Origin of the sequence: Vibrio sp. Y2-5, from assembly GCF_014596725.1 — a bacterium.
Taxonomy (GTDB): Bacteria; Pseudomonadota; Gammaproteobacteria; order Enterobacterales; family Vibrionaceae; genus Vibrio.
Genome location: NZ_JACVEG010000008.1, coordinates 111,948 through 169,618 on the forward strand (window position 1 = coordinate 111,948; position 57,671 = coordinate 169,618).

The 57,671-nt window shown below is 40.3% G+C and carries 68 protein-coding genes; 64 read left to right on the top strand and 4 right to left on the bottom strand.

Annotated elements, in window-relative coordinates; translation table 11 throughout:
• Positions 1-314 precede the first annotated feature (314 nt).
• From HUO09_RS17440 to HUO09_RS17450, 3 genes are all read left to right on the top strand, one after another.
• Complete coding sequence (locus tag HUO09_RS17440; protein ID WP_188234793.1) at positions 315-1,046, top strand: hypothetical protein; 732 nt, start codon at positions 315-317, stop codon at positions 1,044-1,046.
• 199 nt (positions 1,047-1,245) lie between these two features.
• The gene (locus HUO09_RS17445; RefSeq protein WP_188234794.1) at positions 1,246-2,709 is read left to right on the top strand and encodes a phosphoadenosine phosphosulfate reductase family protein; all 1,464 of its coding nucleotides are present in this window, start codon (positions 1,246-1,248) and stop codon (positions 2,707-2,709) included.
• Between the two features lie 356 nt (positions 2,710-3,065).
• Positions 3,066-3,716 carry a hypothetical protein gene (locus HUO09_RS17450; RefSeq protein WP_188234795.1) on the top strand — a complete coding sequence of 217 codons (651 nt, stop codon included), beginning with the start codon at positions 3,066-3,068 and terminating at the stop codon, positions 3,714-3,716.
• A gap of 91 nt (positions 3,717-3,807) precedes the next feature.
• Here HUO09_RS17450 and HUO09_RS17455 read toward each other — a convergent pair whose 3' ends face one another.
• Positions 3,808-4,623 carry an A24 family peptidase gene (locus HUO09_RS17455; RefSeq protein WP_188234796.1) on the bottom strand — a complete coding sequence of 272 codons (816 nt, stop codon included), beginning with the start codon at positions 4,621-4,623 and terminating at the stop codon, positions 3,808-3,810.
• 183 nt (positions 4,624-4,806) lie between these two features.
• On the opposite strand from HUO09_RS17455, the gene HUO09_RS17460 reads away from it, so the two are divergent.
• The 3 genes from HUO09_RS17460 (at position 4,807) to HUO09_RS17470 (ending at position 6,404) form a co-directional block, all read left to right on the top strand.
• Positions 4,807-5,277: a hypothetical protein gene (locus HUO09_RS17460; protein ID WP_188234797.1), complete on the top strand. Its 471-nt coding sequence runs from the start codon at positions 4,807-4,809 to the stop codon at positions 5,275-5,277.
• Between the two features lie 48 nt (positions 5,278-5,325).
• Positions 5,326-5,724, top strand: a complete 399-nt coding sequence (locus HUO09_RS17465; RefSeq protein ID WP_188234798.1) for a hypothetical protein — start codon at positions 5,326-5,328, stop codon at positions 5,722-5,724.
• 188 nt (positions 5,725-5,912) lie between these two features.
• On the top strand, positions 5,913-6,404 hold the full coding sequence (locus HUO09_RS17470; RefSeq protein WP_188234799.1) for a hypothetical protein: 492 nt from the start codon (positions 5,913-5,915) through the stop codon (positions 6,402-6,404).
• Positions 6,405-6,451: 47 nt separating this feature from the next.
• On the opposite strand, the gene HUO09_RS17475 is transcribed toward HUO09_RS17470, so the two are convergent.
• Positions 6,452-9,142, bottom strand: coding sequence for a TraI domain-containing protein (locus tag HUO09_RS17475; RefSeq protein WP_188234800.1), 2,691 nt, complete (start codon positions 9,140-9,142; stop codon positions 6,452-6,454).
• A gap of 14 nt (positions 9,143-9,156) precedes the next feature.
• On the opposite strand from HUO09_RS17475, the gene HUO09_RS17480 reads away from it, so the two are divergent.
• The 12 genes from HUO09_RS17480 (at position 9,157) to HUO09_RS17535 (ending at position 21,666) form a co-directional block, all read left to right on the top strand.
• Positions 9,157-9,435, top strand: coding sequence for a hypothetical protein (locus tag HUO09_RS17480; protein WP_188234801.1), 279 nt, complete (start codon positions 9,157-9,159; stop codon positions 9,433-9,435).
• 64 nt (positions 9,436-9,499) lie between these two features.
• A complete protein-coding gene (locus HUO09_RS17485; RefSeq protein WP_188234802.1) occupies positions 9,500-10,258 on the top strand; it encodes a hypothetical protein in 759 nt (252 codons plus the stop codon).
• Between the two features lie 80 nt (positions 10,259-10,338).
• Complete coding sequence (locus HUO09_RS17490; RefSeq protein WP_188234803.1) at positions 10,339-11,400, top strand: AcaB family transcriptional regulator; 1,062 nt, start codon at positions 10,339-10,341, stop codon at positions 11,398-11,400.
• 992 nt (positions 11,401-12,392) lie between these two features.
• Positions 12,393-12,896 carry a hypothetical protein gene (locus HUO09_RS17495; protein WP_188234804.1) on the top strand — a complete coding sequence of 168 codons (504 nt, stop codon included), beginning with the start codon at positions 12,393-12,395 and terminating at the stop codon, positions 12,894-12,896.
• Positions 12,897-12,898: 2 nt separating this feature from the next.
• Positions 12,899-14,023: a hypothetical protein gene (locus HUO09_RS17500; RefSeq protein ID WP_188234805.1), complete on the top strand. Its 1,125-nt coding sequence runs from the start codon at positions 12,899-12,901 to the stop codon at positions 14,021-14,023.
• Complete coding sequence (locus HUO09_RS17505) at positions 14,020-14,835, top strand: hypothetical protein (protein ID WP_188234806.1); 816 nt, start codon at positions 14,020-14,022, stop codon at positions 14,833-14,835. The genes HUO09_RS17500 and HUO09_RS17505 overlap by 4 nt, the downstream gene beginning before the upstream one ends.
• 12 nt (positions 14,836-14,847) lie before the next feature.
• Entirely contained in the window at positions 14,848-15,513 is a 666-nt protein-coding gene (locus tag HUO09_RS17510; RefSeq protein WP_188234807.1) for a hypothetical protein, read from the top strand.
• A 10-nt stretch (positions 15,514-15,523) separates the two neighbouring features.
• Complete coding sequence (locus tag HUO09_RS17515) at positions 15,524-16,393, top strand: PFL_4695 family integrating conjugative element protein (RefSeq protein WP_188234808.1); 870 nt, start codon at positions 15,524-15,526, stop codon at positions 16,391-16,393.
• Between the two features lie 12 nt (positions 16,394-16,405).
• Positions 16,406-18,751, top strand: coding sequence for a conjugative transfer system coupling protein TraD (gene traD / locus HUO09_RS17520; protein ID WP_188234809.1), 2,346 nt, complete (start codon positions 16,406-16,408; stop codon positions 18,749-18,751).
• A gap of 86 nt (positions 18,752-18,837) precedes the next feature.
• On the top strand, positions 18,838-19,074 hold the full coding sequence (locus HUO09_RS17525; protein ID WP_188234810.1) for a hypothetical protein: 237 nt from the start codon (positions 18,838-18,840) through the stop codon (positions 19,072-19,074).
• A complete protein-coding gene (locus HUO09_RS17530) occupies positions 19,071-19,700 on the top strand; it encodes a hypothetical protein (RefSeq protein ID WP_188234811.1) in 630 nt (209 codons plus the stop codon). Before HUO09_RS17525 ends, HUO09_RS17530 begins: the two co-directional genes overlap by 4 nt.
• A gap of 91 nt (positions 19,701-19,791) precedes the next feature.
• Positions 19,792-21,666 carry a methyl-accepting chemotaxis protein gene (locus HUO09_RS17535; protein ID WP_188234812.1) on the top strand — a complete coding sequence of 625 codons (1,875 nt, stop codon included), beginning with the start codon at positions 19,792-19,794 and terminating at the stop codon, positions 21,664-21,666.
• A gap of 117 nt (positions 21,667-21,783) precedes the next feature.
• Here the strand turns inward: HUO09_RS17535 and HUO09_RS17540 are convergent, their stop codons facing one another.
• On the bottom strand, positions 21,784-22,248 hold the full coding sequence (locus HUO09_RS17540; protein WP_188234813.1) for a hypothetical protein: 465 nt from the start codon (positions 22,246-22,248) through the stop codon (positions 21,784-21,786).
• A gap of 273 nt (positions 22,249-22,521) precedes the next feature.
• Here HUO09_RS17540 and HUO09_RS17545 point away from each other — a divergent pair, with 273 nt between their 5' ends.
• From HUO09_RS17545 to HUO09_RS17625, 17 genes are all read left to right on the top strand, one after another.
• Positions 22,522-22,902 (top strand): hypothetical protein, encoded by a 381-nt coding sequence (locus HUO09_RS17545; protein WP_188234814.1) that lies wholly within the window; start codon positions 22,522-22,524, stop codon positions 22,900-22,902.
• Positions 22,902-23,222, top strand: coding sequence for a hypothetical protein (locus HUO09_RS17550; protein ID WP_188234815.1), 321 nt, complete (start codon positions 22,902-22,904; stop codon positions 23,220-23,222). The genes HUO09_RS17545 and HUO09_RS17550 overlap by 1 nt, the downstream gene beginning before the upstream one ends.
• A gap of 130 nt (positions 23,223-23,352) precedes the next feature.
• Positions 23,353-23,577, top strand: coding sequence for a molecular chaperone DnaJ (locus HUO09_RS17555; protein ID WP_188234816.1), 225 nt, complete (start codon positions 23,353-23,355; stop codon positions 23,575-23,577).
• A gap of 9 nt (positions 23,578-23,586) precedes the next feature.
• Positions 23,587-23,868, top strand: a complete 282-nt coding sequence (locus tag HUO09_RS17560) for a hypothetical protein (RefSeq protein WP_188234817.1) — start codon at positions 23,587-23,589, stop codon at positions 23,866-23,868.
• A 10-nt stretch (positions 23,869-23,878) separates the two neighbouring features.
• Positions 23,879-24,055, top strand: coding sequence for a hypothetical protein (locus HUO09_RS17565; RefSeq protein ID WP_188234818.1), 177 nt, complete (start codon positions 23,879-23,881; stop codon positions 24,053-24,055).
• Between the two features lie 205 nt (positions 24,056-24,260).
• Positions 24,261-24,803: a hypothetical protein gene (locus HUO09_RS17570; protein WP_188234819.1), complete on the top strand. Its 543-nt coding sequence runs from the start codon at positions 24,261-24,263 to the stop codon at positions 24,801-24,803.
• Positions 24,804-25,012: 209 nt separating this feature from the next.
• Complete coding sequence (locus HUO09_RS17575; RefSeq protein ID WP_188234820.1) at positions 25,013-25,633, top strand: hypothetical protein; 621 nt, start codon at positions 25,013-25,015, stop codon at positions 25,631-25,633.
• 30 nt (positions 25,634-25,663) lie between these two features.
• Entirely contained in the window at positions 25,664-26,227 is a 564-nt protein-coding gene (locus HUO09_RS17580; protein WP_188234821.1) for a hypothetical protein, read from the top strand.
• Between the two features lie 64 nt (positions 26,228-26,291).
• Positions 26,292-27,182, top strand: coding sequence for a hypothetical protein (locus HUO09_RS17585; RefSeq protein ID WP_188234822.1), 891 nt, complete (start codon positions 26,292-26,294; stop codon positions 27,180-27,182).
• A 283-nt stretch (positions 27,183-27,465) separates the two neighbouring features.
• A complete protein-coding gene (locus HUO09_RS17590; protein ID WP_188234823.1) occupies positions 27,466-27,663 on the top strand; it encodes a hypothetical protein in 198 nt (65 codons plus the stop codon).
• Between the two features lie 123 nt (positions 27,664-27,786).
• The gene (locus HUO09_RS17595) at positions 27,787-29,319 is read left to right on the top strand and encodes a DNA cytosine methyltransferase (RefSeq protein WP_188234824.1); all 1,533 of its coding nucleotides are present in this window, start codon (positions 27,787-27,789) and stop codon (positions 29,317-29,319) included.
• 95 nt (positions 29,320-29,414) lie between these two features.
• Positions 29,415-29,849: a hypothetical protein gene (locus HUO09_RS17600; RefSeq protein WP_188234825.1), complete on the top strand. Its 435-nt coding sequence runs from the start codon at positions 29,415-29,417 to the stop codon at positions 29,847-29,849.
• A gap of 100 nt (positions 29,850-29,949) precedes the next feature.
• Positions 29,950-30,228, top strand: coding sequence for a hypothetical protein (locus HUO09_RS17605; protein ID WP_188234826.1), 279 nt, complete (start codon positions 29,950-29,952; stop codon positions 30,226-30,228).
• A gap of 20 nt (positions 30,229-30,248) precedes the next feature.
• A complete protein-coding gene (locus HUO09_RS17610; RefSeq protein ID WP_188234827.1) occupies positions 30,249-30,785 on the top strand; it encodes a hypothetical protein in 537 nt (178 codons plus the stop codon).
• Between the two features lie 315 nt (positions 30,786-31,100).
• A complete protein-coding gene (locus HUO09_RS17615; RefSeq protein ID WP_188234828.1) occupies positions 31,101-31,505 on the top strand; it encodes a hypothetical protein in 405 nt (134 codons plus the stop codon).
• 109 nt (positions 31,506-31,614) lie between these two features.
• Positions 31,615-32,202, top strand: a complete 588-nt coding sequence (locus tag HUO09_RS17620) for a hypothetical protein (RefSeq protein ID WP_188234829.1) — start codon at positions 31,615-31,617, stop codon at positions 32,200-32,202.
• A gap of 70 nt (positions 32,203-32,272) precedes the next feature.
• Positions 32,273-32,746 (top strand): hypothetical protein, encoded by a 474-nt coding sequence (locus HUO09_RS17625; RefSeq protein WP_188234830.1) that lies wholly within the window; start codon positions 32,273-32,275, stop codon positions 32,744-32,746.
• A gap of 38 nt (positions 32,747-32,784) precedes the next feature.
• On the opposite strand, the gene HUO09_RS17630 is transcribed toward HUO09_RS17625, so the two are convergent.
• Positions 32,785-33,474 (bottom strand): hypothetical protein, encoded by a 690-nt coding sequence (locus HUO09_RS17630; protein ID WP_188234831.1) that lies wholly within the window; start codon positions 33,472-33,474, stop codon positions 32,785-32,787.
• A 297-nt stretch (positions 33,475-33,771) separates the two neighbouring features.
• Between HUO09_RS17630 and HUO09_RS17635 the strand changes: the two genes are divergently transcribed.
• The 29 genes from HUO09_RS17635 (at position 33,772) to HUO09_RS17775 (ending at position 57,444) form a co-directional block, all read left to right on the top strand.
• On the top strand, positions 33,772-34,200 hold the full coding sequence (locus HUO09_RS17635) for a hypothetical protein (RefSeq protein ID WP_188234832.1): 429 nt from the start codon (positions 33,772-33,774) through the stop codon (positions 34,198-34,200).
• A 191-nt stretch (positions 34,201-34,391) separates the two neighbouring features.
• Positions 34,392-35,126, top strand: a complete 735-nt coding sequence (locus tag HUO09_RS17640; protein ID WP_188234833.1) for a hypothetical protein — start codon at positions 34,392-34,394, stop codon at positions 35,124-35,126.
• A 162-nt stretch (positions 35,127-35,288) separates the two neighbouring features.
• Positions 35,289-35,942 carry a hypothetical protein gene (locus tag HUO09_RS17645; protein WP_188234834.1) on the top strand — a complete coding sequence of 218 codons (654 nt, stop codon included), beginning with the start codon at positions 35,289-35,291 and terminating at the stop codon, positions 35,940-35,942.
• 55 nt (positions 35,943-35,997) lie between these two features.
• The gene (locus tag HUO09_RS17650) at positions 35,998-36,261 is read left to right on the top strand and encodes a hypothetical protein (protein WP_188234835.1); all 264 of its coding nucleotides are present in this window, start codon (positions 35,998-36,000) and stop codon (positions 36,259-36,261) included.
• Between the two features lie 71 nt (positions 36,262-36,332).
• Entirely contained in the window at positions 36,333-36,833 is a 501-nt protein-coding gene (locus HUO09_RS17655) for a hypothetical protein (protein ID WP_188234836.1), read from the top strand.
• 253 nt (positions 36,834-37,086) lie between these two features.
• Positions 37,087-41,835 (top strand): helicase-related protein, encoded by a 4,749-nt coding sequence (locus tag HUO09_RS17660; RefSeq protein WP_188234837.1) that lies wholly within the window; start codon positions 37,087-37,089, stop codon positions 41,833-41,835.
• Positions 41,836-41,938: 103 nt separating this feature from the next.
• Complete coding sequence (locus tag HUO09_RS17665) at positions 41,939-42,259, top strand: hypothetical protein (RefSeq protein WP_188234838.1); 321 nt, start codon at positions 41,939-41,941, stop codon at positions 42,257-42,259.
• Between the two features lie 25 nt (positions 42,260-42,284).
• Complete coding sequence (locus HUO09_RS17670; RefSeq protein WP_188234839.1) at positions 42,285-42,818, top strand: hypothetical protein; 534 nt, start codon at positions 42,285-42,287, stop codon at positions 42,816-42,818.
• Between the two features lie 185 nt (positions 42,819-43,003).
• A complete protein-coding gene (locus HUO09_RS17675; protein ID WP_188234840.1) occupies positions 43,004-43,990 on the top strand; it encodes an SPFH domain-containing protein in 987 nt (328 codons plus the stop codon).
• 496 nt (positions 43,991-44,486) lie between these two features.
• Positions 44,487-44,708 carry a hypothetical protein gene (locus HUO09_RS17680; protein WP_188234841.1) on the top strand — a complete coding sequence of 74 codons (222 nt, stop codon included), beginning with the start codon at positions 44,487-44,489 and terminating at the stop codon, positions 44,706-44,708.
• 114 nt (positions 44,709-44,822) lie between these two features.
• Positions 44,823-46,544 (top strand): DUF4942 domain-containing protein, encoded by a 1,722-nt coding sequence (locus HUO09_RS17685; protein ID WP_188234842.1) that lies wholly within the window; start codon positions 44,823-44,825, stop codon positions 46,542-46,544.
• Positions 46,545-46,690: 146 nt separating this feature from the next.
• Positions 46,691-47,077: a hypothetical protein gene (locus tag HUO09_RS17690; RefSeq protein WP_188234843.1), complete on the top strand. Its 387-nt coding sequence runs from the start codon at positions 46,691-46,693 to the stop codon at positions 47,075-47,077.
• A 471-nt stretch (positions 47,078-47,548) separates the two neighbouring features.
• Positions 47,549-47,833, top strand: a complete 285-nt coding sequence (locus tag HUO09_RS17695) for a hypothetical protein (RefSeq protein WP_188234844.1) — start codon at positions 47,549-47,551, stop codon at positions 47,831-47,833.
• A gap of 14 nt (positions 47,834-47,847) precedes the next feature.
• Positions 47,848-48,177 (top strand): hypothetical protein, encoded by a 330-nt coding sequence (locus HUO09_RS17700; protein ID WP_188234845.1) that lies wholly within the window; start codon positions 47,848-47,850, stop codon positions 48,175-48,177.
• A gap of 10 nt (positions 48,178-48,187) precedes the next feature.
• A complete protein-coding gene (locus HUO09_RS17705; RefSeq protein WP_188234846.1) occupies positions 48,188-49,243 on the top strand; it encodes a hypothetical protein in 1,056 nt (351 codons plus the stop codon).
• A 457-nt stretch (positions 49,244-49,700) separates the two neighbouring features.
• Positions 49,701-49,979 carry a hypothetical protein gene (locus HUO09_RS17710; protein ID WP_188234847.1) on the top strand — a complete coding sequence of 93 codons (279 nt, stop codon included), beginning with the start codon at positions 49,701-49,703 and terminating at the stop codon, positions 49,977-49,979.
• A 66-nt stretch (positions 49,980-50,045) separates the two neighbouring features.
• The gene (locus HUO09_RS17715; RefSeq protein WP_188234848.1) at positions 50,046-51,224 is read left to right on the top strand and encodes a conjugal transfer protein TraF; all 1,179 of its coding nucleotides are present in this window, start codon (positions 50,046-50,048) and stop codon (positions 51,222-51,224) included.
• Positions 51,225-51,370: 146 nt separating this feature from the next.
• Positions 51,371-51,850 (top strand): hypothetical protein, encoded by a 480-nt coding sequence (locus tag HUO09_RS17720; RefSeq protein ID WP_188234849.1) that lies wholly within the window; start codon positions 51,371-51,373, stop codon positions 51,848-51,850.
• Between the two features lie 82 nt (positions 51,851-51,932).
• Complete coding sequence (locus tag HUO09_RS17725) at positions 51,933-52,700, top strand: excalibur calcium-binding domain-containing protein (RefSeq protein ID WP_188234850.1); 768 nt, start codon at positions 51,933-51,935, stop codon at positions 52,698-52,700.
• A gap of 202 nt (positions 52,701-52,902) precedes the next feature.
• The gene (locus HUO09_RS17730) at positions 52,903-53,430 is read left to right on the top strand and encodes a DUF262 domain-containing protein (protein WP_188234851.1); all 528 of its coding nucleotides are present in this window, start codon (positions 52,903-52,905) and stop codon (positions 53,428-53,430) included.
• A gap of 11 nt (positions 53,431-53,441) precedes the next feature.
• On the top strand, positions 53,442-53,894 hold the full coding sequence (locus tag HUO09_RS17735) for a hypothetical protein (protein WP_188234852.1): 453 nt from the start codon (positions 53,442-53,444) through the stop codon (positions 53,892-53,894).
• Between the two features lie 16 nt (positions 53,895-53,910).
• A complete protein-coding gene (locus tag HUO09_RS17740) occupies positions 53,911-54,273 on the top strand; it encodes a YopX family protein (protein ID WP_188234853.1) in 363 nt (120 codons plus the stop codon).
• A 103-nt stretch (positions 54,274-54,376) separates the two neighbouring features.
• Positions 54,377-54,586, top strand: coding sequence for a hypothetical protein (locus HUO09_RS17745; protein WP_188234854.1), 210 nt, complete (start codon positions 54,377-54,379; stop codon positions 54,584-54,586).
• 235 nt (positions 54,587-54,821) lie between these two features.
• On the top strand, positions 54,822-55,130 hold the full coding sequence (locus HUO09_RS17750) for a hypothetical protein (RefSeq protein WP_188234855.1): 309 nt from the start codon (positions 54,822-54,824) through the stop codon (positions 55,128-55,130).
• Between the two features lie 79 nt (positions 55,131-55,209).
• Entirely contained in the window at positions 55,210-55,698 is a 489-nt protein-coding gene (locus HUO09_RS17755; protein ID WP_188234856.1) for a hypothetical protein, read from the top strand.
• Positions 55,695-55,892 (top strand): hypothetical protein, encoded by a 198-nt coding sequence (locus HUO09_RS17760; protein WP_188234857.1) that lies wholly within the window; start codon positions 55,695-55,697, stop codon positions 55,890-55,892. Before HUO09_RS17755 ends, HUO09_RS17760 begins: the two co-directional genes overlap by 4 nt.
• Before the next feature lie 581 nt (positions 55,893-56,473).
• A complete protein-coding gene (locus tag HUO09_RS17765; protein ID WP_188234858.1) occupies positions 56,474-56,671 on the top strand; it encodes a hypothetical protein in 198 nt (65 codons plus the stop codon).
• Between the two features lie 158 nt (positions 56,672-56,829).
• Positions 56,830-57,105: a hypothetical protein gene (locus HUO09_RS17770; protein ID WP_188234859.1), complete on the top strand. Its 276-nt coding sequence runs from the start codon at positions 56,830-56,832 to the stop codon at positions 57,103-57,105.
• A gap of 12 nt (positions 57,106-57,117) precedes the next feature.
• Positions 57,118-57,444 carry a hypothetical protein gene (locus HUO09_RS17775; protein WP_188234860.1) on the top strand — a complete coding sequence of 109 codons (327 nt, stop codon included), beginning with the start codon at positions 57,118-57,120 and terminating at the stop codon, positions 57,442-57,444.
• Positions 57,445-57,671: the final 227 nt, after the last annotated feature.

Genomic DNA, 57,671 nt, shown 5'->3' on the forward strand with positions numbered 1-57,671 from the left:
TAATGTTCAGATCGATTCTAATAACGGCAAGAACCGAGTTACTTATCTTTTTAGTATCAGACTTATTCCTCTCCTACAATGGTCTGATAAAAAAGGGCAGTAGTTAGCAAAATGCTTGTTGAACGGATTAATAAGAATCTGCTTTTCCGCAATAACAGATCCCCCCTAACTCTAATCGTTTTCAAAATTAGATTCAGCAAACAACCAATAGCATATTAGTGGGATCCACTCTATTTTAATTGTAAATCACATAAACTATTATTGATAATTTTGAATAAACCATGTGGTAAACCAACCTTGAATGGAGCTCTATAGTGAAAATTTCATACATAAGACTAGTAATCACCTTCGTTGTGGTTTTTCTAGCTGGATCAGTCCAAGCAGGGTCTTACAACAAACTTGATGGTTCAGTCGAGACGATCGGGCTTTCCGTCAGTTCTATTGGTGAGGAAGCAGAACAACTTGTTTTAGACACCGAAGATACCCAAGACCAGATAGAAGACAATGCGGAACGTATTGCCGCGATCAAATTGAATGTTAACCATCTAACAACATCAATGGATGAATGCTTAGCAAAAGCGAATTCAACATTCACACAAATCTCCGGGATATATACGTACGTTTACTCAAAAAAATACGATTGGGAAAGCCCTAACTGTGTTGAAACCATAGCACTTAAAGAAACGCGTACTTCTTTAATCTACAAATGTTCATCTGGTTACAGCTTAAGTGGTTCAACTTGCACTAAATCAGGTACTACTTGTCGCAAGCAACAAGGATATTATGTAAGTGCTTCAGGTAAATCTTTCCGGCTCTACAGATTTCTTTGGGGTGGTACTCTAGTCTGTTCCACATTTTACAGCGGCAACCGGAGACCAGTCACTTGTAAAAATTACTCAACTGGCAGTCAAACTTATTTTTATGAAAGTGAACACGGACACGTAAACGCAAGTTATTACATTTGCGGGCCTACACAATCCAGTGCTCCAGCAACTGCCTATTGCCCTAGTGGATTCACACGTAGTGGAAGCTATTGCAAAAAATAGTCATTAAAAATTCGCTGGGGATGGTGATTATCGCTATTCCCATGCTTTAACTCCTTCCAGCACTAACCCAAAGCAACAAACACATAGTTCAAAAATCCCAATTGTTGTTAATCCAATCTAGTTGCTTTACACTCATTAGTGATGACCTGTTACTACAGGAATTTACCGCCGAAAGGCATCTAAACAAGGAGTAATACTAATGCAATTGCCAACCCAGCATAACCGCATACTTGAAGCAGTCCTTCCGTTAGTGAAAGGGTGCTACGAATTACCAAAGTTTCCAGGAAAGAAAGTTTTTATCATTGTCCCTCTCTCGGGCGGTATTGACTCCTTTTCTGTAGCATACGTAATGCTAGCGCTGTTTCCGAACGAACCATTAACTTTCTTACATGCAGACACCGGCACGGAAAAGTATGGCACGAAAGAGGCTTTCGACCAATTCGAGGCTATCACAGGAAGAAAGGTTCTAAAGCTGATTCCGAAAGATGATATGCTGACAATGATCGCCAATTCCGGTTCTAAAGGTAATTACTTGCCTTCAAGAACTGCGAGGACATGCACCCAAAAGATGAAAACACTCCCTTTCGAGCGCGTCTATGATCAATTGATTAAGATGCACGGACCGGATACGGTGTTTTTAAACCTAGTAGGCATTCGTGCAGACGAGCCAACTAGAACTGGCATAGAGTGGAAAAATAAACAGGTAGCTACATCTTTCCCGTTACAGGCTCTCGGGCTTGTCAAGCAAGATGTGAATCAGATAATTGATTCTATACATGGTTCTCTACCTATGTATTATTACAACCACTCGCGTTCGGGCTGCCAAATCTGTATTTACTCAAGGAAAAGTGAGTTGATTGACTCCTGGGTAAAAGCGCCCGAGTTAGTTTCTAGGGCCGCAGACTTGGAAGAAGTTCCTCAAGCTACTCTGAAAGTGTATAACGCACTTCCTAAAACAATTTCAGAGATAACTGGTATAGCACGTAATTGGATGCGCTTTTACCGCCCTTCTCGGTTAGGCTACGAAGACGCTGAATTCGAGCACTTCAGAGGAAAGAAAACCAAGTTCGTAAATGGTCAAGTTGACTTATTTGGTGCCGACCGCAGTAAAATCGTCTACTTAGCCGTTGAGTATGAGTACGCCTCAGAAACCTTTGGATTTTGTGCAGAACCATTTGTGTATTTTGAAAGGATTATAACTTTTTCAAATACACTTGGTGGTATTAAGACTGCAATGAAGAAATTCTGGTTACATAGGCTCAATACTCGTTCTCTTCATGGAGCTTTTTCGGAAGACGATATGAAAAACAAGCGACAATTGCAGATTCTTGAAGTTGAAGTTTATAACTACGATATGGAAATTCCACCCAAGCCTGAAGGCGTATTTACTTGGACTGCCACACAAATTCCAATATACGCAATTCGCAAGGCTATGGCTGTTTTTGAACATATCTTATTGACCGAAGGCTTCCATCAACAAGCCCGGTCAAATAAACCTTCTGAGAGAAAAGACGCAATTAACGCTTTAAGTAAAATTGCTCAAGATAAATGCTATGGGCGCATACTTAGTTCAATGAAGTATGATCCACTACCACACAGTGAGTTAATCGATGATTTTGACATCGTTGATGAACCTGTAGCTTGTTTAGCTTGTTCACGTTAACCCAACACCCCTCTCAATGAAGAGGGGTGTTTCATTTATAAATAACGCTTCACACATATTTTTTTTGGATTAGACTTAGACGTTCACTGAATTTACTAATTCTCATAGGGGTAATCCAAAATGACTTTCATCCAAGATATTTTAGTTGGTGTATCAATAGGGGGCTCTATTACATCCCTCCAATGCATCATCTTTTTACTTTGGTACACCTCATATTTCAAACCGCATAACCGAAAAAGTTTCTTTAGGGCTTAAATCGTGAACGCTGTTAGCAAAGTAGCTCAAACGTTTAGTTCGTGAATATAATACGGTGATGATTGTTTAAGTGAACTAACTATTAAAGATAGAGATAGGATATGAAACATAGATTAGTTATAGGTTTGGTCTTTACTGCTCTACTTACAGGCTGTGGAGAACCCGCTTCGAACTCCCGCTTACCAGATAAAGTTAAAGGCAACTTCTTCGATGATATGCGGCAGCGCGATATTAACGATGAACCAATAGACTGCCAGGTTCTCGTTGACTATATCGACACAAGTAGCAACCACTATCGTTATACTGATGTTTTGAAATATATGGACATTGCAGATTACCAATTCAAACAGTGTCGTTCTCAACTTGAAGCTCGCAGAGTAGAAAAATGTGCAAGAGATATTGACTTAACACAAGAACGATTCTTTGAAAGTAAGATCGACCGAACGGGTAGGATGGTGTTTGACCGCTTCGAGAGAAAGATATGTAAAGTTGAAATAGCCAATCGCCTAGAAAACTATAATCAAGACTATATTATGCCAAGTTCGGACAGCAATTTTCTCGAGCTCTCAAGAATCAACAAACTGGTCAATCCTACATTCATAACGGAAATCTCATGGGATCACAATGATGTTTACGCCATATACCTATCAACCACCAGTTCGCACTACAAACTTTTCTTTACCGACCAATCGAAGTATGAACAAGCGTTAAAAGACTTCCGTACGCTACTGCCTCAAATCAATCCTAACTAACAAAATATTAGGAATCAAAACCGGAAATTCCGCCGTTTGGTTTGCAGACAATATAGAGTACTAGATTTTCCTCTATTAATTTTATGACCAATTAATAGAGGACAACCCATTTATATGCGTGGATTATTTGTTCACCATAAAACAAAGTAATGAATGCACTTAAAGATAAGTATGGGCCAAAAGGGATGGTCTGTTCATATTCTTGTTTACGAAACTTAGCGTAAACAGCCAATGCAAGGCTAATTACCAGTGCAATTAAAATCGCCAGAGCAATTACTACTGGTAACGAACCTACACCTTCCCATGCCCCAATTGCTGAGAACAATTTAAAGTCGCCATAACCCAACCCCTCATTCCCCGTTTTCCATCGATACAACCAATAGACAAGCCATAGTGATAGATAGCCAACTATTGCACCGCCTATTGATGAATCTAAAGAAACCTCTCGAATCCCTACATATGAAACTGCAATTCCTATCCAGACTAAAGGTACTGTAATAGAGTCAGGTAAGGATAGGTGATGAAAATCGATGAATGTACAAACAATCAACGAATACAAAAAAGCTAGGATAAGAACTGTGTTAACCGTAATTCCTTCATTGAACAATACAAAAATGGTTACGAAAATCGTAACCGCAGATAACAATCTATGACTTAACATAGCTGTATTTTTAGTTGGCAATAGAAAGCTTCTACATGAAAAGCTGGCTTTCAACTGCGTTTCATCTAATCTTCCAATGACTTCAGTACTTTGATCACCCAATGCCTGGCTTAAAAAATCTACCGTTTCAAGCCGCCATTCTTCATGCATTTTCAAAGGTAGCGCTTCGACTAAGTAGTTCAAAACCGCGCTCATGCCCCATGAAACTAAGATCGCCAGAGCAATTAATATAGGTGACACTTCCACAATAAATATTCCCTAATACTGAGTTCACATAAGTTTGGGTTGCCTTGCTATAACTGAAAAGCAAATTTATTATAATGAATCACACGCAAATTAACCAATGCTGAATCAGCATCAATCAGCAACATTGACAGGCTGCTGAAATAAATACCATGGTCAGTAAATTGTCAGATAGGAAACCAATAGATGCTAAACAACTACGACCAACTCGAACAAAAAATTGTTGGCAAATCTTGTCTATTGAGCGTCAAGGCAACAGACAACAAAGAAAAAATCGCAACAATCCGATTCACATTTGCTCCTGTAGCCGAATCATCTTCTCAAGGTAGGGGGAAAGCCGGTAACTGGAAAGAATCAACTGATTTTTTTCTTGATGTAAATTCCGAGCTTATTTCTTTTGGCCAACTGTTGACTGGTTATAGAAGACAGGTTCATTACCAATTTCACAAAGGGAAGGAGGTCATAATTAGGCGTAACCCTGACTATTCTGTTTGGGTGAAGCTTAAGAATGGTCAAACCGAGTTAGAGGTAGTGTTGAGAGATACCGATTGCTTTCATGTTCTGACACTTGTCTGCATTTCAATCGCGGATAGATATAGCTTAACCAAGTTAGAAGCATTAACCCTTCTTAGAAGCACTCCCCTAAAGAGAGAATAATATCCATGTGATGTCACTTACGTCTTATAACACCTTAAAGGAATAGAAATGCACAAATCACTTACTACGGTAGCCTTGCTACTTGCAATTTCGGGTTGTACAAGTCAGAACAATATTGCGAACGCTCCTACAGATTCACACCGTAACAAACAGCTTGCATCAAAACTAGTGTCGATCCACAAACATGAAATAGCGGAAGGGAAAGAAATTACTCTTCTACGTTACATAAATGATAAAGACCAATTATGTTTTCAGTGGGTTAAATCAGCAAAAAAAACAGATTCAGGCATCGAGACATCTATCGCTGTTCATTGTGGTAAATATGAGATTCGCCATGATAATAACTCTGTCTTAGGTTCCGTTGGCGAATACGTACCTATCGATATCCAGGCTTTGACTGAGTATCGAAATAAAGATGGTTTGCTCGTGCAAAGTATTGCAATCTAACATTGGAAAAGTAGTAGTAGGGGGATTCGAGTATTTAAATAATCACGCGTCACATGAATTAAACTGGGTAATCTAAACACTGTTAAGTAATCAAATTTTGGAATATCTCGAACCTTAAAGGCAAGGTTGACAGTCCAACCATTTCGATACAATTAGTCAAGTGATCAGAATATTGAGTGATAAATGAAATGGCCTTTAAATACGGAATTAAACAAATTACGACAGCAGCAGTGTTAAACAAAACAATTGCAGGGTTATCAGTAATGGAAGTTACTCGTATCAGCAATATCATTACTCGTAACCTTAACGAAAGCACTCGTACTCTATTAGCTGTCTCTGCAGATAACATTGTAGCTTTTCAGCTTGATGTCGGACTTAACTTCAAAGAGTTCGAAAATGAATTCGCTGTAGCGGAAGTAATATTTACTGTGTCTACATCTAAAGATGATTCATTTAAACCGACGTTTATTAAAACAACTTATAACCAAGCCGTAAAGAAAGCTAACACGTTAACAATGCCTATCACTCGAAACGCAGTTACAAGCATGATTCATTATCATAAAGGGAAAGTTCCCGTGAACGGTTCAACTATTTCTGAATGGTATAAAGATTTCTTAAAGGCTGGTAATCATGCCATGGCAACCTATTTGAACGCAGCAATCATAAACAAGGTGTTTTAGTGGAATATATGATAGAGCCCTGAATACAAGTCAGGGCCTATTTATAACTAACTGATTAATGCGGAACGATTTAGAACTCCATTAACACTATCATGGTCAAATACTAAGTTGTTTGTGGGCTTAATCGGTTTCCCTTGATACATCAAAGTGAATCGATTCCCGGTAACTAAATAAAAGCCGTTTAATGCACCTGTGTGACGAACTACTATTTTGTCCTCTTTCACTTTCTTAAATTTTATTATTCTTCCAGTTACAAAGTTTTTGTCAGGTGACAACATCCGTTTTGCCAAGAAGCTTGAGTTCCTTATCTGGTTCTTGTAGTACGACCCTCTAGTCGACAATGGAAATTCTGGTTCAAGGAAAGCGGACGGTGTCGCAATAAAAATGCCGTGTGGTACTACGTAGAGCCGACTGCCGATTTTATTAAATCTTAAACCATTATTGATTGCTTGCTGCAGAACACCAAAAAGCTCCACTAAGAAAGGTACGTCACTTTCTGAAAAGTTGATGGGCGCACTCCAAGATGGACGTTCCAATAATAATGGGTTGCCACGCTCAACTCCCTCATCGTCAGTAGACAACTCAGTAGATACATCCCTTTCACCATCTGAACCGAAATTTGTGAATGATACCAATGTGCCTTCTAATGCAGCTTTGAAATCATCTTCGGACATTTCCATCCAAGAAAATTCATTAATATGAGGCGGTAAATCTTCCTCATCGACTAAAGACATCAAATCAATGGGCTGTCCAAAGCCATCAACACCTTCATGTTGTGAATTTCGGGTTAACTCGTCATGTTCGGTCGGACTGCTTGGTTTTGTTTCTTTTATGGTGGAGTTAGTAGCATTAGCTTTGGGAGGAACTAAAGGTGTGGGATCCGGTTTCTGTTCCGCTGGCAGTACCGGCTTCGGATTTGCTGGTGGATCAATTTTTTTACCTTGCTCATTCATTACAGTGGCTACATCAGCGGTGGTTGGTATGAGGCTCATCGCTGAAGTTACAGAACTATTTTTACGCTTCTTCGATTTTTTAGTTTTCTTCTCACCTTGAGAACTCTGCGGGGTATCATTGTTTGGATTCACTTGCTGCATAGGCTCAACTATTTCTTTTGGAGCACAATGACCATCGGAACCTTGTGACAACAACCCTAAAAGATCAGTACCACTTACGGTTTGGCTAGCTCGTTTCATTTCTACCTTGAGGTCTGCCACCTGTTTAGATGCTGGCTCAGATTGAGCTTGCTCTTTTTGACTAGTAGATGATTTTCCACCTTGTCCAGTGCTAGGTTCAGGGATGTCTGACAACGGGCTAGTAGGTTGAGACAATATACCAGACAGCGAAGAATTAAATTTTTCGGGTGCTGCTTTTCCTTCAATTGACCTCAATGGTACGTCTTCAGCTGCCGCCGCCTTTTGGCTTTCTGCCAGAGAATTGATGGCTTGTTTTACTGCATCACCTTTGTCCTCATCAGACAGAGATTTAATAGAAAGGTGAACATCTATATTATTAGCGTCTGGTAGCAAACCTTCTGGGTCAAAAAGGTTGGCATCAAAGACGAAGCATTTAATATCCTTCTTATCTTTATCAATCTCGGCACCCACTTTTGTAAACTTAATCCACCACATCGAATCCCCACTCGGTGATGGTATAGTGAACGCCTCTGTTATCATTTGTTCAAAATGGCCTGTCTTCTCTGGTAGGTTGGTATCAGATTTCTCGAACTCTTGCTTGAGAACTTTGTACAGAGCAATTCCGGAGAAATAGATTTTATCCTCCTTCTTAACTATCGTAGAAAAGTTTTCGTTGTTTACAGTCAAACTATATTCAGTAGGTGCGCTTAAAACTCGCAAAATTGCAGCCTTAACTTTCCCAATCGTGCTTGAAGTCGACTGACTATCGATATTCGAAGAGGCGATTTCAGTGACGTTATTTTTACCTAGTTCAGTCGAAGTGGTATCGCCAATCTTTACACTTTTTCCTATCGCATCTGCGTTTTCATAGTCTCCGCATACAGCATGATATAAGTCTAACTCTAATTTAGGGTGAGCAGAGGAAATCCAGTCATAACCGTGCTTTGGAATGGTTCTACAAAGTAGAACAGGAGCCAACAACATATGTGAGTTGTATTTGTAAATTACTTTTCCAGTCTTGTTGGATTTTTTACGTCTAACTCTGTACTCAACATTACTAGTTTCAGGAGGTGGATTGGACGATAGCGGCGACCAAGTAATGAAATCAGATTTAGGGTCAACACGAACAAAAAAACGATTATCGGAAATTGCCTTTCCGAGGTCATGATGTAAGGCAGCTATGAAAACGGCGTAAGAAAAAAGGTTCTTATCTCCATCGATATCTTCTTCTTTTCCAGTAATGGTGTATATGAATTGAAGGCGAGCACGGAGAGCATATAGGGTAGCTTCAACTAGGTGAGTAATTAGGCCAAAGGGCTGAGTATGGTGATAGGATTCTGATGCCGAAATACTTTGACAATATGATGCAACCTTTTCTAAAACAGGCAGGTAGTATTGATTGAAATACTCATCTGAAACACCAACAGTTACGCGAATCTTCCTGATTAAACTATCTAAATTTGGTTGAGCTAATATGGTAGAACCATCTAAGAAACGGTCTATCTGAAGACCATTAAATGTATTTTCCTTTTCTTCTTTCTCACTTTTAGATGTATGGATACTTTCTTGTGATTTGCGTAGAAAGGGAATAATATTTTTGAACATTAAAAGGAGACTCCATGGCTAAAAATACTGATACAGATCCATATTCACAATTAACTAAACAACTAACAAACAAACGGACACTTAAGGCAGTTCTTAAATCTGTTCCGATAGTCAAAATGCGTGAAATCCATCAGAAAGTGAATGAAGTTTGCACCGAGTTGGAGAATGAACATCGCGAAGCTGAACAGATAAAAGCGAAAAATGAGCAACTCATGTCTAATATGAAACAGCAGATGCTTAACTCTGGCGTCCCTGAAGACCAAATCGCACAGTTCTTTACCAAAAACGTGTGATTCACTGTTTTTTTAAAGTATAGCATAGTAATATACCCCGGAAATAGTTAATTCCGGGGTAAGTATGACAACCAGCTTAGAGGCCCTAGCGTCTAACAATATCCAAACCACTAAACAGCCCAACAAGCGTCGAATCAGAGAAAATACTGATTTGTTTAATATGATGCTTAGAGCCACTGATATCAGCGATTTCCACAACCCATTTGGTAGTTGCGATAAGACCTTTACTAAGTATTCGCTACATGCTCAATCACTTCTGAAAATCGGCATAAATCAAGTACATTCTTACGATACAGCACTAATGAAAAGAACGTGTGATTTGATAGGAAAAATCAGCGAAAGGTACTTGCCATCGTATCAGTCAGGTATCAAAAGTAATGATGACTTTTACAAGATAATCACCGATCTAAATCAAATCAAAGAAGCACTAACCAAGTTCAAATTTTCCAATGAGAACAAAATTGTACTCACCGATTCGTTGATTAGTCTGACTGATGTTATTTATCAAACATCCCACTTATTACAACTTCACAAATGTATTAAACAAGGCAATGGATCGATAGCTGAAACTATCTATAACCACACGACGATTTCATTTGTTGAGGTTTTTAGCAAGGCTCTAGAGATATTAAAAGTAGAAGCTCACTGTGCGAAAGAGGGCGGTGTGAATAGACGAGAAATTTACTATTTACGCGCAATAGTCATCGCAATAATTTTTTATCAAGTCGAGATTTTAAGGAACCCTGATGTAGACCTAAATTCGGTAGTTATAGGTGACATCATTTGGACAGACAGAATAATAAGCTCTGTTCTTTCTATATAAATAACTACCAATATTACCGTTGAAAAACCAAAACTATAGTCTCGCTTTGCAAGACTAAATATTGATAAGGAAACACCTATATGAATGACCAAAGAAAGTCGTTTACTTTATCTGAATCTCCACAATCAGACATAGGAGAAAACACTGTTGCAAGTCAGAAAGTTGATTCTAAATCGACTTCTGAAACAAACAATATGGGGTCTGAAAATGATTCACTTAATGACAGTAAGTTAGTAGAGAATGACCCGGCAGGATTTTCTCATGAACCCGGCGACCGTCAAATCACAAACAAGCCGGTTCCGGTAAGTGGTAAGGTTCAGATTAACGCAGATAATGATAAAAAAGTATCAAGGGCTACCCGTAATAACAAACCAAAAATAAACGTCGGTTTCTACACAAAAACCGCTTATGACCTAATGACCAGCGAAAGTAAAAACAAACCTGGCGGTAAACAATTTCACCGTATGGGTTTAAAGGATTTTGACAAGAAGCTTTCGTCAATATTCTTCGCTGCGAAGGATGACAACCCTGTTGCAGATACCGTCTTGTTGATGATCGAAAACTTAGTAAATATCGCTAATAATGAAATTCAAATTTTGATTAGAGATATGCAAAAGCAAACAGAAGCTTTCTTCGTCCAACACAACGCAGGGATCACTTACGACCAAGACTTTGCTTACGCATACTCACCAACATGGCGTAACAAGTTATCTTATAAAATTATGTGGCTTATCCAGAGTGCTGATAAGTATTTCAACTTACTGGAAATCGCTCAGGCTACAGACGTAATAAGCGAGAAAACTGGTGGTAACAACATACATCAAGTGCGTCGTACTATTCTCAATATTCTTCACTTTGTTAACCGTTACAAACACTCCAATGTAACTCGTACTGATATTGCATACGGGACACAAGTGGCTCGTCAGTATTTCGAGCAAATGGGTGATCATCTTCTACTAAAATCAGCGGTACTTTTAATGAAGGAACGAGCAGAAACTGCTCCAGTAATTGACAAGCGACCTAAAGGAAATGTTGACGATATTTACGATAAACTGGTTCCGATTTGCGCAGCATTAGGTGAGAAAGAAATGCAAATTTCTCAAGATCCAAAAGGTCGAATTGCTAACGCAAATGAGTTCTAAAAGAGTAGTAAATTGAACTGAAAGCTCTCAATTCTTTAAAGTGTTGAGAGCTTTTTTTTCTATTTTAAAATCGGGCTCTATGGCAAAAAATCGTTCCGTTTTTTAGCAGAATCTTTCGAGTTTCGGATTAATCCTTTCGGAACAATCCATGATAACTTGGACAGAAATTAACCAACAGAAAGCTACCAGCTCAAAGTTATTTCTAATAATAACACTCCTTATAACCACCTATTTGTAGGTAAATTTCACCTGAATCTATAAACCCCAAATAGACAACGTGGACAGTTCGAAACTACAAAAGCATTAAAAACTAAAGATGAGATTGGCAACCTATAGGCAGGAATTAACTAATTCTACCGCTCAATAACCATCCAGTTTATAGAATTAGTTATTTCAGAATTGGAAATAGTAAATTCTGAACAGATTATAATTCCACCAACGATTGGAATTAGATAATGCCGAACCGGAATTAACTAATTCAGCCATTTGGAATTAGTTAGTGCAAAGTCAGAATTAACTAATTCCAATCCATTTAAAATCAATTAGCTAGCAGACCTGCTCGGATATATATAGATATAAATATCTTTTATATACAGATAGTGTATATCCGTAAGCAAACGGGGGTATGGCATTTTTTGAAAAAAGAAAACATTGTCGTTTGAATATAGCCTTCAGTTCAGTATCATAGAACACGCAGAGTGGTTCTCTATAAATGCCGTTCATTGCGCAATGCGCCAACGCATGCTTGAACGCGTTCCTCTTTTGGTAAAACAAGTAATCAACGTTTAGCTATCTAGTATTAGCGTAAGCTCCCACTAAATAGCTAACATAGAACAGCAAGATGTAAGAAGCTTGCCCAGGCCCGCATAAATCGCGGGCCTTTTTTATGGGCTAACAAAAAAGTGTCTTTTTTATGCCATGTGAGTACTTCGAGGCTTGATATTTATTCATGAAGACTTCGAAACAACACACATGATCATGGAATTGAAACTATGCGAAATACACCAAAGAAAGGTCTTATATTAGCCGGCATTGCTTTGGCTATATCTGCCCATTCTAACGCAGAAACTTTTAGTACAACCTCGCTTGAAAATATGCCAGAAAAGATTACTCAGAATAATGGCTACACCCAGATAGTAATCGATACTGAGCATGAGCAAAAATATCCCCTAGATACTGTCGTAACATTGTCATTTCCAGCTGATGTTAAAAACGTTGGTCAGTCCCTTAACTATATGCTTCAGAATTCTGGCTACCACTTAAAAGAACTAAGCTCAACAGACCCCGAAACATTACACCTATACACCTTGGAAACCCCTTTAAGCCAACGCTCATATTATGAAGCAACTGTTCTCCAGATTTTGCAAACACTCGCTGGTCAAGCATACGAGCTCGAAGTTGATCACATCCAACGTGAAGTAAGCATCAAGCCACTAACTCATAAAGCATCTGAAGTGCAAGTAGCAAACGCTGTTCAAAAATCACCTAGAGCGTAAATATGAGTAATACAGCAATCAAAGGAAACGAATCGGATATGTCTAATACTGAAGAATTCTCAATGCCAAACGTACACAACATTAGCAAAAAAGATGCTCCACAAAGTTCAAGTGAAAATGGTGAAGCAGATAACGTCGAAATGAATCAAGCCCACTCTTCTAAACCTCAATTTGAAGTTGAACAAAAAGACAATGCGCAAAAACCTACGGAGACCAAGTCAGATACTGTAAACGAGCCAACAAAACGTACTTCAAGATTTCTACGAAGTGGAAAGAAAGAATCTAAACCGACCATGAGCAATGGCAAGCAAATAGTTAAGCGTATATTCCTTGCAGGGTTAACAGTAATAGGTATTGGTGCTGGTTACATGTATGTAGAAGCTAACGGCTACGTAACCATCATAGCTAACTCTATTAAAGGTGAGCAGGTCACCTCTGAAATGGATCTCACCCAGAATGACCAACTCACCAAACTAAACCTTCGTGCCGGTGACATAAGTGGTGAAATTGATGAGCTAAAAAATTTGGTTGAGCAGTACCAACAAACTAATGAGACTGAGCGCAAAAAAATTAAAACTCTGATTACATCACTTGAAGACACACTTAACTCAACTAAGTCAAGTTTAACAGCGCAACTTGACGAATTTGAACAAGGTCTGATCTCATCCAACAACCTTATCAAATCTCAATCCGACGTAATCGCAAAGAACAAGTTAACGGCAAGCCAAGCAAAGGCTATATCTGAAGCCAATGTTGCTCGCTTGAAAAATCTTAGAACCACTCTGGGCTCTCTTGAAGAAAGACTGAAAGGCGACATTAGGCAGATTCAATCAACTGCCACCAGCAACTCACCAAGTAAGCAGACCAAAGAGAAGCAACCAGAATCTCAACCAACCAAACCTGTTGTAAAAAAAGATGTGTACACATATGCGGGTTTAAGATTTCAAAGCAGCTTCGACTGGTCAAATGAAAAAGTGGCCATCGTTACTGACGGAACAAACTCAAGCTTCCAATTAACAGTTGGACAGAAGCTGGGTGACGCGGAAGTTACTGCAATCTACAACAACAACATGGAAATAAGACTTTTCGATGGACAAGTTTTGAATTTAATCCGAGGTGAAAAATGATAAATGCGAAACTCATAGCTCCTTCACTTGCTCTTAGTATAGTTGCGTTCGGTGCTTCAGCTGGCATGTATAAGATTGAAGAAACAAACGTCGTGGTTAACCCGTCTACCGGCGCACAAACCAATCTCTATAAGATTGACGGACAAAGTATAGAGCTAACAAATAAAGAAAAGACCTTAGCTAAGAACTGGCGTCTTAAAGAATCAGATTATGCCCGGTATAAATACATTATGGAGTATACACCTAGAGGACTCTGGTCTCCTGATATTGATCCACCGATTGCACTAGGTAATGCTGCTACTACAAAAGAGGAACGCTTGTATTACGCGCACTTAATGAATGACATTGAAACGGATAGAAGAAACCGTGAAATGGAATTTCAAATGGCAGGACAAGAAGACATAGATAACCGACTTGCAGCGCTTGGTTACGTTAAGACAAAAGACCGGGAATATCCTAAAAAAGGTGAGTTCTCAAAAACACTGCCTAAAGGCAAGTTAGTACTCCGTTCACTCTTTGTTGATATGAACAGCTGTGACTCTGATTGCCAAGAGTGGGTGATGAAACAAATGATTCAAGTTTCTTCTACTGTACAGATGGACTTTTATGTTGCAAACGCAAATGAATTTACCGATGGAAAGCTATATTCGATTTTTTCAATCAATCCAGAAAAAGTCGTCAATGGTTCGATTAACATCTCACGATCCACAGAGACATATAATATCTATCGTAAAAATTCTAAGTCGCCGTTCATGATTGAGCGAAGTGATAAAGGCACAACGCGATTAGGACTTTACGAAACAAAACAGTAGCAGGTAAATACCATGAATAGTAAGCACCTGTGTAAATGGTTAGTTACGGCAGCTTTAATAGTAACTAACCAGTCTGTTATTGCTGGTACTCACATCAAAAATACAAAAGTGGTTGGTACAGATGTTGTCACCCTCTATCAGGGTAAACCTAAAGAAACAACGCAAGAAGAATGGGAAGGTAAAGCCTCACTTCCAGCAAACCAAGTTAGAAATGGTAGACCAGATGTTGATGAAGACAGTGATTTAAACTCGCTCATAGACATGCAAACCAAGATTGCTGCCGAGTTAAGTACAATAAGTCAATCTCATAGCAACAGCACGAATAAACAACTAGCTACCATTGCTGGATTATCAAATAAAAAAACCATTCGGTCATTGTTCGTAGATATGAGTACATGTAAGCAGGCATGCATTCAATGGGTTGCGGGACAAGTAAAAGGCGCTTCGTCGGCACTCCTAGTCAATCTCAATGTAATTAACAGCTCCAACTACACCGATAATAACCTTGGAAATCTATTTAATATTGATGTTCAGCAGATCATTAAAGGCACTGTGAAAATCTACCGTTCTGTGCAGGCCTACAATCAATATCGCGGTAAATCTAAGCCTCCGTTTGCAATAGAAAGCACGCCTTCGGGCTCTAAACGCTTTGGGCTGTATGAACAATCTCAAGAGTAATGGAAAACATATGAAGCTTACGTTTGCTCATAAATTTCTGGTGTGTTGCATGGCGGCATTTACATGCCAAGCGGCATATTCAGCATCAAATGTAAAAAACACCACGGTTGTTACGACAAGTCAGTCACACACAAACGTTAAGGTTGGCCGAAACAAAGCAGATAACGCAAATGTTGATAGTACTGAAAGCAGTAGTCAATACGAATCCCCTTATGGTCCTCCCCATGATGAATTCCAATTACCAGAGAGATTGCATGAGTACGAAATGCCTGAAACGTTCAGTGAAGAACTTGTTATTAAGCTCAACGCTCCAATTGAATCGGTAGTAACCGGTGTGCAGGAGCACCTGTTAAACAATCAACCAGTCAAAGAAGTAATTGCTGACAACTCAAACAACACCCAAGAACTATCAAGCGTAATTACTATTGAGCTCTATTACGACATGGATCAACTTAAGCTTGATGAAGAAAAAAACAATATTACCCGTCGATATTTACGTAAAGAAGTAACCAAAGAAGAGGTTGAGGAAAATCTTACAAAGATCGTTTTTCCGGTAACCACTAAGATCAAACCAACCAGAATGCCTGCAAGCAGAATGGAGCTATCACCGGAAACCAAAGATGCTGTTATCGCACCAATGGTATTTATTGGTATGGATAAATTTTCAATCGACTGGTTCAAAATGAACCTTACCGAAATCCGCCGATTTCATCCTGCAGCAATCTTTGTCACTCAAATCGATTCCCTTGTAGACCTGCGTCAATTACAGAGGCTAGCGCCGGAAATGCGATTTGTTCCCGTCAACTCTGACGCGATGCTAGAAAAAATGGGAGTAGAGTTCTATCCCGTAATGATTACGCACAACGGCATTTTCCAATAGAGGGTTAAAGAGATGGCTTATGCAACAATAAAAACCCTTGATGGGCGATTGAGGCCGATTTATGAATGGTATGAGTGTGCAGCTATATCATCATTAGCGGTGACAACGTATTTTGCAGCGCAGCCACTGGGGTTTTCTCCATACGCTAAAACATCAATCATGCTTGGTAGCATCGGTTGGATTGCAAAACGCTACATAGACGGATGTAAAATACGTGAGTACCAGGAAGGTCTAAACAATATAGAACCGTACTTTACTACCACTGGGAAAATACCTCACACACATAAAGAAACATGGCTAGGTAGAGGTTTTGAATTTACTGCCGTTCATGCCCAACGAGTATGGGAAGCGGAAAAACCACGATATAAGCAGTTTTACGCATTACCCAAAAGTGCCCAAAAAGCACGGGCGCATGAAGTTGAGGTTCGTAAACTTTTAGACCGTAAACAAATAGCACCTGATTGCTATAAAGCTAGAAAGGCTAGCTACACAGGCTCTAGGACCCACACTCCGGGAGGTGTCCTAGAGCTTTATACTCCTGCTTTCGTAATGCGTGGCATTAAAAAGATTGGCGAATATCAGCTTGGCCGTCGCAAGATGAAAGATACTTTTCCCATCAACCAGTATCGTCAACTTGTAAAACTGAATAAAAAATTAAAGTGGAAAAACGGTATCGCGCCTCTACCACCAGTGGGTGGTAAATCCATATACCATAGTGTGGGTGTAGAAGAAGAGACTGACCAATTCATTGATTTAGAGGAAAGGAACGGTCACTGTGTAGTATTTGGTGCATCACGTACAGGTAAATCCAGACTTCTTGAGTTTTTGCTCGCTCAAGATATCCAACGCAATGATGGTCCTTGTATTCTGGCTGACCCCAAAGGCGATAGTGCATTGCTAGCACGGGCATGGGCAGAAGCGAAGAAAGCTGGTCGGGAAGATAATTTCTATGTATTCGCTTTAGGTTATCCAGATATATCAGCCAAGTACAACGCTATTGCAGTGTTCTCTCGATTAACAGCGGTTGCATCCCGTATCTCCGAAAGTATGGAAGGTGGAGGCGACAGTTCTGTATTTAAAGATTTCGCATGGCGGTTCCTACTCGTTGTAGCGAATGCTATGAACGGTATCGGGGAAAAACCTTCATTCAAATCCATCAAGCGTTATATCGAAGACTTAGAGCCCATCTATCTCAAGTACACAGAGAAATTCCTAGACGAACACATTGACGATTGGCGAGATAAAGTAGAGAAAATTAAGAACCCTCCACCTCGCCGTGGGGCAAACGGCCAAGATATTGAAGTTCGTATGCAAATACCGAATCACTTCAAAGGTCGCTCTAAAGAGTTGGTTGCTCGTGACCAAGTTCTGAATGACTTCTTCATGCATAACGAAGATAAGATCAACGTGACAATTGAAGGTCTACGTTCGGCGCTTAAGAACGAGATGTCCTATTACAACAAAATCACGGCCTCGCTCATTCCGCTCCTTACAAAACTCACAAGTGGCAGAATCGCAGAACTTATTAGTCCTGACTACACAGATATCCTTGATGAAAGACCTGAAATCTCTTGGCCGCAAATAATTCAATCAAACGCTGTTGTCGTAGTACTAGCAGATGCTATGACAGACCCGGTAGTAGCGAATGCGGTATTAGGCATGATGTTCTCAGATATGCTGTCGGTAGCTGGTGACATTTATAAGTTTGGTATCGATAAAGGTCTTCACAACGCTAAATACGGTGCGATGAAGCCAATTTGGTTACACATAGACGAATTCCACTCCATCCTTAAGGGCGGCAGTGAAGGTGAACCATTTGCTTCAATTTTGAACCGTTCTGCAGGTGCAGGGGTTCGGGTTACCGCCTACTCGCAGACTCTGAAGGATATTGAGGATGCTACTGGCAGCGCTTCGACCGCAGGCGTTATTTTGGGTAACTTTAACACCACCATAATGCTGAGAGTTAAGAGCGAAGAAACCGCTGAGTACTTAACTCAAGCTGTAGATAAGTGTGACCGATACGATTTAGAGGTCACTGGTATGACTGGAGCTAACGGTAATGAACTCGTTGATGAAGACGACCTTCGTTACGGTAGTGGTTCCGCAGGGTGGTTTAACACAAAAAATAACATGAGTGTCAAAACCGAGGCTTACGAACCCATAATCACACCTCAGATGATTCTGAACCTACCGAAAGGCCAAGCATTTGCGCTTATCAATGGAGCAAGATTAGTCAAACTCCGATTCCCTCTACTGGAAGACGACGACGACGCGATACCACCAACACTTGAGTACATGGTTAAAGACCTTGAAAGAAAATATGAACGGGTAGATGAAGATGAATTTAGCTTCGCATAACCCTGGATTTTCCCAAACAAACGCAAGTACACCGTTAATTACGAGATGCCCTGGTATTTCGTAATTAACAACTCTGAGTAAACGATATGACAAAAAGAAAAAATTACGGTGAATATGTTAGTGCGTCAGCTGCGGGTTCGGTATCTCGCTGCGAAATGCTCTACATGCACAACGTTAGAGGCAACAAGGCTAAAAGTGAGAGAGGGCAATATGTTATTAACCGCGGCAACCATTGGCATGAACAGTTGAGTGAAAATATGGTCAGACACAATGTGCCGTGGTTTGTCCGTTTAGTCCGTTGGTTATTTAGGTGGATTAAATGATGGAAGAACTCCTAGCACCGTTTACGTCAGAGCTCATCTCGCTAGTTCCGGCGTCCATTCAACAAGCACTTATCGATGTGCATCATTTGAGAACTGCATTCCTCGAGGGTTTTATTGCAACCCTTATTTTTATCCTTGTTCTTTTCATTCTGAAAGATCTGATAGGTTGGATTCGGTCCCTGTTGTTCCCATACCCTGAAACTATCTGGGGCTTCCGAGGCAAACTTCTTTACGTTGATAACAAAGTGGACACTATTATATTTCGTAACGACCGTTTTAAAGTGTCGTGCAATCCAGATTCTATCTATCGACTGAACAATAACAAATATGCGTACATCGAAGGTAAATCTCGCCCTTCATTACGAGACAGCGACATAGTACAGCTGGAAGTCGGAATATTGGCTTTGCGAGGAACGTATAACGTCACTGCAGGTGCAATCATCTTATCTAATGGAACCATTCATTGGGTTGAAGGGGCAGCTGATAGCTCTCGTAAACTTTTCAAAAGAAACAAAGAGTACATCATGAAAGCCCGCTTGATGAAGCAAGGGAAATTAAACGTCAAACCAGTCCGGAAAGAAGAGTGCAATCTCTGCCCAATGGCAAAGAACTGTTGGGGTAAATAGCAAGTTGCAATATCGTGACAATGTCACGTAAATTCCGAGGCGCTGAACAATATATTTATTAACCAACATTTTTACAGAGAGCAATGTCGTTATGAAGTTCAAGAATAAAATCATAGGAGCATCGGCAATTCTGTTTGTCGTCGCTATAGGGGGGATGTCCCTTTTTCAAGTAAGCAGTATTAAGACCGAAATGGAGAGCGTGGTTGGGCGTAGCCTAAATGAAATATCGGTTAGCGTTGCTCGTATGGTTGATGCAGACATGGAAAGCCGAATAGTGCTTGCCCAAGCAACTAGCGAAAACATAGAACTGGACCCAACTGATAAGTCCTATGTCCGTTCATTACTTGATAAACCCCAGTTAAAAAAAATATTCATGGCGGCTGGGTTTGGCTTTGAAAATGATGGAAGCATGGTAGAGAACGATGATTCATGGGAGCCTGATAGTAGCTACGACCCACGAAAACGTCCTTGGTACATAGATGCTAAGAAAGCGGATAAAACTATCATCACAGCCCCTTACGTTGACGTAGCGAGCGGGAAGGTGATCATATCTATAGCCTCACCAATTCACAGTGCATCGGGCTCATTTATTGGCGCAATGTATTTTGACATGTCTCTTGACCATCTAACTAAATTGGTAAATTCCGTTAATCTTATGGACTCAGGAGAGTTATCCATCGTTGCAGCCAACGGCACAACCATTGCTCATAAAAACGATGAACTCAATGGTAAGGACTTCTCAACATATTTACCTCAAGCGACACTTAAAGAGGGATTCGAAGATATCGATATTGAAGGGAAGCCTTACATTGCTGGGTACACATACATCCCGTCTAAAGACTGGTATGTCGTTGGGCTAATCAATGAGGACAGTGCTTTTGCCGTGGTAAAACACATGATCCAGCACTCTGTGATTGGTACCATTCTTTCAGTGCTCATTGTTATTGTCGTACTAAGCTTTATGATCAAAGTACTTATGCGACCACTGAAATCACTCGATGAGGCTATCGAAAACGTGGCTTCAGGAGACGGTGACCTTACACAAAGACTTTCAACAAAAACGGATCCCGAATTTGCGGTTCTCGCTGAAGGTTTCAATTCCTTCATGGCAAAGCTTCAACATCAAATCAAAGAGTCAGTTAGGTTAGGGAATGAAATTAAAAGCGGCTCATTGATTACATCTAATGATCTTGATTTGGCTAACTCGTCATTAACGGAACAACTACAAGAGATTGAGCAATTAGCTACAGCTATGCATGAAATGGCGACCACTGCGAATGACGTTGCTCGAACAGCGCAAGGAGCATCTGAATCGGCAAAAGAAGCAGAACGGGCTAGCGAAGAGGGTGCAGAGATTGTTACCGATACTACCCGAGCTATAAACGAGTTGGCACAACATCTCGAAGACGCTGTACTTGAGGTGATCGCGCTGGAGTCTTCCAGTAAGCAAATTGAATCTATATTAAAAGTTATTAACGAAATTGCCGAACAAACGAACCTACTTGCCCTAAATGCAGCAATTGAAGCTGCCCGAGCAGGGGAAGCGGGAAGAGGTTTTGCGGTTGTGGCTGATGAAGTGCGATCACTCGCATCGAGAACTCAGAAGTCAACTACGGAAATTCGTTCGATGATTGAACAACTCCAATCTGGTACTAACAATGTAGTGAGTATGATGAATCGTAGCCGCGACAATGCGTTCCTAGCCGTTGATAAATCAAACCAAGCAAACGGCGCCCTAAATACGATAATGGAGGCGATTCAACGAATTCATGACCAAAGCATTCAAATTGCCTCTGCAGCGGAAGAACAGAGTCTGGTCGCTGAAGAGATCAACAATAACACGGTTAAGATTAAAGACCTGTCAGATAAGGTTTCCGAAACGGCAGTAGAAGCAAAAACATCAATGGATAATACCAATGTCCATGTTCAGGACCAGTACGCCATTTTAAGCCACTTCAAAATCTAACATTCAAATTAATAAGCCCTAATTCATCGTAGAGTTAGGGCTTATTATCCACCAGCTAAGTTGTATAGCTGATAAGCAAATGAGGGGCTGCACTTGCGTACAGAACCCTAATCAAACTTAGAAATCGATATCATGAACAACAGGAATGCTTAAGTCACTTTCGGTATCGAACAACCTCATGGAAATTACGCGGTTTATATTATTGTATTCTGCATCAGAACGAAATTCGGTGTGAAGGTTGACTCTAGCCATTGGCATTTTCTTGAGCACTTCCATTAACGATTGATGAAAATCATAGACACCTTTGTCGTAGTCGCTAAAAGTATCAATGGTGTTTTCGTAGGTTTCAAAGGTAGTTTCGAGACGATATACCTCCCTACCGTCCATCATTACAGGGTTTCCTCTAGTATCTAGAGAGTCAAGAAGGTAGTTTTTTTGGTCGATTAATTCGACCGCGCCAAAATTCAAATCACCATCAAAATCATTTCCCGAGAGAATAATTTCCAGACGCAGAGATAGGTGTAGGTTTTTGTTCGTCTTTTCAGATTGGTTTTCTAAAACGGTTTGAGCTGGAGTATTCATCTATTACTGCCTCTAAGTATCCACTGGGTATTTGCAAACTCTAATACAACTCCTATTCTTGCCAACCTTGATATCTGAAACATCAGATGCAGTAAGATGCAGTCGCCAACCCGTTCACAACGGTAATACCGAAATACCACGTATATCGGAAATTCCCACCACGGCCAATCATTCAACGACTCCTAGAACTCCTAGAACATTGACCATCTCACATAATCGTTAAGCTATAAGCTAATAGTCAAAACACACTTACTAACTCAGCAGGAGTAACAGATGGCTAAATTAACCAACCAAACATTCCCCTATTTAGAATTGTTATCTGGTCGTGAAATGCAACGCTATTTTGATGGACTCAAAATAGAGGACGACGAAGATATTACTGCACTTATGATCGTAAACACGGATGAAGCTGTGCCTGAGCGTATAGGTAGTTGTATTCTCATCGATAAAGACGGTACCAGTTCATATTACTTGCCCGAATGCCCTCTCAATGACCAAATCACAAGCGCATCGCTACTTACGTGCTTTGAAAAAATCACAGCAAATCACAAAGATGCTCTGGACTGCTTCATTGATGAAATTTCCAATGTCGTTGCAATGTTTGACGGTAATGCCGCTGACAAATTATTAAAATCAACTAAGGGGCTACAGTGATGTGCTATTGCATTGAAGGACTGACCGTAGATCAGTTAACTGAGCAGCAACTTAGGCTGGTGGCATTAAAGCTCGTTGCCTTTTTCGAGTTTACATTTTTCTCCGAACGCGAAGTAACAGAAATGGAAGGACTAGTTTTTGTACTTGAGTATATCGTTGTTGATCTCGGGCTAATCGATTTAGATAAACTTGTTGATTCGCCTACATTGATGAGCGATTTCGTCAAACGACTAAACGAGGTGGCTTTAAAAGAAAATGTCAATGGTTGGGATAAGGTTAAAGCACACTTGCCGTACTTTGATCATGGCGTCAAATCCTAATAAAAATGGCTGATACCAGTACAAAATTGAATATCGTATAGTCGGGTAAAGGATATAGTGAAGTTGCTCGATGCGCTACTGAACCAAGCGACACATCCAGTAAAATCCTATACAGGGGGAGAATCACGCTGTGGCAAATCCAAAATCAGTCGTAGACGGTAAATGCCCATACTGCGGTAGTGAAGAAGGGTTTACTGAACGTTGGGTGCAAAACATGTGTCAATTCTACAGCTTTGACGGAAAACCTATCGAATGTAATTCCTATTCTGTGCGCGGGGGGACTAAGCAGTATTGCGCCGAATGTGAGCGCGTAATTCACATTCCTAATCTCGAAAACATTAAAGGTAATAGCTAGGGAAATAGCATGATAAGAAGTGGTCAAAAAGTACAGGTTTGCATTGATGGTGAACCTACTAAGAACGGTGAAATTTTAGAACGTATAGAGCGTGACGATGGTGTTGTTTATGAAGTTCGATTAGAGGGTACCAACGAAACAATGATCATCAACGAATCACAGATTCTTTCTGACATTAAATCCGTGTTTGTTAAGTCTGATATTTCACAATTGCAAGACGAATCTATTGGTGATTCAATTGCCGCCAACACAATGCCTAATGTTTTGCTGAAGCAAGCTGGCGAAGCTTAAAGGGGAAATCATGAAGAAATCCACATGGCTTTTACTGGGTTCTAGCGCTTTCGGAAGTCCTATTCTATTTGATTATGTAACTTTCGATAGCAACCCATTTGGATTCGCAATTCTATTTATCATTATGATAGTTTTGGCTTTAATCGGTGGGTATTACTGGTTTAATGGCGATACAGCAGAAATTTAGAGGGCTAGGGGATTATGGCTTTCAGTTGGACTTGTCGTAATTTCCCCAGTTCCCTTATCTGCTTCATTCTAAATGATTGCCTACCCTGATTCACATACTTGACCACACTCTGAGTTTAGTAAATTAACCTCATGAATTAAGCAGCTTCAAGAACCAATGGAACTGCTTATATCCACTTCCAACTCGGATGCTGAGGCAAGCAATTATGAACAATATGAACTTAGATACTCAATTAACACTCGGTAAAGAAACTACTGCATTACGCGTTTCTGCTATCAAAAACCAATCAGGGTTTGTTGAGTTAATGGTTGATCTGCTTTATGTGAATTTTGATAAAGGTAATTACCATAACTCAATGGGTTTCTACGATAATCAGTACCACAAAAATAAATACCAACACATTACCCTCACAGCAGATATATTCCATGGCGATGCTACTGATGGTCGCAGTGAACTAATAATTAACACTCGCTATCTTGAATCAATCAAACTTGAAGACCTTGAAATCTACACTCATTCACTAAAGTCACTAAACCGAAAAATTGAACGATTAAATGACAATGAAGGCTTCACCAATACAATTGGAGAAGACGTCGCAAGATTAGCGAAGGTCGTTAAAGCAAAAGCGTTCTACTTCCAACCGGGTAATAACCTGCAATATGAACGCAACGATTCCATCCAAAAAATCAGAAGCTATGTAGATGACCTTATTAATCAGTTGTTGTCACCAACACAGCAAGCTGCATAGACATTATTCTGGTTTCGAGTGAGGGTATGGTACTGGCGAGTTCAGTTCTATACCCTGACCGGAAATTGCCCTTAACATAGCCCCCAAAGTTACCCCCTGATATCTACACGTAAATCACAACGAATATTTCCTTCAGTCGTTAGCAAGGTAGACCGTCTGTATAAATCCGTAATATGGCGTTATCAGCTAACAAATCAGCGAGAAACCTCATGAATCCAACAATTGAACTCTTCCGTACTGCTAACCACTTAGATGCTTTACTTACGGCAAAGAAATTAGATGCAACCAATGAATTAACAGCGTTTGCTAAGCAGTTAAAAAGCTACCTTGAGGTTGAAATCGATTTAGAAGGTCTAGTAGATATTCCAGACTATCTGAGCCATTGGGAAGAGGGCACAGCTATCGATCTAGACAAAATTAAACACTGGCCATCGATGGTTATTAATTCTCTGAACCCTCATCTTTCTGATGATTTGATTTTGGTATCTGGTTGGGCGGTAGCTGAAGACACGATGACAGGCATCTTCATAGGCACGACAGATTCGGAACTTACTGGTTTGGGTTTACCGGTTATTTTCCGTAGCGAAAGCGATGCAAAAGCAGATCTCCAAACTATGGTGGCGGATTGCCAAGAAGAAATTTCAAACGGTGAACGTGATGAAGATGACGAATTTCAAGGCTATGTAGTTCCCGTACAGATTTTAAAATCAGGTGAAATTTACTTCCCTGAAAACGGTCGTCGCTATTCTATGGATGTGACAACAGGCCTTTCTAATTCTCAATATTTATTATCGGAATTACGTGGTTTTACTGACCGTAACTTTTACTAATTCTTCAACACACCGACAGAGGGAATTACCGTGGAACTAACCGTTGAATACATGCAAAAACACATCCACCAGCATCTAAACCCTGAAAACAACTCACAGGTTTCAAATTGGGCTATTACCATGGCTGAAGCTATTCACGAAAAGAATTTTGCCTACCTTTGTTACATTCTTTGTGCTGGCAAAGGATTCAATGACAAAAGCAAGGAAGCTCTGTGTGACATCCTAAACGTTAAACGAACTTACACTGCTTCTGGTATTAGAAAGATTATTTGCTCACACTGTGGCCTTTCTGAAGATGAATTAGACACATATCAACAGTATTGGGCTGCGAAGCATAAGCTCGAACGAAAGGAAAAAACTCTTAACAACACAATTGCAAATGCAAATGAGCACAAACAATGGGTCATTGATAGTTTTAATGCTGGCTTTAATACCATCATTAAGCACAACAGAAAGACATATCTCGGTAATTCCAATAATGCGGGATATCATTTACACACACTTTCACTCAAAGAATACGCCATTGCATTTGTTAACTTTGCATCTTTGAAAAGCAAATTCGAACACATACCTCGGTTCAACACGCAAGGTTGACCATCACCTGGTTCAGTTAAACTAATCGGAATGTAGAAGATAACTTGTCTCTTAGGTAGTCAAAATGAAAATCGAACTCTTGCTTCAGCTCATAAAAAACCAAAACTTCACTAAAAATACTATTTACTCGAATATCGATGTTAAGGATTTCATAAACTGTAAAATTTCAGATTTCTTTGGAAACAAAACAAGAAACTGGGTTGTAGAGAGTGAAGAATCACAACTTGTTGGGTTTGTTAAGCACTTAGCGTTCGCTCTGAATGGATATTACCTGCATGAACCAACAGCTCAGTACCAAATTAGCGAACGACATTCGAAATTAGCAAAGAGTTTACTCGCCTTTGAAAACAACGATATTGAACTGGCGTTGTTCAGCTATCAAAGCGTTTTACAAAACACCACCAACTTAAGAGACTTTGAAAAAATCTTAGATGACGGTAAACCCACTCAACACGTGGAATTTCCAACAAAAGAACTTGAGACAGTCACGCTATGGGAAAGTGAATTACAGTTCTTGGAACTCGCGGCTCAATTTGGGATAGCTCAAGACCAGTATTCATCGAAAGTATCGCCAAACAATACTGCGGCCTTAACAGAACCGTTCAACGAAGATAAAAACCCTACGACTCTTTATCATCGTGAGCTTGGTTTTATCAACGCAAATATATGTAAGAAGGAAGACTTAATTCGATATGAGGCGTGGTTTGGTACAGAGTCAGAACGTGTAAGGCACCGATTAGTTGAGCATAACCGAACAAAAGGGCTTGCTTGGCTTGACGGGATAGAAATAGACATCAACTTCGTTAACAGCCATACGATTGGTTTTTCATCCGTAGATTTATTTTTCAAACCATTTGAAATTCCACTAACTCAAATTGGTTTCCATGCTGATCAATCAAGACTGATTTTCCAGCATAAAGAACTGTCCGAGCCGTCTGTAATCCACTTTGACTGATAACTAAAAACGGGATTTATCGCTATCTCAAGATATGTGGTAAATTCCCTAAAATCCGTTTGTGAGCTTTGCCAACAATGGCTGTTTTTACATTGAAAAAATAGAGTTACCCATCGAAGTCCTTCTGAAAGCCGAGAACTCAAAACAAGCTCAAGAAGTATGTTTCCAAAATAAGCCTGATTATATAGCTTCTGAAATGGGTACGTGGGACGATATTTTTGCGGTGTATATTTCTAATGGGGTCAATCGACTGGATAAGCTCCATAGTAGCTATGGTGCCAATATGGAACCCAAACTAAGCAAAGCTATTTACGACCTTATCGAAAATGGTTGGATGAGTCAGTATCGATACTATGACTTCACTGATACTTCTAAAGTGACAGATCCAAATCTTCATTGTGTTATTAGTCAACGTATAGGCCAACATAAGCAATACTTGACTAAGCTTCAAGCAATCGAAAAAGCCATTCCAGTAGATTAAGCAGAAGCACCCCGCGTATTTTACGGCACAAAGCTGATCGTTAACTTAGACGCTTCCGCATAGTTGACCGCTTCGTGCCGTTGGTAACATAACCTCCATGTAATCACGTTGGAGTCTAAAATTATGTTCACTATCAAAAAACAACTCCTTGGTTTCCATAAAGGCCAAAAGCGAATCTGGATCAACAATGGCACTATCCAAGATGCATGTCTGCATGGTGGGGATAAGGTTGAGTATGACTTCCAGAATGACAACAATTGCTTAGTTATCAAAAAGTCTAGTAATGGTACTCACACAATCACTCGTACTGAACGCAAGGGCAGTGTGATTGATATTGTTAACTCCAAAGTAACCGCTTTGTTCAAAGATTTTGAGCATGTTGATGTAATTGCCGAGAAAGAGCAGATCATTGTCAAAGGTCACTTTGCTGAAAGCAAAATCCACGAACGCGAGCAAGCCGTGATCCGTAGAGTCTCTACTGGTGAACCATTGAGAAAAGGTGGTGCATGCGTAGGAATGGGCCTGCTTTGCCGAAGTATTCATAGAGGCTTAATGAAAGCTGGTATTTCCGTAAAGCAACGCTTTGCAAACGAATATAACCCTATTGCCGCCGAAGTGAACTTATCGGGAAACGAGATATGGAAGAACGCGAGTAAAGACGCCATTTTCGTAATAAGCGACATGTTTACAATGGACATGTCAACGATCCCAAAGTTAGACATGTTAGTGATTGGTAGTCCTTGCCCTCCATTCTCTCAATTAAACACACAACATGAGAGAGATGGTAAGAAAGACATTTTCCATGAACAAAGTGGGACTATCTTTCAGCCAATTCTAGAAATGATTCGAAACAGTAACCCTGCATTCGTTTTGCTTGAGAACTCAAAGCACTTTAGCGACTCGATATTCGACTACATCATGACCGATATTATGGGTCGGTTCGGGTACAAAAGTGTTTCTACGCTCGTCACTGGTGAGCAATTCGGTGATTACGAGAAAAGAGAGCGCCTATGTCGCCTATGGTATAGCAAGGGGTTACCTGAACCGGACTTACATAACCTGCCATTCCAACAAGCTAATGAAAGACCATTTTCGGACGTATTTGAGCCAATGGATCTTGAAGATAAACGTTGGGGGCGGAGGAAGTACCTTGAAGCTAAGCACGCTGAGTCGCACAACGGCCACAAATATCGTATTACTCCCAAAGATGCTACGAGAATTCCTACTATTGGGGCGAACTATTACAAAATCCAGCCGGACTCACCGATGATCGCTCATCCCGATAAACCACTATTTAGTCGAATTTTAACTCCGGCAGAGCACTGTAACCTTAGATCGGTAACAGGGGAATTCAAGGATGCCGTAGTCGCGGTTGAGAAGGGAGAACACTATGCTCAACGTACTTCCCGAGGTAGCGCTGCGGAAGCCCAACGAATGCTTGGTAATTCCTGCTCACCTTTAGCATGGGAAAGTGTTGGGTATCGTCTTGGTGAATGGTTACTTGACCTCGTTCCAAAAGTCTCAACGCCTGTCAAGGTATTGAAGACTAAGTTAGTTGATGCCGTCTGCAAGGTGACAAAAGGTAACTCGTTGCCAACGGCTACAAAATCAACGGGAAACACCAATCAAATGTCCTTCTCATTTGACTACACCTAAAGCTTGACTGGCTGGTGGTAGCGCTAAGCTAATACTATCAATCAGCCAGATTAAACTCTCAATATTCGAAAGAAATTCTAACCAAGGTGGCAATAATGAATAGCAACTCTTTTTTTCAGAAGTTTTTTACTGATAGCCAATTAAATAAATTGCGCACAGAACAAGAGCTAAATTACTGCTTTTCCGTAAATGCGGGTCGGTTAGCTAATCATGAGTTATATATCGACATTACCGTCAATCCAAACAATGAGTATGACTTGTCCGTAGAGCTGAATTGCATCCCTTCAGGCGGCTATCACAGCATTAGCACACACGAACAATACTGTGACGGGGCTGGGCACCTAATCGACATTATATCGGAGTATTGTTCAGAGCTAGGAATTAACGCCACCAGCGAAACAATGAATTTAGTCTACGGCAGATTGCTTGATTACCGCTACGTCCCAACACAAATCCGATGCGCTAAAGCTTTCTTTAAAAAGCAATTGGATGCAATTAACAACGCACTCCGTTTTGTTTTAGTCCAATAAACTAGCTTATTGCTCTTGGTTCGCTGCGAGTCTACTCACTTAAAGACCGACCTATCCAGATACCAAGGGCAACCTTATTGACCTACCAGAGATTTACCTAATGGATATGAAAACCTATTCCCCTGCAGAACTTCATTCACTCGCTGAAATTTTCCTTAAAAATTGGAAGGAACGGGAGTCATTAGATTGGCAAGAAGTTGAAGATCTTGTTACAGCCTGCAAGTCACTTCCCGAAGAAATACTGAACAGATGCCTGAAAATCAAAGGCATTATTGAGCACTGCGACTGTGAAGCTGAATGGGATAGTGGTGACATTTGGACATGGCCTGACCAAATACAATCGGAATTAACACAGCAACTACTCGTAATAAAAAGTTGAAAAGGTAAAGGAAGCAAAATATGACACAACTCAATCTAAGCGGCCAGCAACGTGCGCTCTATACCTCAATTAGAGTTAAAATTCGCTCTATCATCGATGAAGGTACACATGCAGAACAAGTACCAGATTACCGAGAGAAAGGTATCCCTGTATCAGCAACAGAAATTTTAGGTGACGGCCACCAAATCACGCATTTAGCTAAGTGCGTAGCATATGACGACAGGGGGCAAGTTTATCCTTTGGATTGGGTCATCGAAACAAACATGGATAACGTCTGCAAAGTAATCGATGAGTTGGTATTACCGGAAGTACCAGAAAACCTGTATCTAGTTGTGTGGCATCCACAAGGAGATGAACCACGAACTGTGCTTATGAAAGGCACTGACGACAATGCCGCATGGTTTAAAGTCTGTAAACAATACCATAGTGATTGTGGCTTTGATGAAAGTGTCTCTTACGATGCTGATGATCTTGAAATCTGTTTAGATCACGTAAAGCTCTTGGATGAAATGTTGTCTGAACTCGATTTGGCAACGTGCACTGAATATAAGGATTGATTTTGGTGTGATTCATTATGTTTTTTTTGTAAAAGTCCTTTATTTATCGATTAGAACTGCGTAGTATTTTTGTTGAAAGTAAGCATTTAACCAACCTTAGCGACATTTGAGTTCCCATAGCTACCACCGCTTGTACCTAATTGTTCAAGCGGTTTTTTTTGTTTTAACGCCTGATTAGGTCGTAATTTCCTAAACAACTCAATTTCCATAAGTAGCCAGAGCTATAAAGACCATATTATTTAGCAACGTTGCCAAGAATCTGTAATCGATAAAATAGAACCATCAACACAACGATTTCTAACCAAGGTATACAGTATGTCTCTTTACGGATTTCCTACTCGCTTCAAAAATTTTAACGAAGCAAAATTGGCAGGCGCCACTCTAAACACTAACGGATCAATTGACGCGGTAGACAGCCTTCTAAGTGACCTGTCGTTAACTGGTTATTATGACATTGAAGACATTTGTGACATGTTTCTCAAAGTACTTCCAGAACCCTATCTTTTTGGAGCAATGCATTACTCTGAAAATGGAATTCAATACTTCATTTCTAATACGTTAATCTGCAGCCTAATAAGCTTAGTTGAAGATGACCGAACCACGTTTGGAAGCTTTTCTCAAGTGATTGACGCGTTCATTGCACATAAATTTGGTCAACGTGTTCGCACTGAACTAGTCGATACTCTATCGCAACACTTTCACGAAGTTACTGCTAACTGACAGTAAAAGCGCTAGTTATTGATGATTTCAGGCAAACTTGACCAATAAAATAATTCGGTAAAATTGTATTCAGTCCACACGAAGTGGTTTTTTACCAAGGAGTAATATTATGAATGTAGAAATGGCAAATCCAAACAATACAGCGCCAATCACCATCTACTCGGTTGGGGAAAGTTATCCTAATCCTGCCGTACCGCAAAATGCTGTTTCTGCTCAACTATTACAAGAAGGTGGCAGTAACCTTGTCATCTCGTATCCAAAGTTACTAGTAGGTGAAGTCCTTGGTGTTCGTGAAGGTGACATTAGCATTGCTATGCACACTGATAGTAACTGTATTTTACTGTGCTGGAAGGTCGAACATGAAAGTGAACAGTTCCTTCGTTTCTACACACCATTCGATATTCGTTTGTACAAAGATACTCCAATCGAGATCCCTGAACTGAACACGGAAAACACTCGACTCTTAATAAATATTCATTTGATTGAATCCCTAACAAATATATTGCAAGGGCAACGATTGATTACATTTTCACCAGAGTTCAGTAAGATGTTTCTTGATATGGTGCATAAACAACTGTCCTGTAAGAAAATACCCGATAGTGAAGACGCCATTTACACGGCATGGAATACTGCACCGCTTGACCATCTGGATGCTTTATTCGCTGACGACTCATTTCACAAGCTTGGTGAAGAATAAATAATTAATTAAATATCGATACAGCTGGGTTCCACCAGCTGTATTTTACTCATTTAAAATGGAGTACTTTATGTCAGTACTATTTACCTACCGCGTCGACGTTCACATAGAACACTTGACCGTCAATTCCCACAAGAAAGCTGCTACTTACCTTGTGACAGCGCCAACAAAAGAATTAGCGGCAGACATGGCATGTTGGGCTGAATCAATTAACCCTAGAGCTCTGAACTGGCAGAAAGACCGTGATGGTGTGACGAATACCGCTCAAGATATGAAGTTTTTTAAATACCGAGCTTCCGTACATCCAGTACCAGAAAGCGAATTAGCAGTTCTACGGAAACATCTACTGACAATAGAGTTTAATAGTTTAGATCTCATTGATTCTGGTAATTACCAAGAAACACTAAATTTCCAAAAATACTTTAACCTCGTCGACTATTTGGTCTTCCCGAGATCAAATAAATCTCCTGACGAATCATTGGTTAAGGAAGGATTCAATGGTGGTATTTCCGCACTAAGCTGCGCGGAACAAGTTCAAAGCTAAAGCACACATTAGATTTATAGCGAAAGGCAAGGATGCTCTTAGCTGTCATACAACACTTCTAACACGTGCTCCGCTGCAATATTGCATTCCCATATAGCTCCATGGTTCACCATATCGAGGTAGCAAAACCTATCCTGTTGCACGGCTGATACCAAAACGTCCGCTACTATGGACAGTATCTTTTCTTTTAAAAATTGGTCTGTTGGGTTAGCTAGTAATCTATCCAATGTTTGGTTAATAGTAATTACGTTAGCCTTTTCTTGTTCAGTTAAATCAAGGCACTTCCATTCGGTTAGTTTGGCTTTCAACGCGAGTACCAGAGTACTAAAATTAAGGCGAGTACCGAGCAAAACTAGCGCCAATCGATTCAATTGAAGTAAGTCATTAGTTCTAATCACTCTAATAAGAGCCTCGGCAACTACATTAGCTAACTCTGGATGCTGCTCTCTAGTGCAACGTGATGCGATTAACCATGCTATATCAACAAAATATGAGACAGGTGCATATATGGATAACCATCTTTTGATTTCGTTAGCCTCAATGTCTGTTAGCTGCAAGATGTACTCTTCGGAACGCATTTCAGCAAATTCAAAACGTACGTCGCTAAAGTTATGACGAATAACTATGTTGTGAGCCATTATACTTATCATTAGCTCATGATCCGGTAACGGACGAACCAGAGAAATTATGGATCCACCATGAGTTTGAAGTTCTTCTAACGTTTCCATGATTCGGAATTCCCCTACGATTAATTGAACACGGGCTTGAAACCCGTTCAGTCTAACAAGTTATACCGTGTAACCGATATGGTTTTCTCTCGTTTAATCTTCGAATTGTAACTCGACCTCCATCAACGGGATAAGTCTCAACTAAACTTTTACATCTCACCGTTTACATCTCACCGTTTTCTGCGGCGGTTATCCTCATCACTCTGACTAACGCTCAGTAATCAACATTGACCATCTGTTCATGTTGTTAACATGGATTCAAACAAAATGAGAACTAATAAATAAGGAGTTTTGAACATGGCCACGACAAATATTGCTTACGCAAGAATCAACGGTGTACCTATTAAAGAAGACCAAATTAAGCTTGGCCTTATCGTTGATTATCAATCGGGTATGGGAGGGACAATCAAATGCGAATGTGTCGAAATTTCCGAACAAGGCGCCAAATTCTTACCTGTCAATAAAGCGTTTCCAAAATGGGCAGGCTTTGAAGCAAAATTTAATGAACCGGACTTATCTGCAGAAGAATTCGAAAGCCTCGAACGGGCTATGATGGGTTTTAATGCCTTTGGTGAGCTTCCTACTCAAGAGCAACGATTATTAGTTGGTCGTGCTCATTCACTCGGGTATGTGAACCAAGTCAGCTACACACAAGCCAGTTGGACAGAAGCAGGCATTCAACGCTGGAGTGATGCTAACAAAGCTAAAGCTTCAGAAACTAACTAATCCAACTACAAGCCCTTTGTGCGCTGATTATGGCGCACTACCTATTCCTGCCGAGTTATTCGTTAATTACTCTCAGGACACTAACCGTGACTAGGGTACCCCGTATAAACCTTTACGAAATGCATGAATCCATAAAATGGATTACATGAACCATCTGGCCTTATTGATTGAATTACAAGGAGCAACAAATCATGATTGCACAGTCTCTTAACGCTGCGGCAGAAAAAGCTAACCATCTAGCGCAAATGCTCGCTAACCGTGCAAATTTTTTGCAAACTGAGGAAATAGAGCAGTACAACCGGAAATTTCTTCTTAAAAGCCTTTCACAATACGCCAATACTGATACAGCGCACCACACTGAACTGACAGAGGTTATCCGAAACTCCGTTGTTGTGGTTTCTGGTATCGGGGAACCGCACAATAACGTTGTTGGAAATAATGAATTTGACGTCAAAATTCGAATTGGTACGTATTTAACCTTGCAATTACTGTTCACCTTCAGTCGAGAAAACGAATTGCTTTCGTACGAAATTGACCTCGCAGGAGAAAATCAAGGTCAACTGTTCAACTACTTCATGCATGAGGTAGCCGAAGATATGATAAACAACATCTATTATTCGGATAGCGGTGATAGCCTATTTGATACTCCGCTAGACAAAACGGATTCATCCCGAGATAAATTGATCGAATGTTTTAATCAACTAAATGTAGCTGTATGCGGTGGGGACATCTCTAAAGATATCCCATATTTACTGGTGTGGTGCAGTAAAGACAGTCAACCCAGTAGTCGCGTTGTCTGCGCTCCCGATCAGGATAAAGCATGGGAAATACACAAAAAGGACATGCAGAACAAGTTCAATCTCGATGAGTCCAGTCTAAATCTGTACCACATCAAGCCAATTTCGGAACTAACGATTGATGTTTAACCTATTGCCTATAAAAAAAGCTAGGTGAGATTTATTCTCACCTTAGATTTTGTACGGTCATAACAATCAATGCTTTACAAATCTTATTCATCATTGACGGGATAGTGAAATCAGTAAAATTAACTCATACCAAGGCAATATTCACTATTCAAAGGACAAATTATGGCTACTAAATCGCAACAGATTACGGACTTAAAAGAACTCGTTTCACTTATCAAGCATGAAGTGTCCGAGCAGTATCTTAAAGAATTTGTTCCTATGGCTTTGATTTTCGAACTACCAATCAATCCATCTAATCCTTTTGTTGGTGGTTGTGTATACCTAAACTACTTACTTTGCGAAAAGCTTAAATCGTACGGTTACGATGCAAAACTTATTGGTGGTGGTGCTAGCTTTAGTTTCAATAGTGGTCAATGGGGTTTAATAGAGTATGGACAAATAGACCAAACTCTATTAAATGGGCTCAATGCAGACGGTTCTGCGTACAACGGAAGTTCTTTCATTGGACATTGTTGGGTTGAAATCCAATCACTTGGAGTATTGGTCGATGCTACTCTGATGCATCTTAAATCCGTGTTCGATATCGATAACCAACAAAGAGGACTGCCGACTGAAAGTTACGAGCTCGACAGTGACAAAATTGTTTATGAGTTGTCAGAACTACATAGTCACGAAGAAGTTTTTAGTGGTGTCATCGGTTGTTATTACAAAGCTATCGATATTTTTACGGCACAAGTAGAGAACCTACTAAAAATAACAATTGACCAAATTAACATCTGCAAAGCCTATAAGGGTAAAATTATTCTTTCCGTCTAAACAGTCGGAATTGCCCGAAAGAATCTGGCCTTAATCCAATGTATGGGAATAAAAAATGAACGATCCAGTACTCTATTTCATCATTTATCCAAATGGCGACGAAAGTAAAATTACTGTCATAGACTTGGCTCAATCGGTAAGTTATCAGCGTAGTGAATGGACTTCAGTCAATGATGAAAATTTCCATGACCGTGATGAAGCAATTGAAACAGCAAAAGCTCTAGCTGTTAAATACAGCTTAACCTATTTACCTTTCGAGTCTCGCTATAATTCAAATTTGAGCGAACCGAAACATAAACAACTCTCACTAGATGACTAACCCCATATCTATAACGGTATAGCAAGATGTGAAAGCACTGTAATTACCGTCAAACTTATCAAGGAGTAATTATGGAAAGTACCAACGATAAACAAATCACATTCCGAAAGCCCATAGAACTTGATCATTGCGTTATAAGTAAAGATGAAATACGAGTCATGGGTCAGTCTACGGTCTTTATTTCTCACAATTACCAGCCATATGTAGACCTCAAAAAACTTAACGAAAACTATATACATCTAGTCACCAGAGCAAAAGAACGTAACCTGAAGGTCTATCATCGCAATGGTATTAAGCAAACTCTCGACCTATTAACTTTTTCCTATCCCGTAGAGCGTAAACGGTATGAATCACAGTATGCTTTGCTTCGTTTGGGATTTACGGCCAAAGTTGAAAAAGGGTTGTTCTCGCCTCTTAGTGATGACCTTGAACTAGAAGGTCTACTTGACCTACGTAACGAACTGCAAGCTCTTTGCCAAAGCAGACAATCAATTGCTACAGCAAAGAGAGTCAGCGATGTAATTAACAATCGATTAGAAAATATCGAAACGATTACTCAACTCGTCCTTTAGCCCTTCCAATGTAATTACTGGCAACGGAGCAATGATCCATTGCCGTATTCACTTAGTGTTAGTCGACGCAATGTTAGACTCGTAAATTACGAACAACGCGCAAGCTACCTCTACATTTATTCATTGTCGGTAATTACCTGGTAACCATTCTGCATCTATACACCACACCAGCACAGCCTAGAGCAACGTTGACGGTCTAGTGACATAGATAAAATTAATCTCAGTCACTAGTAAATGAATTGAGAAATACGTTATGTCAATTGCACTAATTGAAGCTATTCAGTCAAACCAACCTAGCAATCCATTTGCCATAAATGGCTATGGCGAAGCGAAAGACGCGTTTGATCCTAACTCTACTATTATGCAGTCACTATCAAGCTTAAACCTTGATGCGTCAGACCTTGATATAGCTCGTAGAAGTGCTTTAACTAGTTATTTCACGCCTGAGTTCTTGGTGCGTCCAATGTACAGAATGGCTCAACGTTTAGGTGTAAAGGGTCGTCTATTAGAGCCTTCATGTGGTAACGGGCGTTTTGTTAACTATGGCGTGAAATCTGGCTTTGACGTGACCGCAGTTGAGATGGATTCAATTATGGGTCGCATTGCTCGCATTAATAACCCTGAAGCTGATATTCGTATTTCTCAACGTTTCGAAGAAGCGCATTTAACAGAAGGAGAGTACTCGCTAGTTATTGGTAACCCACCATTTGGCGACTTAAAGCCCCACACTATGAATAAGCGTTATGACGGCTTAAATATCTTGTCTTACTTCATCTATCGCGGCCTTGAGATGCTTCACATGAACGGTTATGAAATCGTTCTAGCAAGTACTTGGTTCATGGACTCAAAACTTACTCATGCGCGTGAGAAAGTCAGTCAACTAGGTGAACTTGCATTAGCACTACGTTTGCCAAATGGTTGTTTTTCACAAGAAGGAACAAACATTCCTGTAGACCTTTTGGTTTTCAAAAAAAATCCGACTGCTCGTTATACAAGCAAAATCTTGACAGAGTCATTGGATAATAGCGACTGGTTAAACGTTGAGACTATAGAGCAAAGCGGTAAAGAAACCCAAATCAATGAATTTTTCGTAAATAACCCTGAATTCGTATTGGGAGAAGTGAAACCATGTGATCACTTCTACCAATCTTGTGATGTGGTTTCTACAGCTACTCTTGAACAGCTAGAAGATAAAATAAACGAACTGACAGACCGTTTTCTGGTTGAAAACGAATTTGCCGACAGTGAAAAGCTGGCTATGCCTTCTGTGCGTTTCGAATGTAGCCGTGAAGCTTTATGTTACCGCTTTAATGAGACCTTTTACGTTAAAGGTGAAGTAACCGCAGAGCCACAAATCAAACAATGCAAAAGCACAATCAAAGATTGTGATGGTGTAAATACTGCCATCGTAGACATTCTACCTGTCCCAGCTTCCCGTATCCAAGTATTCAAGCAATACCTAGAAATCAAAGAGCTGTATTTTGCCCTAATTAATGCAGAGTTAGACAATACAACGTGTGATTTAGAAGAAATGCGTACACTTCTAAATGGTGCTTACGAACTATTTGTAAACAAATACGGCTATATCAATAACCCGAGAAACCGCCGATTATTGAAAGTTTGCTCTCAGTTCCCACGTATCGCAGCTCTAGAGAAAAATTACGAAGAAGCCGACAAAGAAACCGCTACAGTAGAAAGCTGTGAAAAAGCGACGTTACTCACTAAGCGTGTTTTTTTTCCACCGTCAAAACCTACTAAAGCCGACACAAAAGAAGAAGCTGTAATCATCAGCCTTATGGAGCATGGCAAGATCAATTTACCTCGTATTGCCAGCCTTCTAAATCAAACTGAAGAAGCCGCTACAAAAGCACTACTTGACCAAAAACTGATTTATAAAACTTCTGACAATACGTATGAATTCTGCGTAACTTATTTGAGCGGGAATATCCGAGAAAAAATAGACGAACTACCAGAAAGCTCAGAATATTTGGTTAACCTGCAAGACTTAACTAAGAAGCTGCCGAACCCTGTAGCGGCAACTGATATCTCTCTACCTCTTGGTGCCCGCTGGGTTCCAATAGAATATTACCGCCAATTCATCAATGAATTACTGCAATGTGGTGATAAGTGCCGTCTCGTTTACACAGATCGCTATGAACTACGCGAGCATGGTTATATCGGCACTGAAAATACAACTATCTTCGGAACTGACCGCAAATCTGCGACAGAAATATTTGTTACTTTGCTTAATGGCCGCAGCCCTGTTGTACGTGATGCCCTCCCTAGTGGCGGCTACGAAATCAATCAAGCAGAAACGGCTTTAGCCTCTGCTAAAGCGGAAGAAATGAAAGAATTGTTCGCAGAATGGATTTTCAGCGATATCGACCGCCGCACAGTTTTAGAAGATAAATACAATAGCCTTTTCAATGTTTACAGCAAGCCCGAACTAAGTGCATTTACTCAATACCTATATGTTGATGGTTGCGCCTTAAAACCATATGACTACCAATTGGAAGCGGCGTTTTTTGCAATGCTTAATGATTCTTCAATGCTAGATATGGTGGTTGGCTCTGGTAAAACATTGTCCTATCAATTGTTTATCCAAATGATGAAGAAAATTTTCCCTGAAACTCGTGTTGTTGTAACCATGCCTAATGCGCTAATTGGTCAGTTCGCAAGCGAATACATGGGTAATTTCCCACAATCGAACATCATTGTGGTAGACAACGAGTTACCCAAAGAGAAACGGGAAGAAATTCTTATGACAGCCGTAAATAGTGACTTCGACTGTCTGTTGTTACCTCAATCTACCTTTACAGCACTAGAGGCTCCTACCGATACACAAGCAGAGATCGTTCAACTAATGCTTGAAGATCTTGAAACTGCTATTGAGTCAGGGGAAGCCGAGCGCTTTGCTATCAAGAGACTTGAGAATAAAAAAGAGAATTTAGAATACAAACTTAAATCTTTGATGCATAAAACCGTATCAAATCAGGTTGTTACTTTCGATGATCTACGCCCTACGGTATGTATCATAGATGAGGCGCAAATCGTTAAAAATCTCGAATATTCTACGACTTTCAACGGAATTCGCGGCATGGGTAACCCTCAAGGTTCACAAGTAGCCTTTGATGCATTCGTTAAAACTCGCAGTGTGTTAAACAATGAACGCGGTAAGGTCGTGTTTGGCTCGGGTACTGTCCTAACGAACACGGTTCTTGAGCTTGTTACTTGGTTCCGTATGCTGGGAAGCCACCTTAAACACACTGGTATTCATAATGTTGATGAATTTATCACCCTATTCTCACAACCAGTTACTGACTTTTCAATCGATGCAACAGGCCGAGGATTTAAACAGTTTACGAGCCTTAAACGCTTTACTAATCTGCCTGAACTATCGCAAATGTATGCAACTTTCTCTTATCACCTAAGCAAAGAAGAACTACATAAACGCTTGCCACCACTAGCCGATGGGCGTCCACGTATCCCGCCCGTTGCTGGTGGTAAAATTGAGACTGTTGTTTTAGACATTAGTCCTGAACAAGAAACGATTTTTGAGTCGTTGGTTGAAGACGCGGGGAAATTAACGAAAGAAAGAAATATGCTAGCGATTATGCATGATGCGCGTTGTGCAAGCCTAGACCAACGTCTATTTGAACCTAGTCTTGAAGAATCACCAAACAATGTCATTAACACTGTTGTAGACCGCGTTTGTGAGATTCGTAATGAACAACTCAAAAAGGGCAACAAAACCAATCAGCTTATTTTCTGCGACACTGGTATATCAAGTCGTCATCGTGCAAGTGAGAAGAAGTTTATCAACCAACTTTTCAAAAGCGCAGAACGCGGTGATCTAGACGCTATCGCTCAAATTGCAGGAAGAAGCAAAGATGAGTTATACGGTGTGATCTCTGATAGCTTTTCAGTCTACGATGAACTAGAACGCAAATTGCAAGAAAAAGGCCTAAACGTCGCGGTTATTCACGATTTCTGTCAAACAAGAGCTAAAAGAAACAAGCTTCAAAAAGACTTTAATGCAGGGCTTATCGATGTATTAATCGGCTCAAGTATCCGCATGGGCGCAGGTTGGAACCTAAATAAAGGCGGCTTAGTTGCACTTCATAATATGGATTTACCGCAAGTCCCAGGAATGCTAGAGCAACGATTTGGCCGTATTTTACGACAAGGTAACACCCTATACGAAGCAGGCTTCATTGATAGCGTTCATGTCCTAATGTACAACACCAAGAAGACTCTAGATTCATGGTCAGCCGACCTATTGGATCGCAAATCTAAACTATTCTCGGCCTTTGCCTCTGCACAAACAGAACGTGAATTAGAGATGGTAGAAGACCTAATCAAGCTAGATGAATTGACCGCAATTATTGCCGATAACCCAGAAATGTTAGAACGCGTAAAACTAGCGCATGATATCAACGTAACCCGAATGAAAAAACGTAGTTTCACTAACAAATTACACGGTTACCAACGTAAACATAAAGACATGAAAGAGTCTGCGCCTCGCCTTCTAAAAGCTATTTCAAACGCTAAAGAAGACATCAAAGCAGCGGAACGTGAACAAGTATTCTGCTTTAGCGATGGAACACCTGTATTGAGCGACAAGAGCCGTTTCAACTCCTTACTGTCTAAATCAAGAACTATGGGCTTAAAAGTTCGCGGTGAACAAATGATTCTAGCGCAGTCTCAGGACTTCAAATTAGTAGCCGTAGAAAAAATGTTTTATGTCTCTCTGGTACTAGTAGGCCGGGGTTACTATGAATTATCAGTAAACGGTAACTCCAAAGCAAAAGGCATTATTGCCGCAGCAGAATACACGCTTTCACGCTTGCCCGAGTACGACAAACAATACTTTAATCGTTTTTGCAATCTTCAGCGTGAGTTGAAATCCGTACTTATCGAGTTAGATAAGAAATTTGATGACAACGGACTCAACGACAAACTAAACCGTTTGGCTGAACTCGACGCGTTACTGGCAGCTTAACGCCATACCTACCAGTGCGGGGAAACCCGCACTTGAGCAAACTAGCCCACATTTCAACTTCAAATAAAATCCCCTACACAGTCAGAGCAATAAAGGAATTCAAATGAATAACCGCACTCTACATCTTGCGTTAGCAAACTTTCAACCTAACTCTTGGCGCTACCGACTTTTTCAAGCTTTTACAACGTTCAGAACTGAAAAAGGTCTAAAGAAGCCCACAGAGGGATTGCAGTTGCTGATGTCGATTTACGTCGAGTGCGAACAAGAAGAAAAACACTTAGCTAAACACTCGAACGTAAATGGGGAAGTGATAACTTTTACCGCAAACCAGTTCTATAACGTTATTAACAGCCGTATCAATAACCCTGTGACCGATAATACGGTCGTTAAGAACTGTGGCGTATTACCACTCACTTCTAATTAATTCGTATCTATAGGGATCTTCTCTTATGAATGAATATCAGAAGAAACTGAAGCAACTACTCATTGCTTCACCGCTTACAACTGGCTTTTATAAGCCATCGAAGAACATCCAAACCATTGACCATGCAGCTATCTTTGTAGACGGTAAACCCGTGTATTTATCTGGATATGCCGATTGTGAAGACTCAATCCGAGAAGCTAATCAATTGGCAGACGCTGAAATGTTTCGTATTGGCCTAGAACTAGCTGGGATTACCGGAGAAATCAGTCACGGAATTGTACATGGCCGTGATATCAACTGGGAACCAGAGTATTCCGCGATCGTCACCTCTGAATCTGGTGTATTCGAAGCAGGGGAGGGTAAAGGCATTCTAGTCGGAATTAACCTCACACAAAAAGAACCGTTGTCAGTTCTAATCTGTGTTAACGACAGTCTTGCAAGAATTCTTAACCCTAATGCCCCTACGCTCGACAATGGCAAAGATCTGGCATTACTAGCCCGAATCTACAGCAAAGAACGTTCTGGCGGTAAAGACGACCAAACTACGTTTAAGTTTTAAAAAAAAACTTAACTTAACGCCTTGGTAAGCCGTTAATATCGGCTTACCAAATTCAACCATATTAAATAGCTTTATCTAGCTTCAGGTACCGATATTAGATTAGCTGTCATGAAAATCATTCTCTGGACTGTGGTTTAGGTAATGATTACCCCAAATATTGAATAAACTATTAATAGGAATAAGTTATGGACTTAATTGACATTCTTTTTAACGTCATAGCATTTGCAATCGGTGCTATGGTCATTTCGCAATGCTTCTTCATCGTAAATGGTAAGCAGGCCGTGATACTAGAAACGCTCGGTAAACCACATAAAAAGGCGTACATGGCTGGTTTTCACTTTAAAATCCCATTCATTACTGTGATCGTTGGTAAAAAAAATCTACAAATTCAAGAAAAAAGCGAAATAGCCTCGGCAAAAACCAAAGATAACAGCTTTATGAGTTTACCGATTAAAGTCCAGTATAGAGTTGATGACACCGAAACTGGTGCTGTGAGAGCCCACTACGAACTTGAAAACCCGACTGTACAGATCCTAAGCTACATCGTTAACTCTGTTAAAGGAACCGTTGGGTCAATGACGATGGAAGACTTGTATGCAGGGAAAACAACAATTGAGACCCAAGCCAAAGCGGAACTAACCACCCAATTTGGGGAATACGGTTACATCATTGAAAACGTACTTATTGATGAGCCCGAACCAAGTAAAGAAGTTCAGAAAGCATTCAACCAAGTAATTGCCTCACAACGCCTTCTTGATGCCGCTAAAAATAACGCCGAAGCCGAGAAAGCACGATTAGTAGGGCAGGCCGAAGCTGAATCCGAGAGTAAAAAACTTCAAGGGATAGGTATTGCCGAAATGAGAGATAAGATTGCTAATGGCTTGTCAAAATCGATAAAAAGTATGACAGACGCTGGTTTGAGTGTTCAAGAAGCGTTGAGCCTACTACAAGATACCAACCGTCAAGACACGATCACTACTGCTGCCGATAAAGGCAATCTGATTCTCATGGATTTGAATACAACAGGGTCAAAAACCAATATCGCAAACGTAATTGCCGGTATTAAAGCTTTAAAATCCGAAGGTACCAATGCTACCAATGCTACCAATGCTACCAATGCTACCAATGCTACCAATGCTACCAATGCTACCAATGCTACCAATGAAAGTTAATCAAAAACCGAATCCGATCTAGATAATCAGTCGGATTTACCCGAAGACCAACAATTGAGGGAGAGAAAAGAGTATTGGCTAACCTTTACTGTCCCTTATTGTGTCTTTGGTTGGCTTTGGATTTGGAACTCCGGTGATCATGATACTTATTACACCAAGTGCTGTAATTATGTTAGCTCCGTTCTTTAGTGGTTTCGGCGGAATAACCGAACAATAAACTCCAAAACAGGTACATCAGCTCATGGTGAAAAACGTAAATGTGAAGAAAATGATTTGTGATGTAGAGGTATATCGCCGCAATGGTTGCTTGCCTAAAGACTACAAATTTACTTTTCACAATGGGACTTTTGGCTATTGGGTATTACTTAAATCAGGTTGGTTTTTTAGGGCTGTTTACTTCAACCAAGTATCGCTAACTGCTAACCAATTAAGAAATCTGAGTATCGAGCCTGTCAAGTCAGTATATACGCTCTAACTAAGCAATAAGGGAACATCGATGCATCCATTAGCTAAGTTGAATCCACAATCTGTAAAAGTGGATAACGCTAAAAGAAAATCACAAGAGATTCAAAATAGACTCGCTCAACTAATGGCTGGTTTTGAATCAAAATGCACCAATGCTGCATATCTACAGCAACTTTGTCACGATATTGGCTCATTACAACGTGAGTTATCCGAGTGTTTATGTTTATTGGATGAATACGGGGAAGAAGTATAGGTAAATATAGACCTGTGGAACTAGTCCTGCTCGACTAAGATTGACAACTGGACTTTTACTGTAAAATAGCTTCATTGCATATCGAAAGATATTTAAACCAAGGAGAAATAGACTATGTTACCAACCGTAGCTACTCAATCGAATAATTCCTCAATACTTATGGCTATTGGTGCTGGTCAATTCCTTAGCAAAGCAACACAGCGCATTAATATGATGACCCACGCTATGACTATCCAAGCACGTATGGATAAGAAAAAGGCGCTGGAACTATCCCATGAGATCGGGCAATACAACCGTAATATTCAATCATTCGTTAATGCATACCGATTCTCTAATGAGAGTGAAAGAGAAGCTTTTCAGATTAACGATGATGAGAGCATCAAAAAAGCCGTTGACGCCGCCTATTGGAAAGCTTTCTACACGGACAGCAACTTAGGTTCAGTACTTGACCCAAAGTCACGCATGGACTGGGAAAAGAGCGTAACCAAGGACAATGAGAACTGCCCAGAATTCAACTATGAGAATGTTGAATCTCAAGTAAAGTTTTTTATGAAGGACGCGCATGAAATCATTGTAAACAGAGCAATTGAGACATTCAGAAAGCTTTCTCGTGAGCATAAAACTAACTCTTCATTCGGCTTTAGAGAGAAATTGATTTTTGATAACTGTAGTTCATCTATCCCTACCAACATATATGAGAATAAGAGTGGCTATGTGCATGAACTGAGATGCCTTATTGCACTTGTCAAAGGGGATGTCGATATTCCGACAACTAAAAGCACCGAACATCTGCTAAACAAGATTTTTACAAATCCTGGGGAGTGGGTAATTTCCGATAACTTTGCATTCGAGATTAAAGGCTTTCGTAAACGTACAGTGCATATCAAGATTGAACCGGAAGTCGCAGAGCAACTGAACGATTTGCTTGCAGAGGCCTACCCAAACTGTTTACCGGACTCCACCAGCAAAGAAATTCATAAAGAATTTAAGAGCCGCCTAACACCTGAGCATCGTATTATCCGTCACGCGGTACGAGACATAATATCCAGAGTTACCGTAGAAAACCCAAGAATCAAAAATACTGGGCCAGATGCTCGCCAGCGTCCACTCATTCAAGACACTAATAACAATCATGTCAAATTGACGACATACCACTTCAAATGTGCATCAGAGTTAAATGCTGTTAATGAAGCTGTACACATTATCAGTGAATCTCTAGGTACTAATTACAAACTCTCAGATAACGGCAAAGAATACATTTGGGAAATGGGCTCGGCTAAACCATGGGAAGTATTAAAGCACCTGTCGGTCGTTGGTGAATTGCCCGAAGCAAGTTCACATCAATTCTACGAATCTACAAGTAAGGTACGTGTATCCGTAGGGCGTACACTTAAGAAACTTGGTTTGACAGATACAAGTGAGTGTCTAGAACCTTCAGCTGGCCGTGGTGCGTTAGCTTCACTTCTTCCACGAAACTATACGACATGTGTCGATATTAACGCCCTGAATGTCGCAGCTTTGAAAATGAGAGGGTATAACGTCCTGTCGGCTGACTTTCTAACGTATGCTGTCAGTGCTCAGAAGCAATACGACTTTATTGTCATGAATCCACCTTGGTATCGACGCACGTACTTGAAACATGTAATGGCCGCAATGCCATTACTTAAAGCTGGTGGCAATATAATTGCGGTTATCCCATCATCCTACGATATGGAAAAGCTAAACCATTACTCCGGTTTCCAAGTCACTGAGATTGAACGATTTAAAGATACCTTTAAAGGTACAGGCGAGTTAGAAGTGGCGGTAATTTCCATTACTCGTTGTACTGTCATGTAACCATACTCCACAATGATTTCATTTAATAACGGCTCATTCTTGTAGCCGTTTTTTTTACAACTCCATTGTGGTAATTTACAAAGATTAACCAGTCATTATGACTGACATTTGCCGAAAGGCTTTATTTGATCAAGGAGTATCAAACCATGGCTAATTTCACCCTCGTTAATAACTGTGAAGTAATTGCTGAAGCTGACGTTCTATCAGTGCTTTTTAATCTGAAGGAAACGTCACAGTTCAAAATTGACGATTGTCATCTAGAACACCAAGGGGAACGCATACTAAACCATAACGGCATAGCATGGGTTAAACCTTTGACCTCGGATATAGAACTTCAAGAAGCTGAAGCTACCACTAGTCAGCTTTGGGATGACGCGCTCGTTGCGGAACAAATGGGATATACCGAAGAAGCTGGCGAACTGTATTGGGAACATGGCGCTATACTAGACCGATGCATTTACAGTCCGATAATTAATCAACGATTCTTTATTAAAGAATTAGAGAAATTGGAGGCTAAGGGTTTACTCATTTAGAGGAACCTTACAACAAAAACCAGCTATATAGCTGGTTTTTTTTTTAAGATCCCTTTTTAACCGGTAATTACACGCAATCCTGGGCCAAATTCAAACATCAGTATTTACTTACTAAAGGTAAACTTCCCTGATGCGGCTATCAGCCTCATCCAGTTTACGAACTGAATGTGACAGTGATTTACGGCTGATGCCAACTTGTCTAGCAGCCCTAGAAATGGGGTATCCATTTAGTACTACTAATCTGATACCTTAACGTGCTTTTTCCGGTAGATCACGCTTGGAATACAGGCTCATCAACACCTCTAATTGGCGTTCGGGAATTACGTACAAAATTAACTCTTAGCGAAACAAATTGTACGTCTAGACTACCCATTTTTTAAGGTTTGTAAATAATCCGATTTTTCAAAATTGACCGTCTATTCAACCTTGTACAATAAGAAATGAAGTGAATTTGAAAGGAAAACACATACTATGTCAGGTACAACCACAGCATCTTGGGAACTATTGAAACGCATCGTTACTTTAAGCAACAATCGCAAGAGCGAAGAGTTGTATGCACTCATCGGGACTAGTGATTTTTCCGACAAACCACAAGCTACCCATGCTGCAATAACAGCGATAGAACTAACTCAAGACAATGTAGATATTCACAAAGAAAATCTGCTGAAATTTGTCAACAACGTTGATGGTACCACAATGGATTTCAGGGAAGCCTTTAGGTTCGAACTACTAAAAGATTTACTCGGCTTGAACTAAATGAGATCCCGTTTATGCTTACGATTATTTCAAGTCAACGTTACGTGAATGAGTCAATTGTATTAAGTAAGATGAAACGTAATGAAAGGTGGATTCACATTAGCCCAGTATTTATTCATGAAGGCAAGTTGAAAGCTGTGTTATTGGATGGTCACCATTCGCTTGAAGCCTCTAAACGGTTAGGAAAAGTACCGAAAGTTGACATTGTTGATGAAGAAGCTGGATGCGAAATTGAACTTCTCCATCAAAACGAAGTTGATTGGTTCTTAGCTTGGAACCAGAACGATTCGGAGTACTACGAAACATACACATTGGATGGTGACTTTCATCCAGTCAATATTTAACGGGATTTTTATGACATTACAAAAGCAGAAGAAAGCCAAGCGCAGCGGGTTTGATAACGCCATACAACTAGTGAAGTCAAGCTGGAATGGTTTGGTTCAGCACCCTTTGTTGTTTATGTTGTTCATCGTCATTCTTCTTCTACTAGTAAAAGAAAATTTTACCTCTTTTGCTATTTCTCAACTTGGTTTGGATCCGGTCACAGTTTCCAGTACATACATGTCACTGATTGCGACACTGGTAGGTGCGGGAATATTCTCTACGGTCATGAAAACAGCTCAATTTTCTGATCTATTTAAGAAGCAGTTATACAGTGTAGTTTACCAACCTGACGAGTCCTCAGTAATCTCCGACGAAATGCTAGATCATGGCTGGAAGACCCTTACGAGAATAAAACTTGAAAATATATTGCCCCAGAGCATCGTCAATGATGCTAATGAATCAATGCACAACCTCTTCTTCAACAGTCATAGTGACTATCACTTTGAAAAATACGATGTTGAATATGAAATTTGCAAAATAGAAGGCGACGATGATTGTGTACTGGTCAAACAGTACACTAAAACGACTATCAAAATCGCCCCATTTGCTGAACGACCTATGCTTAATCAGATCATAAACACTGGCGATGATCACGCGATTATCAACCTTTGGCTTAATAATCAACACATCATATCCAGTGAGGAAGGAATAAATTCTCCCTTAGTCAAAAGGGTAGAAAGGGTAGTAGAAAATGATAATCAGTATGTGCTCGCAGTAAATCTAAATGAATTTACGGAGGGAGAGAACTCAGTAGAGTTAAAGAAATCAGTCCAATTCAAACAGAACTTAACTAAAGAACCATATTTTCTAGCAGCTATGAGACGTTTTACCAAAGGGGCTACAGTTAAAGTTAAAATTACTGACGATTTTAAGCTATTCTTTAAGCTTACTGGACCAAATGCCGCGACTAAAAGCTTAGACCCAATTGAAATTATGGGTGCTAGGATATGGACACTTGCGGATGACCAAACCTTGTTGTTGCCGGGGCATGGGTATATACTCATGGTGTTTAAGTGCTCAATGTGAACAATCTAATGGAGTTACAAATGTTCAATTCAACAGAAGAAATCTAACATTCTTTGCAATAACAATGGGCAAAGAAAACCTATTCTTATTAAGCCAGCGATGCTGGCTTTTTTACACCTTAAAATCCTAGAATTTCCTACCAATCCTTCCATATCTGATGCTATTTCAGCCCACACCTGAATTTATAAGCTGTTATACCTTACCTCATAAGTTTTCTTCGGTACCAAATCACACAAAAAAGCAATCAATCACATTATTTTTAGAATGAATCACACGAATTATTGAAATAAAATCATCGTCAGGCGAAGATCAAAGTATTCGCTGAACTCTATATCTGACTATAGCTCGTAAAATCCGAAGCTCGTTTTCTACATCGAGCCTGCAACGTTGACGAGTCACACAGACATTTATAATGAACCGTATCTGAAGTAAAGCTAAACCCGTATGGACTATGACCATGGATAAATTTAATCAGCTTTTCAATGCAATTCGAGAATTCTGTGATGATGACACTTACCTGAAAGCAGGTGTCGGTGGCGGATTTCATCCGGGAACTGAACTCTTTGATCTAGCTATAAGCGCAAGACGGGAGTTACAGGAGGGTGGATTGATTCCCACGATTCCCCCTGAAAATGAAGAATTGGCGGAGAAACTTATATCGTTATCAGACTCCGGTTGGATGCTCAATGATGACATCCGCGTAGACCTTAAGCGTGCAGCTAAAGCCCTTGTTTAATCAAAACCTTAACCCTTTCATTTAAATCTATGAAACGGAAATTACTAAAATAGGATGTTTCAATTCATGAAATCAAACCATTTAGCAGTGGTAATTAGCCTCACTATCGCTGGATTGAGTTCTAACGTACTCGCTGGAAGCAATCTAGCAGATGCTCGCAGTGTCGGTATGGGGGGCACAGGTGTTGCCTCCGCAGACTTTATAACATCATCTTTCCACAACGTAGCATTAGGTGCTCTATACCGAGAAGAAGACGACTTTGGATTGTTAATTCCTGGTGTTGGGGCAGGTTACAATGACCCAGATAACGTAGTTGATTCCGTAAATTCCGCAAACGACACGTACGAAAAATACCGTGATGTTTTCGAAAACGGGGCTGACAATAGTGAAGGGCAATCAAACCAACTAAGCGTCTTACTTGATGGCCTCGACAATAAAGCACCGGTTGCCTTAAATGGATCCGCTGGTGTAGTTATCGCGGTACCAACTTCTTACTTTTCAGTTAACGTCTTTGCTGACGGTTGGGTAGATTCTGTCGGTGTATCAGATATTGACGACGGTGGTGCAGGTTATAACGCTTCTGATGCTGTTGACGTTAAAGACCGATTTAACAGTTCCACCATCACTGTTGCTGGCTTAGTAACAACCGAAGTTGGCGTGTCCTTTTCCAAGATGTTTGAGTTGTTTGACCAATCATTCGCATTTGGTATCGCTCCTAAAGCGCAGAAATTCTCATCCTATGCTGAATCTTCAACCATCAAAGATTTTGATATAGCTAACTTAGATAGCAATAAACTTACCCAATCAGCAATGAACCTTGATATTGGAGCTGCATGGTCTAGAGACGAATGGCGTGTAGGTTTGGCTGTTAAAGATCTAATCGCTAAAGATATTCCTACGGTCGCAAATTCGATTACTTATGAGTTAAAACCTAAAGCAACAATCGGTGGAGCGTATGTGGGAGAGTACTTTGTTGCAAGTCTGGATGCAGAACTAACAAAAGAAACTCGCTTCACCTCGATCAAAGACAGCACACAGTACATTCGTGCTGGAATGGAAGGTAATCTTTTCGGCATGGCACAGGCTCGATTAGGCTATATGCACGACTGGGAGGGTAATGCAGAAGATGTAATTACCGCGGGTATTGGTATCAGCCCATTTGATGTTGTAACTCTGGATGTTTCCGCTACATACGCTAGTGAGAGCAGTCTAGGTGGTGCAGCTGACTTAATCTTTACCTTCTAGGCAAAAAAACTAAGAGCCCAGTATCAATACCTATTTCTGGGTTCTCGCAACATAGCAAAGCAATTAAACGTCATTACGTAAAGTAGGCAAAAAGCAAAGGATTGATAGGTTAAACCCTCAATTAAACATACTGAACGGAGGCATGATTGAAACCTCAACATTATATTTTAAGCAAAGGTGCTGACCTTGACCGTCATGGTCGTAGCATATCAGCGACCGAAGCGGCAAAAGCCCTATTAGAAAAGCGTATCTGGGCTCTAAGCAGTAATGCGTCATGCCAAGACATCATAAAAGCGGGTGATCATGTTTATATCTACCTATCTGGTAAAGCTAATGACAGTGGACAGGTCATAGCTAAAGCTACCATTGATGAAGTAAAACCATGGACGCGCCGTAGTCACGTTTCATTTCCACTATGGCCAAGCAAGCAACCGAGCAAAATATTAGCCCTGACGGATATTGAATATCTCAACCAAGCTGTATTGATTAAGGATCACATAGACCAACTAGATTTCGTGCCGGTAAACAAGAAGCAATGGAGCCTACTATTTACTGGTGGCCTGAGAAAAATAAATGAATCGGACTTCAACAAACTCTTTTCTATCAGCATTGGTAATTACGCCTAACACTTCTTTCTACCCAATAAGTGCTAGCCTTGATCACTGAGAGAAACCAAACTTTAAGTCAAATTTTAATATAGGAACGGACATGGATTACATTGTAAGAGCTTTGATTTTCGCTAGCCTAGCATTCAGCAACATGGTAACCGCAAGCGAAATTTGGCATGGGCTTGTAGTTGAACCTGAAAATCGATGTTCCGCGTACAACAAAAAAGAACAATATCCATACCCAGCCTCTATTGAGCACGATATCGTGAAGCAAATGGGTGGGGTAGTTTATGGTCCATATACTGGACATTACTTTTCATCTATATCAAGTACCGACATTGAACATATAGTTGCCACCAACGAAGGACACGATAGCGGTTTATGTCATGCAAGTGCCGAGGTTAGAGAACAATTCGCAACAGATCTACTCAACCTTACACTAGCCGCCCCAATCGTTAATAGATGCAGCAAAACGGGCAAATGTGGACTTGACCCCGGCGAATGGTTACCGCCAAAAAATCAATGCTGGTTTGCGAACCGAGTAATTGAGATAAAACTAAAATACCATCTGAGTGTCGATAGACTTGAAGCCGATACTCTACAGTCAGTACTAAATGGTTGTGACAGCTTCGATATGATTTTCTATCCCAAGCAGGAAGAACCGCAGACAACAACCGCACTTCATGAGGAACAAAATGGCGGCACAAACTCTGCAGAAGATACACTCACTAAATATGACGACAATAGAAATGGCCGTATTACGTGCTCAGAAGCGAAAAAACACGGAATTACCCCAGTACGTAAAGATCATCCTGCCTATCAATTCATGATGGATAAAGATGGTGATGGCGTAGTCTGCGAAAACTAATCATTTATCTTTACCACCAGCAATCAGGACCTGTTTTTTAAAGAGCCTAAAAACGGCTCTTTTATTTTTTTTGTATCGGAAACAACTAAAACACAAAGTAGACAGAATTAAACGTTCACTGATAATAACCTACACGTTACACAGCAATATGAATTGCACGTTTATTCTGTGAGTTACCCTATCAATATGAAGGTTAAGAGTAATGACTGATTCTAAAAATAAATTTCGTCTGCCACGTCCAATCATCTCATTTAGCAGCTCAAGCATTGCCATTACGGAGCTTGTAAGAGGGTCTGGTTACGATTCAAGCTCTTACCCTTGGGCTTCACGCATGCTCGGTAGATTCCCACTACCAGACTGGCAAAGAGGTTTAGTATGGAGTAAGAAAAAAAATCTCGCATTCATCGATTCTGTATTCCAAGGTTTTGACCTCGGTTCCGTAATGATCAATGACTGGGAAGAGTCGTCTACAGGTATTTTACGACCGATGTCAGACATTTTAATTGACGGGCAACAACGTACAAATGCACTCATCCAATACACCAGTAATGAATTCCCTTATGAGGGTTACTATTGGCGTGAACTAAATCGCAATGAACAGCGGGTTTTCTTAGAAAGTCAGCTCGGACTCAAAAAAACAAGATGCTTTGACGAAGCTATTTTGAAGCGCGTGTACAACCTCCTAAATTTTTCTGGTGTAAAGCATACTGCTAAAGAAATGGCAAAATAAGGACTAATGCTATGAGTAGAGAGTCATTTGTAGCCGCTCTAGATGTTTTGACCGGAACATCAAGCACTACGGTTAAAAATCCACGTGATTGTGAGCTTTGCCATGGGGGGAAGGCTGTCGGGAGGTACTTTCTTCATAAAGATGAAAGCCCTAATCCTGGCTGGTGGCGTGTATGTGAATATTGCGCGGAAATGGTTGAAAATCTGGGCTCTAAAGTAACCTACTACAAATACACAAAGCAGTTTAAAGAACAACAAGAACCGCCGAAGGCGAAAATTGATAACCCTGATTGCCAACATGACTGGGAAAAGTGGTCGTTAGTAAGCGAAGTCGATAAAAAATCAGACCTTCCCTTTGATTGGATGCGCTGTAATACGTGTGGGTGCTACGGAAAAAGATTTCAGCTAAATCAAACGGTCATGTCTGACCTTACGATGGAAATCGACCTTAATTGTTCACGTTAATAACAGGTAAATTACAATGAAATATCAGATTCTTTGGGTACGCCACTTATGCGACTTTACTAAAGAAATAAGCGATCACTATACCGATATCGATCGCCTAACTTCGGGCGCAGATATTTTCCCATACAACGATGTTGAAATCATTGCAAAGCGTAGATTCACAGGGCGTACCACCTTTAACGGTGATGAAATCTATGAAGGCGATATCCTAACCAATCTAGATCCTGATGTCGATGACACTCCAGTAATCGTAGAATGGTCACAGCAAGAAGCTGGCTTCGTAATTGATGGTACAAACCTAACTGAAACCGTGGTGCATAACGATGAACTCATCATCATTGGTGACATTTACCGTACTCCCGAACTCAAGCCTTATTGATTTCTATGCGTTTATTTCCTTGGTAACTCATGATAACCTCACAACTTAATAGTCAATCATTGACGTAATTCAGCTGAAAAGCACTTATAACCAAGGAGTTACCATGGAACAAAAACGTAATGTAGAAATCTGTGAATTTGGAACAGCGCCTGAACAAGCAAAGCAAGGGTACCGTTCACTAGGTATTACCGTCCAAGGTACAGATGAATCTGTTACTCACACTTTCAGTAATACTGGTGATGTACGGCTTATTCGCGGTCCAAGTATCCATGGCACGGAAGATCATGAGTTTTACGTTATGGTCAAAGACTAAAACTTATACGGGTAAATCCCCACACAACATCGGCACGGAACTGAAGTCGAATAGGTCTACTAATTTTACAGATAGACGCGTTATAAGGTCAGCATATGCTGGCCTTTACTATTTCTATAACGAGACAACAACGCTTTCTAATCATCATACCCTGTGGTAATTTAATCCTAACTATCGATCATCTCTAAGATGATAGACGCCAGCCGAAAGGCACATTTAAACAAGGAGATACTTCATGTTGTCGAAAGTCAAAGCTTTCATAGCAAAACCTACCTATAAAAAATCAATGTTCAGATTGTGGATAGAACTACTCTGTAATTATGTATTACTGCAGAAGCTATATCTATTTTACCAATGTACTGAAGATATGAGTTTATTAGCCGCAGTGACTGGTATCGCGGTGTTTTTCTTTACTTTAAGCGTTATTCGTTCTTTCAAGCGGCTGGCTGTATATCCATTTATTCCTACTGGTGTATGGAAAGCAGAAGCTTTTTACTTAGAGGATGAAGAAGCGAGGGTAGGGTTCACCTACTTTCGAGCTTAAATGTAACTAGGCACATTCACTACAATACCGAGTTTTCTCGGGAGTTCCGAAAGGAAATAATAATCAAGGAGTAATTTTTATGAAACGATTCGTCTTAGATATTGTTGATACAAGTAATTACATTGAATCACCCGACTATTTAATCGTTGAACTGAAGGCAGGGGCAATTCTTAAAATTAAGGAGTTGGCTAAGGCCGCGAAGGACAATGGCTGGGTTTCGATTACTGATTCATTGGAGTTAGAAAGTGGCGCGGTTCTTTCTGAAAGCGAAATGTTTGAGTTGGAAGATAAGAACAAAATAGAGAGATCTGATATCTCAGTACAAATGGTACGAGAAACTCAGGGATTTCTTAACAGTTCTGTCTTAGAACTTAACGTGACCGTGTCATCAATCAACTTCCATTTTACTGTTGAAGTAATGGGAGATTGCAATGAAGCATTTAAGACTTCCGATATTTTCGACAGTTCTTGGACTCCAGTAAAAGAGTTAGAAGATCAGGGAAAAGCTCCATCAATATCAACCGAAGAAAAACTACAAGGTGAGGTGCAATTGTGGATACAGCCATGAAAGCAGCAATCCGAACTTTGATTGCAGAAATGCACGAAGAAGAAACTTTTTGTCAGAAGTCGGCCAATGATCTTCCCAGTAAAGCAGAGCACTATCTAGGTTACGCTGGTGGATTAATGGCATACCGGACAAGATTAGAAACCTTACTCACGGATACGTTACATTCGACACGCCCTGTGATCATAGACCAATAATCAGAACCGGTAATAATGACAAAGCTACCCGTTTAACACATTCGATATGACTTCCTATCGAGTGGTAATAATTTATCTTGGGTTTCCCAAGGTGAGCTTGAAGCAAGTTATACAGTTCTTATGAACTTAGTGCTGGCTTCAAAAAGGGGCTTAACAAGTGAAAGGCTTCTATGCCTGAATGAGTTAGGTGTTGTACTTCTATTTGAACAAGGAGGAAGCGTGCTTGATAAGATTGATAAAGTCCTAAGCATCGTTCTCAAGTTACTTCAGATCTGGATCGTAGCAAATCTACCTGAAGTTCTTGAAACGATACAAAGGACCTTGTAATCGCCGGGGGAGGTAACTCCCCCATATCAAGTACCTTAGCACAATATGGTGAATAAAGAGAAGAAAGAATGGCTACTAGCCATAGCAATTTCCGCAGCTCTTATCGCGGTGACCTTCGTAGTCATGCCAATTCTGTGGCAGCACTAACGGAGCCTTTATGAATCAACCGCTAGTAGATTGGCTAAGCACTTGCTTAGCCAACCTACGAACTATCCAACACAACTGTTTTATTCTATGGTTCTATGGGGCTGAAAATGACTGGAATATGGTTAAGCATTAAAGGGGGGACGGTAAAAAAAGAAAGTATCGTCTTAGATGGGTCATTCGAATACAACCTTGAATTCATCCTAAATGAGCATAAAAGCCTTACCGTGCTGCAAAGCAGTAAACATTGGCTTTTGTTAGGCAACAACGCAAATAAACCTGTCCGCTTGTTGCTATCAAACCAATAACCCGCATTTTTCGAAAGTAAATCTCACCGAATTCACTCATCCCAACCAGCACTTCACACCCTTGACTGTCTAACCAATTCGTTATCATAGCCACATCACATCACATCACATCACATCACATCACATCACATCACATCAAATCGAAACGGGACAAAGCTATGAACAAAGTCGCAATCATTACAGAAGCACACCGACAGGCAGATGGTTCTTTCAATAAGACCATCCATAGCGTTTGGATTAACAAAAGCACGGCTCTTAATGAACTTACGAGAATAGAAAGTAACTTTAATTCCGATCGCGAGAATACTAAGGATTGGCGAGCAAGACGTCCACTGAATAGCAATGATTGTCTATCTGTAGAGCTCTCTATCAACAATATATACCAATGCCATTACTTCTATGAAATCTTAGAAAAAGAAGTTAAAGCGGGGTAATAGGGCAGGCCAATGGACATAAACGTAACCATACAGGAAGTCGATACATTAGAGTGCCAATACTTAACCGGACTGGACAAATTATTAGGTCAGAGCATTACCCTCACAGGTGCTGACGCATTTATCTGCTGGCATGAAAACGAACCTTGCGGGATCCTCGTTCAACCCGGAGATGGCCAAAAGTTTGTTAGTCAAGTCTTAGCGCTATTCGAAATTAGCTCATCGTATAAAGTTGCATCAGCGGCAGAATGGTCAATGTACCTATATAACGATGTAAATCGAAGTTCATTACTTTTAGAGTTCGATATTCAATGCATTCAAGTGTCTGAAAGCCCGTAAAAAACACCTTTCACACGCATTTTTAACCCGAATACATACGAATCATCATTTTTTTCTTGCGATTCATATGGTTATTCGCGAAAGCTAGATACTTGAAACTAGTAACAATGTAACTTCTCAAAAAATCCAACCCAATTTCGTGTGATTCGTTATATTTTCAAGTATAATTCTCACAAATATCGGTTAAAATCTTCTGTCTTGCTCTGAAATTTATGTGATCTCAGTTA

Bases quoted from the DNA above. Each gene is read 5' to 3' on its own strand.
- HUO09_RS17740 (WP_188234853.1), top strand. From the start codon at position 53,911: ATGAAATATCAGATTCTTTGGGTACGCCACTTATGCGACTTTACTAAA.
- HUO09_RS17465 (WP_188234798.1), top strand. From the start codon at position 5,326: ATGCACAAATCACTTACTACGGTAGCCTTGCTACTTGCAATTTCGGGT.
- HUO09_RS17630 (WP_188234831.1), bottom strand. From the start codon at position 33,474: ATGGAAACGTTAGAAGAACTTCAAACTCATGGTGGATCCATAATTTCT.
- HUO09_RS17650 (WP_188234835.1), top strand. From the start codon at position 35,998: ATGAACGATCCAGTACTCTATTTCATCATTTATCCAAATGGCGACGAA.
- HUO09_RS17505 (WP_188234806.1), top strand. From the start codon at position 14,020: ATGATAAATGCGAAACTCATAGCTCCTTCACTTGCTCTTAGTATAGTT.
- HUO09_RS17695 (WP_188234844.1), top strand. From the start codon at position 47,549: ATGTCAGGTACAACCACAGCATCTTGGGAACTATTGAAACGCATCGTT.
- HUO09_RS17745 (WP_188234854.1), top strand. From the start codon at position 54,377: ATGGAACAAAAACGTAATGTAGAAATCTGTGAATTTGGAACAGCGCCT.
- HUO09_RS17675 (WP_188234840.1), top strand. From the start codon at position 43,004: ATGGACTTAATTGACATTCTTTTTAACGTCATAGCATTTGCAATCGGT.
- HUO09_RS17595 (WP_188234824.1), top strand. From the start codon at position 27,787: ATGTTCACTATCAAAAAACAACTCCTTGGTTTCCATAAAGGCCAAAAG.
- HUO09_RS17610 (WP_188234827.1), top strand. From the start codon at position 30,249: ATGACACAACTCAATCTAAGCGGCCAGCAACGTGCGCTCTATACCTCA.
- HUO09_RS17530 (WP_188234811.1), top strand. From the start codon at position 19,071: ATGATGGAAGAACTCCTAGCACCGTTTACGTCAGAGCTCATCTCGCTA.
- HUO09_RS17550 (WP_188234815.1), top strand. From the start codon at position 22,902: ATGTGCTATTGCATTGAAGGACTGACCGTAGATCAGTTAACTGAGCAG.
- HUO09_RS17585 (WP_188234822.1), top strand. From the start codon at position 26,292: ATGAAAATCGAACTCTTGCTTCAGCTCATAAAAAACCAAAACTTCACT.
- HUO09_RS17535 (WP_188234812.1), top strand. From the start codon at position 19,792: ATGAAGTTCAAGAATAAAATCATAGGAGCATCGGCAATTCTGTTTGTC.
- HUO09_RS17655 (WP_188234836.1), top strand. From the start codon at position 36,333: ATGGAAAGTACCAACGATAAACAAATCACATTCCGAAAGCCCATAGAA.
- HUO09_RS17475 (WP_188234800.1), bottom strand. From the start codon at position 9,142: ATGTTCAAAAATATTATTCCCTTTCTACGCAAATCACAAGAAAGTATC.
- HUO09_RS17680 (WP_188234841.1), top strand. From the start codon at position 44,487: ATGCATCCATTAGCTAAGTTGAATCCACAATCTGTAAAAGTGGATAAC.
- HUO09_RS17700 (WP_188234845.1), top strand. From the start codon at position 47,848: ATGCTTACGATTATTTCAAGTCAACGTTACGTGAATGAGTCAATTGTA.
- HUO09_RS17625 (WP_188234830.1), top strand. From the start codon at position 32,273: ATGTCAGTACTATTTACCTACCGCGTCGACGTTCACATAGAACACTTG.
- traD (WP_188234809.1), top strand. From the start codon at position 16,406: ATGGCTTATGCAACAATAAAAACCCTTGATGGGCGATTGAGGCCGATT.
- HUO09_RS17665 (WP_188234838.1), top strand. From the start codon at position 41,939: ATGAATAACCGCACTCTACATCTTGCGTTAGCAAACTTTCAACCTAAC.
- HUO09_RS17510 (WP_188234807.1), top strand. From the start codon at position 14,848: ATGAATAGTAAGCACCTGTGTAAATGGTTAGTTACGGCAGCTTTAATA.
- HUO09_RS17690 (WP_188234843.1), top strand. From the start codon at position 46,691: ATGGCTAATTTCACCCTCGTTAATAACTGTGAAGTAATTGCTGAAGCT.
- HUO09_RS17515 (WP_188234808.1), top strand. From the start codon at position 15,524: ATGAAGCTTACGTTTGCTCATAAATTTCTGGTGTGTTGCATGGCGGCA.
- HUO09_RS17500 (WP_188234805.1), top strand. From the start codon at position 12,899: ATGAGTAATACAGCAATCAAAGGAAACGAATCGGATATGTCTAATACT.
- HUO09_RS17525 (WP_188234810.1), top strand. From the start codon at position 18,838: ATGACAAAAAGAAAAAATTACGGTGAATATGTTAGTGCGTCAGCTGCG.
- HUO09_RS17590 (WP_188234823.1), top strand. From the start codon at position 27,466: ATGGAACCCAAACTAAGCAAAGCTATTTACGACCTTATCGAAAATGGT.
- HUO09_RS17485 (WP_188234802.1), top strand. From the start codon at position 9,500: ATGACAACCAGCTTAGAGGCCCTAGCGTCTAACAATATCCAAACCACT.
- HUO09_RS17670 (WP_188234839.1), top strand. From the start codon at position 42,285: ATGAATGAATATCAGAAGAAACTGAAGCAACTACTCATTGCTTCACCG.
- HUO09_RS17710 (WP_188234847.1), top strand. From the start codon at position 49,701: ATGGATAAATTTAATCAGCTTTTCAATGCAATTCGAGAATTCTGTGAT.
- HUO09_RS17460 (WP_188234797.1), top strand. From the start codon at position 4,807: ATGCTAAACAACTACGACCAACTCGAACAAAAAATTGTTGGCAAATCT.
- HUO09_RS17775 (WP_188234860.1), top strand. From the start codon at position 57,118: ATGGACATAAACGTAACCATACAGGAAGTCGATACATTAGAGTGCCAA.
- HUO09_RS17495 (WP_188234804.1), top strand. From the start codon at position 12,393: ATGCGAAATACACCAAAGAAAGGTCTTATATTAGCCGGCATTGCTTTG.
- HUO09_RS17770 (WP_188234859.1), top strand. From the start codon at position 56,830: ATGAACAAAGTCGCAATCATTACAGAAGCACACCGACAGGCAGATGGT.
- HUO09_RS17725 (WP_188234850.1), top strand. From the start codon at position 51,933: ATGGATTACATTGTAAGAGCTTTGATTTTCGCTAGCCTAGCATTCAGC.
- HUO09_RS17660 (WP_188234837.1), top strand. From the start codon at position 37,087: ATGTCAATTGCACTAATTGAAGCTATTCAGTCAAACCAACCTAGCAAT.
- HUO09_RS17705 (WP_188234846.1), top strand. From the start codon at position 48,188: ATGACATTACAAAAGCAGAAGAAAGCCAAGCGCAGCGGGTTTGATAAC.
- HUO09_RS17755 (WP_188234856.1), top strand. From the start codon at position 55,210: ATGAAACGATTCGTCTTAGATATTGTTGATACAAGTAATTACATTGAA.
- HUO09_RS17450 (WP_188234795.1), top strand. From the start codon at position 3,066: ATGAAACATAGATTAGTTATAGGTTTGGTCTTTACTGCTCTACTTACA.
- HUO09_RS17750 (WP_188234855.1), top strand. From the start codon at position 54,822: ATGTTGTCGAAAGTCAAAGCTTTCATAGCAAAACCTACCTATAAAAAA.
- HUO09_RS17575 (WP_188234820.1), top strand. From the start codon at position 25,013: ATGAATCCAACAATTGAACTCTTCCGTACTGCTAACCACTTAGATGCT.
- HUO09_RS17760 (WP_188234857.1), top strand. From the start codon at position 55,695: ATGAAAGCAGCAATCCGAACTTTGATTGCAGAAATGCACGAAGAAGAA.
- HUO09_RS17605 (WP_188234826.1), top strand. From the start codon at position 29,950: ATGGATATGAAAACCTATTCCCCTGCAGAACTTCATTCACTCGCTGAA.
- HUO09_RS17715 (WP_188234848.1), top strand. From the start codon at position 50,046: ATGAAATCAAACCATTTAGCAGTGGTAATTAGCCTCACTATCGCTGGA.
- HUO09_RS17445 (WP_188234794.1), top strand. From the start codon at position 1,246: ATGCAATTGCCAACCCAGCATAACCGCATACTTGAAGCAGTCCTTCCG.
- HUO09_RS17570 (WP_188234819.1), top strand. From the start codon at position 24,261: ATGAACAATATGAACTTAGATACTCAATTAACACTCGGTAAAGAAACT.
- HUO09_RS17645 (WP_188234834.1), top strand. From the start codon at position 35,289: ATGGCTACTAAATCGCAACAGATTACGGACTTAAAAGAACTCGTTTCA.
- HUO09_RS17615 (WP_188234828.1), top strand. From the start codon at position 31,101: ATGTCTCTTTACGGATTTCCTACTCGCTTCAAAAATTTTAACGAAGCA.
- HUO09_RS17480 (WP_188234801.1), top strand. From the start codon at position 9,157: ATGGCTAAAAATACTGATACAGATCCATATTCACAATTAACTAAACAA.
- HUO09_RS17545 (WP_188234814.1), top strand. From the start codon at position 22,522: ATGGCTAAATTAACCAACCAAACATTCCCCTATTTAGAATTGTTATCT.
- HUO09_RS17765 (WP_188234858.1), top strand. From the start codon at position 56,474: ATGACTGGAATATGGTTAAGCATTAAAGGGGGGACGGTAAAAAAAGAA.
- HUO09_RS17635 (WP_188234832.1), top strand. From the start codon at position 33,772: ATGGCCACGACAAATATTGCTTACGCAAGAATCAACGGTGTACCTATT.
- HUO09_RS17540 (WP_188234813.1), bottom strand. From the start codon at position 22,248: ATGAATACTCCAGCTCAAACCGTTTTAGAAAACCAATCTGAAAAGACG.
- HUO09_RS17685 (WP_188234842.1), top strand. From the start codon at position 44,823: ATGTTACCAACCGTAGCTACTCAATCGAATAATTCCTCAATACTTATG.
- HUO09_RS17620 (WP_188234829.1), top strand. From the start codon at position 31,615: ATGAATGTAGAAATGGCAAATCCAAACAATACAGCGCCAATCACCATC.
- HUO09_RS17735 (WP_188234852.1), top strand. From the start codon at position 53,442: ATGAGTAGAGAGTCATTTGTAGCCGCTCTAGATGTTTTGACCGGAACA.
- HUO09_RS17600 (WP_188234825.1), top strand. From the start codon at position 29,415: ATGAATAGCAACTCTTTTTTTCAGAAGTTTTTTACTGATAGCCAATTA.
- HUO09_RS17490 (WP_188234803.1), top strand. From the start codon at position 10,339: ATGAATGACCAAAGAAAGTCGTTTACTTTATCTGAATCTCCACAATCA.
- HUO09_RS17640 (WP_188234833.1), top strand. From the start codon at position 34,392: ATGATTGCACAGTCTCTTAACGCTGCGGCAGAAAAAGCTAACCATCTA.
- HUO09_RS17730 (WP_188234851.1), top strand. From the start codon at position 52,903: ATGACTGATTCTAAAAATAAATTTCGTCTGCCACGTCCAATCATCTCA.
- HUO09_RS17565 (WP_188234818.1), top strand. From the start codon at position 23,879: ATGAAGAAATCCACATGGCTTTTACTGGGTTCTAGCGCTTTCGGAAGT.
- HUO09_RS17560 (WP_188234817.1), top strand. From the start codon at position 23,587: ATGATAAGAAGTGGTCAAAAAGTACAGGTTTGCATTGATGGTGAACCT.
- HUO09_RS17470 (WP_188234799.1), top strand. From the start codon at position 5,913: ATGGCCTTTAAATACGGAATTAAACAAATTACGACAGCAGCAGTGTTA.